General features: G+C 64.2%; 50 protein-coding genes (2 of these 50 running past the window's edge). 28 read left to right on the forward strand and 22 right to left on the reverse strand.

The genetic code is table 11. From position 1 onward, the window contains the following. The 7 genes from J2Y63_RS01530 to J2Y63_RS01560 all read left to right on the forward strand — a co-directional run. Positions 1-535, forward strand: the final stretch of a protein-coding gene (locus tag J2Y63_RS01530) for an ABC transporter substrate-binding protein (RefSeq protein ID WP_256114955.1). Its footprint begins 800 nt before the window's first position; the window shows 535 of its 1,335 coding nt (coding positions 801-1,335); its start codon lies off the left edge, out of view; it ends in the stop codon at positions 533-535. Positions 536-644: 109 nt separating this feature from the next. Then, positions 645-1,592 carry a carbohydrate ABC transporter permease gene (locus J2Y63_RS01535; RefSeq protein WP_256114954.1) on the forward strand — a complete coding sequence of 316 codons (948 nt, stop codon included), beginning with the start codon at positions 645-647 and terminating at the stop codon, positions 1,590-1,592. Further along, entirely contained in the window at positions 1,589-2,527 is a 939-nt protein-coding gene (locus J2Y63_RS01540) for a carbohydrate ABC transporter permease (protein WP_435264614.1), read from the forward strand. The genes J2Y63_RS01535 and J2Y63_RS01540 overlap by 4 nt, the downstream gene beginning before the upstream one ends. Further along, positions 2,524-2,712, forward strand: a complete 189-nt coding sequence (locus J2Y63_RS01545; protein ID WP_256114952.1) for a hypothetical protein — start codon at positions 2,524-2,526, stop codon at positions 2,710-2,712. Before J2Y63_RS01540 ends, J2Y63_RS01545 begins: the two co-directional genes overlap by 4 nt. Before the next feature lie 4 nt (positions 2,713-2,716). After that, positions 2,717-3,814 (forward strand): ABC transporter ATP-binding protein, encoded by a 1,098-nt coding sequence (locus J2Y63_RS01550; RefSeq protein ID WP_435264615.1) that lies wholly within the window; start codon positions 2,717-2,719, stop codon positions 3,812-3,814. Continuing rightward, complete coding sequence (locus tag J2Y63_RS01555) at positions 3,807-4,802, forward strand: ABC transporter ATP-binding protein (RefSeq protein ID WP_435264616.1); 996 nt, start codon at positions 3,807-3,809, stop codon at positions 4,800-4,802. The genes J2Y63_RS01550 and J2Y63_RS01555 overlap by 8 nt, the downstream gene beginning before the upstream one ends. A 13-nt stretch (positions 4,803-4,815) precedes the next feature. Further along, entirely contained in the window at positions 4,816-6,435 is a 1,620-nt protein-coding gene (locus tag J2Y63_RS01560) for a dihydroxyacetone kinase subunit DhaK (RefSeq protein ID WP_435264617.1), read from the forward strand. Positions 6,436-6,469: 34 nt separating this feature from the next. Here the strand turns inward: J2Y63_RS01560 and J2Y63_RS01565 are convergent, their stop codons facing one another. After that, positions 6,470-7,705, reverse strand: coding sequence for a molybdopterin molybdotransferase MoeA (locus tag J2Y63_RS01565; RefSeq protein ID WP_435264618.1), 1,236 nt, complete (start codon positions 7,703-7,705; stop codon positions 6,470-6,472). A 142-nt stretch (positions 7,706-7,847) separates the two neighbouring features. Between J2Y63_RS01565 and msrB the strand changes: the two genes are divergently transcribed. The 3 genes from msrB to msrA are packed head-to-tail and all read left to right on the forward strand — an operon-like array spanning position 7,848 to position 10,889. Further along, positions 7,848-8,330 carry a peptide-methionine (R)-S-oxide reductase MsrB gene (msrB, locus tag J2Y63_RS01570; protein ID WP_435264619.1) on the forward strand — a complete coding sequence of 161 codons (483 nt, stop codon included), beginning with the start codon at positions 7,848-7,850 and terminating at the stop codon, positions 8,328-8,330. 10 nt (positions 8,331-8,340) lie between these two features. Further along, complete coding sequence (locus J2Y63_RS01575) at positions 8,341-10,149, forward strand: cytochrome c biogenesis protein DipZ (RefSeq protein WP_435265027.1); 1,809 nt, start codon at positions 8,341-8,343, stop codon at positions 10,147-10,149. A gap of 17 nt (positions 10,150-10,166) precedes the next feature. Beyond that, positions 10,167-10,889 carry a peptide-methionine (S)-S-oxide reductase MsrA gene (gene msrA, locus J2Y63_RS01580; RefSeq protein ID WP_435264620.1) on the forward strand — a complete coding sequence of 241 codons (723 nt, stop codon included), beginning with the start codon at positions 10,167-10,169 and terminating at the stop codon, positions 10,887-10,889. Positions 10,890-10,958: 69 nt separating this feature from the next. Here the strand turns inward: msrA and J2Y63_RS01585 are convergent, their stop codons facing one another. The 12 genes from J2Y63_RS01585 to J2Y63_RS01640 form a co-directional block, all read right to left on the reverse strand. Next, the gene (locus tag J2Y63_RS01585) at positions 10,959-11,738 is read right to left on the reverse strand and encodes a hypothetical protein (protein ID WP_256114946.1); all 780 of its coding nucleotides are present in this window, start codon (positions 11,736-11,738) and stop codon (positions 10,959-10,961) included. Positions 11,739-11,857: 119 nt separating this feature from the next. Then, positions 11,858-13,024, reverse strand: coding sequence for a PP2C family protein-serine/threonine phosphatase (locus tag J2Y63_RS01590; RefSeq protein WP_435264621.1), 1,167 nt, complete (start codon positions 13,022-13,024; stop codon positions 11,858-11,860). Between the two features lie 83 nt (positions 13,025-13,107). After that, on the reverse strand, positions 13,108-13,587 hold the full coding sequence (tssE, locus tag J2Y63_RS01595) for a type VI secretion system baseplate subunit TssE (protein ID WP_256114944.1): 480 nt from the start codon (positions 13,585-13,587) through the stop codon (positions 13,108-13,110). Between the two features lie 16 nt (positions 13,588-13,603). Further along, on the reverse strand, positions 13,604-15,142 hold the full coding sequence (gene tssC / locus J2Y63_RS01600) for a type VI secretion system contractile sheath large subunit (protein ID WP_435264622.1): 1,539 nt from the start codon (positions 15,140-15,142) through the stop codon (positions 13,604-13,606). Between the two features lie 7 nt (positions 15,143-15,149). Further along, positions 15,150-16,643, reverse strand: a complete 1,494-nt coding sequence (gene tssC, locus J2Y63_RS01605) for a type VI secretion system contractile sheath large subunit (protein ID WP_256114942.1) — start codon at positions 16,641-16,643, stop codon at positions 15,150-15,152. A 4-nt stretch (positions 16,644-16,647) separates the two neighbouring features. After that, positions 16,648-17,157, reverse strand: a complete 510-nt coding sequence (gene tssB / locus J2Y63_RS01610) for a type VI secretion system contractile sheath small subunit (protein WP_256114941.1) — start codon at positions 17,155-17,157, stop codon at positions 16,648-16,650. Positions 17,158-17,206: 49 nt separating this feature from the next. Then, complete coding sequence (gene tssA, locus J2Y63_RS01615) at positions 17,207-18,337, reverse strand: type VI secretion system protein TssA (RefSeq protein WP_256114940.1); 1,131 nt, start codon at positions 18,335-18,337, stop codon at positions 17,207-17,209. Between the two features lie 143 nt (positions 18,338-18,480). Next, positions 18,481-19,089, reverse strand: a complete 609-nt coding sequence (locus tag J2Y63_RS01620) for a DUF6931 family protein (protein WP_256114939.1) — start codon at positions 19,087-19,089, stop codon at positions 18,481-18,483. A 9-nt stretch (positions 19,090-19,098) separates the two neighbouring features. After that, positions 19,099-21,135, reverse strand: a complete 2,037-nt coding sequence (locus J2Y63_RS01625; RefSeq protein ID WP_435264623.1) for a type VI secretion system Vgr family protein — start codon at positions 21,133-21,135, stop codon at positions 19,099-19,101. A gap of 145 nt (positions 21,136-21,280) precedes the next feature. Further along, positions 21,281-21,757: an Hcp family type VI secretion system effector gene (locus J2Y63_RS01630; protein WP_256114937.1), complete on the reverse strand. Its 477-nt coding sequence runs from the start codon at positions 21,755-21,757 to the stop codon at positions 21,281-21,283. 74 nt (positions 21,758-21,831) lie between these two features. Next, entirely contained in the window at positions 21,832-24,546 is a 2,715-nt protein-coding gene (gene tssH, locus J2Y63_RS01635; RefSeq protein ID WP_435264624.1) for a type VI secretion system ATPase TssH, read from the reverse strand. A 138-nt stretch (positions 24,547-24,684) separates the two neighbouring features. After that, positions 24,685-25,155 carry an STAS domain-containing protein gene (locus tag J2Y63_RS01640; protein ID WP_256114935.1) on the reverse strand — a complete coding sequence of 157 codons (471 nt, stop codon included), beginning with the start codon at positions 25,153-25,155 and terminating at the stop codon, positions 24,685-24,687. Between J2Y63_RS01640 and J2Y63_RS01645 the strand changes: the two genes are divergently transcribed. From J2Y63_RS01645 to J2Y63_RS01705, 13 genes are all read left to right on the forward strand, one after another. After that, positions 25,123-26,130: an ATP-binding protein gene (locus J2Y63_RS01645; RefSeq protein WP_435264625.1), complete on the forward strand. Its 1,008-nt coding sequence runs from the start codon at positions 25,123-25,125 to the stop codon at positions 26,128-26,130. The two genes, J2Y63_RS01640 and J2Y63_RS01645, sit on opposite strands and share 33 nt — an antisense overlap. Further along, positions 26,127-26,507 carry a PAAR domain-containing protein gene (locus tag J2Y63_RS01650; protein ID WP_256114933.1) on the forward strand — a complete coding sequence of 127 codons (381 nt, stop codon included), beginning with the start codon at positions 26,127-26,129 and terminating at the stop codon, positions 26,505-26,507. The genes J2Y63_RS01645 and J2Y63_RS01650 overlap by 4 nt, the downstream gene beginning before the upstream one ends. Before the next feature lies 1 nt (position 26,508). Continuing rightward, positions 26,509-27,588 carry a methyltransferase domain-containing protein gene (locus J2Y63_RS01655; RefSeq protein ID WP_435264626.1) on the forward strand — a complete coding sequence of 360 codons (1,080 nt, stop codon included), beginning with the start codon at positions 26,509-26,511 and terminating at the stop codon, positions 27,586-27,588. A gap of 70 nt (positions 27,589-27,658) precedes the next feature. After that, positions 27,659-28,405 carry an FHA domain-containing protein gene (locus J2Y63_RS01660; protein ID WP_435264627.1) on the forward strand — a complete coding sequence of 249 codons (747 nt, stop codon included), beginning with the start codon at positions 27,659-27,661 and terminating at the stop codon, positions 28,403-28,405. Next, complete coding sequence (gene tssJ, locus J2Y63_RS01665) at positions 28,402-28,959, forward strand: type VI secretion system lipoprotein TssJ (RefSeq protein WP_435264628.1); 558 nt, start codon at positions 28,402-28,404, stop codon at positions 28,957-28,959. The genes J2Y63_RS01660 and tssJ overlap by 4 nt, the downstream gene beginning before the upstream one ends. Positions 28,960-29,035: 76 nt before the next feature. Beyond that, positions 29,036-30,367 (forward strand): type VI secretion system baseplate subunit TssK, encoded by a 1,332-nt coding sequence (gene tssK / locus J2Y63_RS01670; protein ID WP_435264629.1) that lies wholly within the window; start codon positions 29,036-29,038, stop codon positions 30,365-30,367. 10 nt (positions 30,368-30,377) lie between these two features. Continuing rightward, on the forward strand, positions 30,378-31,823 hold the full coding sequence (gene icmH / locus J2Y63_RS01675) for a type IVB secretion system protein IcmH/DotU (RefSeq protein ID WP_435264630.1): 1,446 nt from the start codon (positions 30,378-30,380) through the stop codon (positions 31,821-31,823). Continuing rightward, the gene (locus tag J2Y63_RS01680) at positions 31,820-33,598 is read left to right on the forward strand and encodes a type VI secretion protein IcmF/TssM N-terminal domain-containing protein (protein WP_435264631.1); all 1,779 of its coding nucleotides are present in this window, start codon (positions 31,820-31,822) and stop codon (positions 33,596-33,598) included. The genes icmH and J2Y63_RS01680 overlap by 4 nt, the downstream gene beginning before the upstream one ends. After that, positions 33,595-37,110 carry a type VI secretion system membrane subunit TssM gene (gene tssM, locus J2Y63_RS01685; protein WP_435264632.1) on the forward strand — a complete coding sequence of 1,172 codons (3,516 nt, stop codon included), beginning with the start codon at positions 33,595-33,597 and terminating at the stop codon, positions 37,108-37,110. Before J2Y63_RS01680 ends, tssM begins: the two co-directional genes overlap by 4 nt. A 111-nt stretch (positions 37,111-37,221) precedes the next feature. Beyond that, on the forward strand, positions 37,222-39,057 hold the full coding sequence (tssF, locus tag J2Y63_RS01690; protein ID WP_435264633.1) for a type VI secretion system baseplate subunit TssF: 1,836 nt from the start codon (positions 37,222-37,224) through the stop codon (positions 39,055-39,057). After that, complete coding sequence (tssG, locus tag J2Y63_RS01695) at positions 39,021-40,112, forward strand: type VI secretion system baseplate subunit TssG (RefSeq protein WP_435264634.1); 1,092 nt, start codon at positions 39,021-39,023, stop codon at positions 40,110-40,112. Before tssF ends, tssG begins: the two co-directional genes overlap by 37 nt. Before the next feature lie 12 nt (positions 40,113-40,124). Beyond that, a complete protein-coding gene (locus J2Y63_RS01700) occupies positions 40,125-41,663 on the forward strand; it encodes a class I SAM-dependent methyltransferase (RefSeq protein WP_435264635.1) in 1,539 nt (512 codons plus the stop codon). A 4-nt stretch (positions 41,664-41,667) separates the two neighbouring features. Further along, the gene (locus J2Y63_RS01705) at positions 41,668-42,426 is read left to right on the forward strand and encodes a protein kinase domain-containing protein (protein ID WP_435264636.1); all 759 of its coding nucleotides are present in this window, start codon (positions 41,668-41,670) and stop codon (positions 42,424-42,426) included. On the opposite strand, the gene J2Y63_RS01710 is transcribed toward J2Y63_RS01705, so the two are convergent. From J2Y63_RS01710 to J2Y63_RS01730, 5 genes are read right to left on the reverse strand one after another with little or no spacing between them, the layout of a single operon-like run. Next, entirely contained in the window at positions 42,407-42,745 is a 339-nt protein-coding gene (locus J2Y63_RS01710) for a slr1659 superfamily regulator (RefSeq protein ID WP_256114921.1), read from the reverse strand. The two genes, J2Y63_RS01705 and J2Y63_RS01710, sit on opposite strands and share 20 nt — an antisense overlap. Positions 42,746-42,775: 30 nt before the next feature. After that, complete coding sequence (locus J2Y63_RS01715; protein ID WP_256114919.1) at positions 42,776-43,324, reverse strand: slr1658 superfamily regulator; 549 nt, start codon at positions 43,322-43,324, stop codon at positions 42,776-42,778. A gap of 4 nt (positions 43,325-43,328) precedes the next feature. Continuing rightward, positions 43,329-45,686 (reverse strand): SpoIIE family protein phosphatase, encoded by a 2,358-nt coding sequence (locus J2Y63_RS01720; protein WP_256114918.1) that lies wholly within the window; start codon positions 45,684-45,686, stop codon positions 43,329-43,331. Then, positions 45,683-46,861, reverse strand: coding sequence for a methyltransferase domain-containing protein (locus J2Y63_RS01725; RefSeq protein WP_435264637.1), 1,179 nt, complete (start codon positions 46,859-46,861; stop codon positions 45,683-45,685). The genes J2Y63_RS01720 and J2Y63_RS01725 overlap by 4 nt, the downstream gene beginning before the upstream one ends. Beyond that, entirely contained in the window at positions 46,858-47,376 is a 519-nt protein-coding gene (locus J2Y63_RS01730) for a ubiquinone biosynthesis methyltransferase UbiE (protein WP_435264638.1), read from the reverse strand. The genes J2Y63_RS01725 and J2Y63_RS01730 overlap by 4 nt, the downstream gene beginning before the upstream one ends. Positions 47,377-47,645: 269 nt before the next feature. Here J2Y63_RS01730 and J2Y63_RS01735 point away from each other — a divergent pair, with 269 nt between their 5' ends. The 4 genes from J2Y63_RS01735 to J2Y63_RS01750 all read left to right on the forward strand — a co-directional run bounded on the left by J2Y63_RS01735 (position 47,646) and on the right by J2Y63_RS01750 (position 52,429). Beyond that, entirely contained in the window at positions 47,646-48,512 is an 867-nt protein-coding gene (locus tag J2Y63_RS01735; RefSeq protein ID WP_256114915.1) for a PP2C family protein-serine/threonine phosphatase, read from the forward strand. A 70-nt stretch (positions 48,513-48,582) separates the two neighbouring features. Next, a complete protein-coding gene (locus tag J2Y63_RS01740) occupies positions 48,583-49,338 on the forward strand; it encodes a Tll0287-like domain-containing protein (RefSeq protein WP_435264639.1) in 756 nt (251 codons plus the stop codon). Further along, positions 49,335-52,055, forward strand: a complete 2,721-nt coding sequence (locus tag J2Y63_RS01745; RefSeq protein WP_435264640.1) for a response regulator — start codon at positions 49,335-49,337, stop codon at positions 52,053-52,055. Before J2Y63_RS01740 ends, J2Y63_RS01745 begins: the two co-directional genes overlap by 4 nt. A 2-nt stretch (positions 52,056-52,057) precedes the next feature. Further along, positions 52,058-52,429 (forward strand): response regulator, encoded by a 372-nt coding sequence (locus J2Y63_RS01750; RefSeq protein ID WP_435264641.1) that lies wholly within the window; start codon positions 52,058-52,060, stop codon positions 52,427-52,429. Positions 52,430-52,490: 61 nt separating this feature from the next. Here the strand turns inward: J2Y63_RS01750 and J2Y63_RS01755 are convergent, their stop codons facing one another. From J2Y63_RS01755 to J2Y63_RS01770, 4 genes are all read right to left on the reverse strand, one after another. Further along, the gene (locus J2Y63_RS01755; RefSeq protein WP_435264642.1) at positions 52,491-53,384 is read right to left on the reverse strand and encodes an NmrA family NAD(P)-binding protein; all 894 of its coding nucleotides are present in this window, start codon (positions 53,382-53,384) and stop codon (positions 52,491-52,493) included. Positions 53,385-53,447: 63 nt separating this feature from the next. Continuing rightward, the gene (locus J2Y63_RS01760; RefSeq protein ID WP_435264643.1) at positions 53,448-54,332 is read right to left on the reverse strand and encodes a helix-turn-helix domain-containing protein; all 885 of its coding nucleotides are present in this window, start codon (positions 54,330-54,332) and stop codon (positions 53,448-53,450) included. 94 nt (positions 54,333-54,426) lie between these two features. Continuing rightward, positions 54,427-55,620, reverse strand: coding sequence for an L-2-hydroxyglutarate oxidase (gene lhgO / locus J2Y63_RS01765; protein ID WP_435265028.1), 1,194 nt, complete (start codon positions 55,618-55,620; stop codon positions 54,427-54,429). A gap of 26 nt (positions 55,621-55,646) precedes the next feature. Further along, the gene (locus J2Y63_RS01770; RefSeq protein ID WP_256114908.1) at positions 55,647-56,375 is read right to left on the reverse strand and encodes an ABC transporter ATP-binding protein; all 729 of its coding nucleotides are present in this window, start codon (positions 56,373-56,375) and stop codon (positions 55,647-55,649) included. A gap of 164 nt (positions 56,376-56,539) precedes the next feature. Between J2Y63_RS01770 and J2Y63_RS01775 the strand changes: the two genes are divergently transcribed. Beyond that, positions 56,540-57,671 carry the 5' portion of an ABC transporter substrate-binding protein gene (locus J2Y63_RS01775; protein WP_435264644.1) on the forward strand. The gene runs 65 nt beyond the window's last position, so 1,132 of the gene's 1,197 nt are visible here — the first part of the coding sequence; the start codon lies at positions 56,540-56,542; the stop codon falls past the right edge of the window.

Genomic DNA, 57,671 nt, shown 5'->3' on the forward strand with positions numbered 1-57,671 from the left:
CGACGCCTACATGTCGGAGGACATCGACGCCTACAAGTCGGGCCAGGTCGCGCTGCACATGAACTTCGCCTTCACCTGGCCGGGCATCAATGCCGATCCCAATGTCGGCGGCGACAAGTCCGGCTACTTCCCGAACCCGGCAGGCCCCGATGGCGTCGCCTTTGCCCAGCTCGGCGGGCAGGGCATTTCGGTGGTCGCGGCGTCCGAAAAGCAGGAAGAGGCGCTTGCCTATATCAAGTGGTTCGCCCAGCCGGAGGTCCAGCAGAAATGGTGGCAGATGGGCGGCTATTCGGCGCTGCGCAAGGTGGTCGAAGACCCCGGTTTTGCGACCAGCCAGCCCTATGCGCAGACCTTCCTCGATTCCATGGCCATCGTGAAGGACTTCTGGGCCGAGCCGTCCTACGCCTCGCTGCTGCAGGCGGCGCAGAAGCGCTTCCATGACTATGTGGTCGCCGGCCAGGGGACGGCGCAGGAAGCGCTCGACGGTCTGGCGAAGGACTGGACGCAGGTCTTCGACGACGAAGGCAAGTACTGACCGCCACGAGCTTTGTGCCCGCCGCCTCCCAGCGGACCAAGGCGCGGCCGGAGCCGGGGATCTGCCCCCGGCTCTGTCGCCGCTCAGTTGAAAAACCAAGGGACATTCAATGCTGAAATCATCCGTGGAGCGGGTCGCCGAAGCGACGCCGCACGCCATTGCCAAACGCATGCACGGCCTGTCTGACCGTGCGCTCGCCTGGCTCTTCGTCGCCCCGTCGATCGTGCTGCTTCTGGCGGTCAACATCTTTCCGCTCATCTGGACGATCCGGCTGAGCTTCACCAATTTCCGTGTCAATCGCCCCAATGCCGAGGTCGAGTTCGTCGGCCTGAAGAACTACCTGAACATCCTGTCCGACCGCGACATCTGGCTGACCATGCAGGCGACCGCGCATTTCCTGATCTGGACCATCGTCCTTCAGGTGCTGATCGGCTTTTCGCTCGCCTACCTGATCAACAAGAAGTTCCGCGGCAACGATCTCTGGACGACGATCATCGTGCTGCCGATGATGCTGAGCCCGGCGGTGGTGGGCAATTTCTGGACCTTCCTCTACCAGCCGCAGATCGGCCTGTTCAACTATGCCGTTGGCTTCCTGACGGGGGCCGACCCGTCGAGTTTCTCCATGATCGGCGACGTGTCGCTGGCACCCTGGGCCATCGTCATCGTCGACACCTGGATGTGGACGCCCTTCGTCATGCTGATCTGCCTTGCCGGCCTGCGCTCCATTCCACCCAGCATCTACGAGGCGGCCGAATGCGACCGCGCCAGCAAATGGCGGCAGTTCTGGACGATCACCATCCCGCTCGTGCTGCCCTTCCTGATGCTTGCCGTGCTTTTCCGCGGCATCGAGAACTTCAAGATGTTCGACCTCGTGGTGCAGCTCACCGGCGGCGGGCCGGGCTCGATCACCGAGCTCACCTCGATCAACCTGAAGCGCGAGGCCTTCGAGAAGTGGCGCACGGGCTATGCATCCGCCTATGCCGTCATCCTCTTCGTCACCGTCTTCGGCCTTGCGTCGATCTACGTCAAAGCCCTGAACAAGGTGAAACAGCGATGAGCTATTCCGTTACCGAGCCGTCCCTGCGGCAGAAATGGTTCGCCGGCAGCCTGGTCGTGCTTTATGCGCTGATCACCATCCTTCCCCTGGTCTGGATCATCGCGACGAGCTTCAAGACGCCGGCGGATGCGATCGCCTATCCGCCGAAAACCTTCTTCACGCCGACGGTGGAAGGCTATGTCAACGTCTTCACCACGCGCACCCGCCTTTCGCCGGAACAGTTTCAGGCGCTCGGCGAGCCCACGACCTGGTACGACAAGATGGTGCGCAAGGACGGGCTCGTCATCTCCGGCCCCTCGCGCTTTTCCGAGCGTTTCACCAATTCGGTGATCATCGGCTTCGGCTCCACGGTGCTGTGCATCGTGCTCGGCACTGCGGCCGCCTATGCCTTCTCGCGCTTCAAGGTGCCGCTGAAGGATGACCTGCTGTTCTTCATCCTCTCCACGCGCATGATGCCGCCGATCGCCGTCGCCATCCCGATCTTCCTGATGTTCCGCTCGCTCGGCCTCAGCGATACCCATGCCGGCATGATCCTGCTCTATACGGCGGTGAACCTGTCGCTCTCGGTCTGGCTGCTCAAGGGTTTCATCGACGAGATCCCGATCGAATACGAGGAGGCAGCGCTGATCGACGGCTACACGCGGTTCCAGGCCTTCTACAAGGTCGTGCTGCCGCAGGCGGCGACGGGCATCGCCTCCACCGCGATCTTCTGCCTGATCTTCGCCTGGAACGAATATGCCTTCGCCGTGCTGCTGACATCCGGCAACGCCCAGACGGCGCCGCCCTTCATTCCCACCATCATCGGCGTCAGCGGGCAGGATTGGCCGGCCGTTGCGGCTGGCGCGACCCTCTTCCTCGTGCCGGTCATGGTGTTCACCATCCTTCTGCGCAAACATTTGCTGCGCGGCATCACATTCGGAGCAGTCCGCAAATGACAAGATTCTTCAACGGGTTGCTGCATCTGCGGCGCGGCGCCTGGGAAATGCTGGCATCGGTGCTGATCGCCATGGGCGTCGTCATGCTCATGCAGCCCTTCGCCCTCGTGCTCTATTCCTGGTCCTTCGTCATAACCTTGCTGGGTACGGTGATGTTCATCATCGTCAGCCATTTCCCGGAGTAGGCTGATGGCGCAAATCAGAATCCAGAACGTGCGCAAGGAATTCGGCGCCTTCACCGCGGTCCGCTCCTCCAGTTTCACCATCGAGGACGGCGAGTTCTTCATGCTGCTCGGCCCTTCCGGCTGCGGCAAGACGACGACCCTTCGCATGATGGCAGGCCTCGAACTGCCGACCTCCGGCGAGATCTTCATCGATGGCGAGGAGGTCGGCATGAAGCCGGCGAGCCAGCGCGACATCGCCTTCGTCTTCCAGATGTTCGCGCTCTACCCGCACATGAACGTGCGCAAGAACATCTCCTATCCGCTGGTGAGCCAGGGCTTGCGCGGCGAGGAACTGAAGACGCGCGTCGCCGAGGTTGCCCGCATCCTTCGGATCGAGCATATCCTGGACAAGCCCGTCGGCGGCCTTTCCGGCGGCGACCGCCAGCGCGTGGCGCTCGGCCGCGCCATCGTGCGCCGCCCGAAAGCCTTCTTCATGGACGAGCCGCTTGGCGCGCTCGATGCCGAGTTCCGCGAGCATATGGCCGAGGAACTGCGTGCCCTGCACGACCGCATGGGCGCCACCACCGTCTATGTCACGCACGACCAGCTCGAAGCCATGCAGATGGGCGACAAGATCGTCGTCATGAACCACGGCGTCGTCGAGCAGTTCGGCCGGCCGCAGCAGATCTACGACTGGCCGGCGACGAAGTTCGTGGCGCAGTTCATCGGCTCGCCGCCGATGAACTTTTTGGAGTTCGACGGCATGATCGGAATTGGCGGCGACAGTATCGATCTTGGCGGCGTGAAGGTGAAAGTGCCGGCCACGCGGGAGGGACGGGCCGGGCGGCTGACGCTCGGCGTGCGCCCGGAACATGTGCGGTTCAGCAGCGATGCGGCCTACCGCGGTCGCGTGATCGCCGTCGAATATCTCGGCACGACGCAGATCATAACGCTGGCGACGGAGCACGGCGACCTGAAGGCCCGCACTTCTTCCGGCAATATCGTGCGCGAGGACGAGTTGATCGGCCTCGATTTCGATGCGCGCACGCTGTCGCTCTTCGATGCGGAGAACGGCAAGGCGCTTATTTCCGAGGCCAATGAAGGAGTTCTGGCACATGGCTGAAGTCGTCCTTCAAAATGTGAGCAAGTCCTTTGGCAACACGCTGGCGCTCGACAATGTCTCGCTGACGGTTCCGGATGGCGCCTTCGTCGTGCTGCTCGGCCCGACGGGCGTGGGCAAGACGACGACGCTGAGGATGGTCTCCGGCCTCGACACGCCCGACAGCGGCGAGGTCTATATTGGTGGTCGGCCGATGAAGGGTCTGTCGCCGGCAGAACGCAACGTCGCCATGGTTTTTCAGCAATATTCGCTCTATCCGCACCTGACCGTTCGCCAGAACCTGGAGTTCCCGCTGAAATCCCCGCTCCTCAAGACACCGAAAGAGGCGATCGAGCGAAAAGTGCGCGAGGTCGCCGAAACCCTCCAGATCGCCCACAAGCTCGACAACAAGGCGACGGCCCTTTCCGGCGGCGAGATGCAGCGTGTCTCCATCGGCCGCGCCCTTGTCCGCAACCCGCAGATCTTCCTGATGGACGAGCCGTTGAGCTCGCTCGACGCGAAGCTGCGGGCGGACCTGCGCATCGAGCTGAAACGCATCCAGGCGAAAACCGGCGCGACCCTGCTCTATGTCACGCACGACCAGATCGAGGCGATGACCATGGCGACCCATGTCGGCGTGCTGAACGAGGGGCGGATCGTGCAGTTCGGCTCGCCGCGCGAGGTCTATGAACAGCCGGTCAGCGTCTATGCCGCGACCCGCCTTGGCCAGCCGCGCATCAACGTGCTGCCGGCCGACATTTTCTCGGGCGCGCCGTCCGGCGCGAAAAGCATCGGGCTGAGGCCGGAGCATATCGCGCAGGGTGAAGGCGAGGAGGCGCTGGTCAAGCGCGTCGAACATCTCGGCGACCAGACGCGCCTGCATCTCACCTTCCGCAAACACGATCTCATCACCGTCACGGATGCGCACACGCCGCTCAAGGGTGGCGAAACCATAAAAATCCAGCCGTCGCGGCCGCTCTACTTCGACGCGGCAGGCATGCGTTTAGCTTAAGGAGAACAAAATCATGGCGCAATTCATCAACAAGCGCGAAGACGTCGTCACCGAGGCGATCGATGGGCTGCTGGCCTTGTCCGGCGGCGCGCTCACCCGTCTCGATGGCTATCCGCATATCCGCGTCGTCAAGCGCAGCGATTGGGACAAGTCGCGCGTGGCGATCGTTTCCGGCGGCGGCTCCGGTCACGAGCCCGCCCATGTCGGCTTCGTCGGCGAGGGCATGCTGACGGCTGCGGTCTGCGGCGACGTCTTCGCCTCGCCGAGCGTCGATGCCGTGCTTGCGGGCATCCTGGCAGTGACGGGGCCGGCCGGTTGCCTGCTCATCGTCAAGAACTATACCGGCGACCGGCTGAATTTCGGCCTCGCCGCCGAGCGCGCCCGCGCCTTCGGGCTCAATGTCTCGATGGTGATCGTCGGCGACGACATCGCGCTTCCCGACCTGCCGCAGGCGCGCGGCGTCGCCGGCACGCTGTTCGTGCACAAGATCGCCGGCGCGCTCGCCGAACGGGGCGCCGACCTCGAAACGGTCACGGCGGCGGCAAGGCGCGTCATTGCCGGCACGCATTCCATCGGCATGTCGCTCGATACCTGCCGCGTTCCGGGCTCCCCGAAGGAGGATCGCATTCCGGAAGGTAAGGCCGAACTCGGCCTCGGCATCCATGGCGAAGCCGGCGTCGAGCAGATCGATTTCGCCGGCGCCCGTCCCTCCGTCGCCACCATGGCGGAGCGGCTCGCCGCCGTCATGGGCGAGGGGCCGCATGTCGCGCTGATCAACAATCTCGGCGGCACATCCGAACTGGAAATGTCCGTGCTGGCGCATGACCTGCTCGGCTCATCCATCGGCGGAAAGATCGCCCACGCGATCGGCCCGGCGCCGCTGATGACCTCGCTCGACATGCAGGGTTTTTCGATCTCGGTCTTCGCCGCCGATGCGGCCGAGCTGGAACTCCTGAAGGCACCGGTCTCGATCGCCGCCTGGCCGGGGGTTTCCGAGGTTCGGCCGATTGCCGTTGCGGCGCTACCGGACGGCCTGACGCCGATCACGCCCATGCGCTCGGAGCATCGGGCGACGCGCGAATTTCTGATCAATTGCTGCAACGTGCTGATCGCCGCCGAACAGGACCTCAACGCGCTGGACGCGAAATCCGGCGACGGCGACACGGGCTCGACGCTGGCGGGTGCTGCCCGCGCGCTGATCAACGCGATCGACCGCCTGCCGCTGTCCGATCACACCCAGCTGCTGCGCGCCATCGGCCAGGAACTGAGCCAGACCATGGGCGGCTCCTCCGGCGTGCTGCTCGCCATCTTCTTCGCCGCCGCCGGCGACGGCGCGTCGAGCGGCCTGCCGATGCGCGAGGCGCTGCGCGCGGGCCTTGCCCGCATGCAGGAGATCGGCGGCGCCAGCATAGGCGACCGGACCATGGTGGACGCCCTTTCCCCCGCCCTCGACGCGCTCGGAGAAAACATCGCCGCTGCCGCCAACGCCGCAAGGAAAGGCGCGAATTTCACGGCAACGCTCACCCGTGCCAAAGCCGGCCGCGCCGCCTACATCAACGCCAAGCAGCTTGAAGGCCATGTCGACCCAGGCGCCGAAGCCGTCGCGCGGCTCTTCGAGCATCTGGCGAGCTGACAGAACGCTGCTTCATCGGTCAGGCTTATGGATATCAATAGCCCGCAAGCGTGTCGAAACGAACGACCTTGACCGTCTCGCCGGCTGCGGCCGCAGGAGCGCCGGCGGGGCGGAAGAGCAGGGCGTTTGCCGCGGCGAGGAGGGCGAGCATCGAGCTGTCCTGTTCCGCGAAGGCTGCGACGGTGAGTTCGCCATCGCTGGCGGTAACGGTTGCGCGGAGATAATCGTCGCGCTCGCCCGTCTTGCCGATGGGGGAGGTCAGCCGTGCAGTCTCGAAGTGCGGTCCGGAAGCGTCGCCGCCGGTCATGGCGGCGATGGCGGATTTCAGGAACAGCAGCGCGCAGACCAGCGCCGAGACGGGATTGCCGGGCAAACCGAGCACCGGCATGTTGCCGAGCGCGCCGAACATCAGCGGCTTGCCGGGCCGCATCCGGATCTTCCAGAAATTGAAGCTGAGGCCGAGGGCCTTGAGAGCAGGGCGCACTCGGTCGTGATCGCCGACCGAGGCGCCGCCTGTCACCAGGAGAAGGTCGGCGTCCAGCCCCTGAAGCGCCGTTGTGATGGCGGCGTCATCGTCGAGGGCGATGCCGAGATCGAGCGGCTCGCCGCCCCAGGCGGCCACGAGCGCGAGGAGGGCGGGCCGGTTTGCATCGAATATCCGCCCGGCGCCGGCCCCAGCCGGATCGTTTGCCAGTTCGTCTCCGGTGGAGAGCACGGCGATCCTCGGCCGGCGGCGGACTGCGACCGTGCCGTGACCGGCGGCGGCCAACAGGCCGATGTCGCGTGCGCTGATCGTGCGGCCCGCCTCAATGATCTCGTCGCCCACCTTGAAGTTCAGCCCCGCCGGGCGAATGTACAGCCCCGGTCTGGCCTGCGCCTGGAAGACGATGCGGCCGCCGTCGGCCTCGACATCCTCCTGGATGACGATCGCGTCGGCCCCGATGGGCACGGGCGCGCCGGTGAAGATGCGCATGCAGGTTCCCGGCGAAAGCGTGGGCACGACAGGCGTGCCGGCCCTGGATGCACCAGAAAGCGGCAGACGCATGCCGACCGACGATATCTCGGCCGCCCGCACCGCATAGCCGTCCATCGCCGAGACGTCGAAGGGCGGCGAGGTCGTAAGCGCTTTCAACGCGGTTGCCGTGACGCGCCCGAGCGCTGCATGCAGACCGACCGTCTCCTCTTCGACGAGATGCATGCCGGAATTGATCAGCCGGCGCGCTTCCTCCACGCTGATGGCGCTTTTCCCGAAGGACTGGTCGAGACCCATGGCATGTCATCCCTGCTGCTGGCGGGGTGCACCCGCCGGTTTCGTTCACATCACTGTGACTGACGCTATATCTGTAACAATATAGCGCGTGGAGTCGTATCAGTCTTCGAGAGACGTTTTCGGATCGATACGGAGGCTTCAGATGGTTTCGAGACGGTGGTTTTTACTTCAGAGCGCCTGTGCGGCAATCCTGGCCGGGGCGCCATTTCGGCACGCGGCCGCGGCCGGCACGTTCAGCGTCACGCATTCGGACGAGGAGTGGAAGACGCTCCTGACGCCCGAACAGTACGAGGTCCTGCGGCGCAGCGGCACGGAGCGCCCGTTTACCAGCGCGCTTCTCAACGAGCACCGTCGCGGCAATTTCGCCTGCGCGGGCTGCGAACTCGATCTCTTCTCCTCGACGACCAAATATGACAGCGGCACGGGCTGGCCGAGCTTCTGGGCGCCATTGGACAAGGCCGTGGGCACCGAGACCGACGCGTCCTTCGGCATGACGCGCACCTCGGTGCATTGCAGCCGCTGCGGCGGGCATCTCGGGCATGTGTTCGACGACGGCCCGCAGCCCACGGGCCTGCGCTATTGCATGAACGGAATTGCCCTCAGCTTCAAATCGCTGGAAACCTGAAGGTCGCATGATGCTGCTGTTCCTGCTTGCCTATCTGGGTGGCGTGCTGACCATCGTCAGCCCCTGCATCCTGCCCGTGCTGCCGTTCGTCTTCTCGCGGGCAGACCGGCCGTTCCTGAAGAGAGGCCTGCCCATGCTCGCCGGCATGACGGTCACCTTCGCGCTTGTTGCGAGCCTCGCCGCCGTGGCAGGCGGCTGGGCGGTGGAGGCGAACCGTTACGGGCGCTTTGCGGCGATTGCCCTGCTCGCCGTCTTCGGTATCATGCTGCTTTTCCCCGCCATCGCCGAACGGGTCACGCGCCCGCTGGTGGATTTTGGCGCGCGGCTGTCGCGTTCGGCGGATGGCGGTATTGGCGGTTCGCTGCTGCTCGGCGCCGCGACCGGACTGCTTTGGGCGCCCTGCGCCGGCCCGGTGCTCGGCCTGATCCTGACGGGCGCGGCCTTGCAGGGGGCCAATATCGGCACGACGGTGCTGCTGCTCGCCTATGCCGCGGGTGCGGCGACCTCGCTGGCGCTGGCGATCCTCGTTGGCGGGCGGGTCTTCTCGGCAATGAAGCGCTCGCTCGGTGCCGGTGAATGGGTGCGGCGCGGGCTGGGTGCGGCGGTGCTCGTCGCCGTCGCGGCCATCGCGCTCGGGCTCGATACCGGCCTGCTGACGCGGCTGTCGCTCTCCGGCACGGTCGCGCTGGAAGAGCGGTTGATCAAGGCACTCGACGCGGAGCAGCCGGTCGCCATGAGCGGCAGCTCGGGCATGATGCAGGCCGATCCCGCCATGATGGCGGGTGGTTCGGCGATGATGGCCGGCGGATCGGCCATGATGGCGGCCAACCCGCAGGCCAATGCGACGGGCGCCCTGCCGGTCGAGGGCATCGTGCCGTCGCTTGCCGGCGCGGTCGAATGGCTGAACTCGCCGCCGCTAACGTCGGAGGGGCTCAAGGGCAAGGTCGTGCTGGTCGATTTCTGGACCTATTCCTGCGTCAACTGCCTGCGCGCCATTCCCTATGTTCGCGCCTGGGCCGAGAAGTACAAGGACCAGGGGCTGGTGGTGATCGGCGTGCACACGCCGGAATTCGCCTTCGAGAAGGATCTTGGCAATGTCCGCCAGGCGGCGGCCGATCTCGGCATTACCTATCCCGTCGCCATCGACAACGACTATACGATCTGGCGCGCCTTCAACAATCGCTACTGGCCGGCACACTATTTCATCGATGCGGAAGGCCGCATCCGGCACCACAAGTTCGGCGAGGGCGGCTACGACGAATCCGAGCGCGTCATCCAGAAACTTCTGGCCGAGGCCGGCGCCAGGCAGGTCGCCTCCGACATCGTGGCGGTGAACGCAACGGGCGCACAGGCCGCCTCCGACACGGCCGACGTGCTGTCGCCGGAAACCTATATCGGCTATGAGCGGGCGCAGAACTTCGTCTCGCCCGGCGGCGCCGTCAACGACGTGGCCCATGCCTATACCGATGGCGGGCCGCGCCTCAACGAATGGGGTTTCGACGGATCGTGGACCATCGGCCGCGAGCATGCGGCACTCGACGCTGCCGATGGCGCCATTGTCTACCGCTTCCATGCCCGAGACCTGCATCTGGTGCTCGGTCCGGCGGCGGATGGCAAGCCGATCCGTTTTCGCGTGACGCTGGACGGCGCGCCGCCGACGGAGGATCATGGCGTCGACGTCGCTGCCGACGGAACGGGTGTGATCACCGGCCAGCGGCTCTACCAGCTCGTGCGCCAGAAGGACGCCGCGCGCGACCGCACTTTTGAAATCCGCTTCCTCGACCCAGGCGTGGAAGCCTATGCCTTCACCTTCGGCTGAAACTTTGGAGACCAGACATGGCCCATTCATCGATGCACCGCAGACCCACCTTCCGTTCCACCACGCTGATGCTCTTCGCGCTCGCCGGCATCGCCTCGGCCGCGCCGGTGGCGGCGCAGGAGGGCATCGCCATTCCGGCACCCTCCGAGGATATCGCAATGCCGAAGGATACCGCCGTCGCGGTCTTCGCCGGCGGCTGCTTCTGGGGCGTCCAGGGCATCTTCCAGCATGTCGAGGGCGTCAGCAATGCCGTCTCAGGCTATGCTGGCGGCTCGGCGCAGACGGCGCATTATGAGATGGTCGGCCTCGGCGATACCGGGCATGCCGAAGCCGTGCAGATCAGCTATGACCCGGCGAAGATCAGCTACGGCAAGCTGCTGCAGGTCTTCTTCTCGGTCGCGCATGATCCGACGCAGCTCAACCGCCAGGGGCCGGATACCGGCACGCAATACCGCACCGCGATCTTTCCGCAGGACGAGGTGCAGGCGAAGGTCGCGAAGGACTATATCGCTGAACTCAACAAAGCCCGGCTGTTCAACGCGGCCATCGTCACCAAGCTGGAGCCCGGCCAGTCCTTCTACCCGGCGGAAGGCTATCACCAGGATTACCTGACGCTCAATCCGAGCCAGCCCTACATCGTCTACAACGACATGCCGAAGATCGAGAACCTGCGAAAGCTCTTCCCCGATCTCTACCGGAACGATCCGGCGCTGGTGTCCGAGGCGAAGACGTCGAACTGAGCGGAGAGAAAAACAGGTTCCGCCCGCAGCGCTTTGACCCTGCTCCCAAAAGAGCAGGGTCAGTCTGCATTACATCAGCATAAGCTTGTCATTCAGCGCCATCCAGCCGGCCGGCTCCTTGATCAGGGCCGCGGTGTCGTGTTTGCCGAAGATGCGCGTGAAGCTGCGCTTGGTGAAGATTTCGTGGAACATCGCAGAGGCGGGGCCGACTGGCCCGCCACGGGCGCCGAAGGCACCGGCAATCACGGTTTCCTGATAGGCACGCCAGTGCACTTCCATCGCGGTGCGAGCGACGAGCTTGCTCAGCGTCACCTTGATGCCGAGCTTGGCGACGGTCGTGGCGATGTTAGTCGCGAGACCGACCGCGGGGATCGGAATAGCGGCGCCTGCCAGGCCCACGCCGCGAACGCCGATCTTCGCGACTTTCGCCTTAAGCATCGCATCGACCCAACGCGTGACCGTTTCGCTCTTTTTGAACCCCGTGCCGGCCGCCTTGATGCCGATCAGATGTGCAGCGGTCGTGCCAACAGCGCTTCCCTCGCGCAGAATGCTGCCGACGTCGACGGCCGTCACGCCGGATGCCAGGCCGCCTGCAAGACTGACGGCACTTCCGCCCAGTCCCTTGAAAGTGCGCCCGGTGAAATATTTGCGGGTCTTGGGTGACAGACCGTCGTGGCCATTGGCCAGGAAGGCCGGGTTTGGGATGACCTTTTCGTCAGCCTCCTCGGCGCCGTAGACCTCGCGCAGAAAATGAATGACGGAAATGAGATTCGAGGCCGTATCATCCGCACTCGCGACAGATTCAACGACACACCAGCAGACGTCTTCCGCATCGGTCTTGTCGATCACACCAAAATTGAAACTACCAGGCACGATATCCCCCTTGGTCTAAAGCTTCGCGCGAGAAGCTATTCCAACGCCCATCAATTGATAGTTGCGATGTTACCGGATGAGGACTTTACAGCGCTTTAACTGAGCCTTCCAAAGACGAGCACGGTGATGTCGTCGAATTGCGGCGCGCCGTCTGCAAAGGCATAGGCCGTCGCCAGTACGCTACGGGCGAGGTCGGTTGCAGACGCGTTTGGGCGGGCGGCGATTTCGGCAAGGATGTTTTCTGTTCCGAACTGCTCCTGATCAGCGTTCTGCATGTCCGAAAGGCCATCCGAGGTGAGGAAAAGGCGGTCGCCCACGGCGAGCACGAGCTCGTGGTCGTGGAAGTCGAGCGCATCGATGACACCGAGCGCGGGATCGGGCGCTGTCGCCACTTCGGCGACGGTGTTTCCGCTTGTCCAGATCGGGTAGACGTGGCCGGCATTGCAGTAGGTGAGGCGGCCGGTGGCGACCTCCAGCAGGGCGTAGAATAGCGTGACAAATCGCGAGTTCGGATTGTTCTTGCCGAGTTCGTCATTGACGAGGGCGACGATTTCCGAGGGGCGCGGTACCCGTCCCGAAATGGCGTGGAATTGCAGGGTGCCGGCGCGCAGCAGGCTGCGCGTACGCGCCATGAAAAGGGCGGCGGAGGCGCCCTTGCCGGCGACATCGCCAATCGCCAGCGCAATCAGGCCGGGCGTCACCTCGAAGACGTCGTAGAGATCGCCGCCGATTTCCAGCGCTGGGTCGATGCTCGCGAAGATATCGAGCTGGGCGGGATCGACGGGGAAGGTGGTCGGCAGCATGGATTGCTGGCAGAGCCAGGCTTCCGCCAGCTCCCGTTCAAGCCGTTCGAGCTGGCGCTGGTTGATATCGCGCAGGAGCTTCTTTTCCAGAACCGCGCCGACGCGGGCGGCAAGCAGCGCGGGGTTGAAGGGTTTCGGCAGGTAATCCTCGGCGCCGAGCTCGATGCAGCGCACCACGGTCTCGATTTCGGACGCCGCGGAGATCATCACGACGGACAGCGATTTGAGCCAGCCTTCGTCGTTCAATGCCTGAAGCGCATCGATGCCATTCATGCGCGGCATCATCACGTCGAGCAGGATCAGGTCGAAGGGCTCCGCGCGCACCTTTTCGAGCGCTTCGAGCCCATCGCCGGCCTGCACGGTGTTGACGAGGCCGAGCCGCCGGAGGCGGCGTGCCAGCACATCCCGGTTGTCCTCGATATCATCCACGATGAGGATACGTGCCTGGGAGAAATCCAAAGAGACCTCATGAATGCTGTGCTGTAGAACCCGCGATCGGCCGCCATCACGTTACGCCAATCGCCGGAGGTTTCAAAGACGGCTCAGCGCCCGTTGATGGAGAGCATGCCAGTGACGGGGTCGATCGCCGTGTTGAAGGTGACGGCCTCGCTGGAGCTGTCGGTTTCCATGAGGGCGTTGATCTGGAAGCGCAGCACCCGCTCCATCTGATTTTCCGGCACGACCAGCACGACGGAAAGCTCACGGAAGCGCGGCTCGAAGCGGCGGATGACCTCTTCCAAGTGCTTACGGAACTGTTCCTGCTGGGCGGGTGAGGCGAGATGCTGGCTCTGTACCTCCGGCAGGCCATAGGTCAGGATCGACTGGCGCAGTTCCAGAAGTCTCTCGTCCTCGGGCAGGCGACCGGGACGGGTGTTGAAGAGAATTTCGAGATCACGCCGCACGGATTCGTGCATCTCTTGCATGGCGCGATCGACGTTGCGATCCGTCTCGATACTGTCGCCCTGTAGCAGCCGGTCGAAGAGGGGAAGCCGCGGAGGCGCTTTGTTGGGAAGGCGGGCCATGCTCTATCCTTCCTTGCTACCGCGACCGCATGGATTGCACTTCGGTCCGCATCCGGAACCCCGTCACGACTTGGTCGAACTGGAAATGCGGCTGGAGGTGCAGCACGCAGTTCATCACGCCGGGCCGACCGCTGACCTCGCTCATTTCCAATCGCGCGCCGGCGAGCGGATAACGCGCCTTCAACTCCGCGCTGGCGTCGGTGTTGCCGATCGTGTAGTTGCGCAGCCATTCTTCGAGGTAACGTTCGAGATCCTGCGGCGTCGTATAGGCGCCGACCCGGTCGCGCGCCATGATCTTCACGTAGTGGGCGAACCGGCTCATACACATGACGTAGTGCAGCATGGAGGAAAGTCGGCCGTTCACCTGGGCTGGAAGGTCGTTGTCACTCGGTGCCGCATAAAGCGATTGCGCGCCAAGGAAGACGACGGAGCGATCGAAATTGCACGGCGTGAGCGCGATGAAGCCGAGAGCTTCCAAAATCTTTTGCTTCTTGTCGGTCAGCTCGACTTCCAGCGGCCGCCGATAGGCGACCTTCTCGTCGGTCGAAAATTGCGCAACCGGCAGGTGGCTGATGACGCCGCCAAGATCGGCCTGCGGGCCGCGCGTACCACACATATCGGCAAACCAGCCCCATTCGCGAAACGCACGGATGGAGATCACGCCGAAGGCGAAGGCGGCATTGCCCCATAACCAGGAATCGACGCCCGCTCCGCCTTCGCTATAGCGGAAACCGTCCTGCCGTGAGGCGGAGTCCTTATAGCGGTCGCGCAACAGGATGCGCGGCATGGCGATCCCGAGGAAGCGGCTGTCCTCCAGGTCGCGGAGCCGGCGCCAGCGGTGATACTCACCGAGTTGGAAACCGGCATCGAGCCGCTGCGCATAGGAGAGGTCGGCGAAAGTGGTGACCCCGAACAGTTCCGGTGCGGCACCGAGGATGCAGGGGGAAAACGACGCCGCCGCGACCTGCGCTAGGCCGGAAAGCGTGCCGACATCGTCCTGCGGGCCCGCGCTACCCGATGGCGCGCGGTGACGCACTGCATGGTCGCAAAGCAGCAGCCCATAGGGCACGCCGCCTGGCATGCCATATTCCTCGCTGTAGACCTTGGCGAACAATGTGCTCTGGTCGAATTCGATCGCGCGATCGAAATCGCGCGAGAGTTCGGACCATGTGGCATTGAAGAGCTTGATGCGGACCTTGTCGTCGTTGCCGGTTTCCGACAGCAGCAAATCGACGCCGCGCCAAGTGGCTTCGAGCGCCTTGAACTCCGCCGTGTGGATGATCGCATCGACCTGGTCGCCAAGCAGCGGATCGATCGCCGCGATGTCTCGGGTTAGCACCGCCCGCCAGCCATCGCCGCCGCCGCGTGTGCCGAACCACAGGCGAAGGCACTCCGCCGGGTCGTCGCTCGCGATGAAACGGTCGAGCGTGGCGGAGATTTCCTCTCCGCCACGCTCGAGAACCGCATCGATGATGCGAAGCCGGATGCCGGCTTCGCTTTTTGCGCCATCGCCGTTGGAAGCGTCTTCCACGGCAATGGCTGCGTCTTGTTCCATGCCTGCGTCAGCCCATCTGCGGGATGCGCGCGACGAGGCGCATGGATGCGGTGAGCTCTTCCATCTGCAACCACGGGCGGAGATAAGCGACGGCGTTGTAGGCACCCGGGGAACCGGGGATTTCCTTCACCGTGACCTGGGCTTCGGCGAGAGGATACTGCGCCTTCATTTCTGCGCTCGCATCCGGATTGCCGTTGACGAAATTGCGGATCCAGTTGTTGAGCCAGTTTTCGCAATCACGAACTTCGAGGAACGAACCGATCTTGTCGCGGCCCATGACCTTGAGGTAGTGCGAGAAGCGCGACGTTGCCATGATATAAGGCAAACGGGCAGAGATCGCCGCGTTGGCCGTTGCATCGGGCTTGTCGTACTTCTTTGCGCGCTGCGTGGTCTGCGCGCCGAAGAACACCGCGTAGTCCGTGCTCTTGTAGTGGCAGAGCGGCAGGAAGCCGAGCTTGGAAAGCTCTGCCTCGCGGCGGTCAGTGATGCCGATTTCCGTCGGGCATTGCTGGTCGGCGTCGCCGTCGTCGCTGGTGAAGGTGAAGGTCGGCAGGTTCTCGACCTTGCCGCCGCCTTCCGCACCGCGGATTGCCACGCACCAGCCGTACTTCGAGAAGGCTGATGTCAGGCGCTCACCGAGCGCGTAGGAGGCGTTCATCCAGGTAAAGTCGTTCGACTCCATCTTGCTGACAACGCCATTGGCGTCGATCGGAGCTTCCTCGAACTTGAACTCGTCGATCTGCTTGCCCTGCGAGCCAAAGGGAACGCGGGCGAGCACGCGCGGCATGGTCAGCGTGACGAAGCGGCTGTCTTCGCTGTCACGGAAACCGCGCCACTTGATGTATTCCGAGCTGTCGAAGATCTTTTCGAGATCGCGCGGCTTGGAGAGTTCGGTGAAGCTTTCCAGGCCGAACATTTTCGGGCTTGCGGCCGAGATGAAGGGCGCGAAGGAGGCTGCAGCGACATTGGACATGCCCTGCAGCACTTCGAGGTCTTCCGTGCCGGAGCCGAACTCGAAGTCGCCGATGAGCGCGCCGTAGGGCTCGCCGCCGGGTGTGCCGAATTCGTTTTCGTAGAGCTTCTTGAAGGTCTGGCTCTGGTCGAACTCGACTGCCTTGGTCAAGTCCTTGTGCAGTTCCTTCTTCGACAGGTTGAGAACGCGGATTTTCAGCGTCGAGCTGGTTTCCGAATTCTTGACGAGGTAGTTAAGGCCACGCCAGCTGCCTTCCAGCTTCTGGAATTCTTCATTGTGCATGATGGCGGTCAGCTGCTTCGACATCTTTTCGTCGATTGCGGCAATCGCCTTGTTGAAGGTCTGCGTCAGGTTCTTGCTGAACGTGACCGTGCCGGAAAGGGCTTCCGACGTCAGCGTGCGCAACAGGTCCTGGATCTCGTCCGGCTCGGCGGTCTTGGTGACCTGGATGGCCTGGTCGAGAAGGCTCAGGGAGCCGGTTTCTTCTGCGACGGCTGTGCTGCCGGCTGTTTGGGTCTCGGCGCTCATTCGACTACTCCTTCGCTTTCTCGGCGCCAAGCTCGTTGGCAAGGGATGCAAGCTTGTCGGTGTTCTGCAGGACCTCCTCCAAGAGGCTTTCGAGTTCTTCCGACCGGTCCACCTTCGACATCAGGTCGCGCAGCTTGTTGCGAACGGCGAGAAGCTTGCGAAGCGGCTCGACCTGTTCCACGACGGCGCCGGGCTCGAAGTCGTTGATCGACTTGAACTTCAGCGAGACCGGCATCAACGTATCGTCGCCGGCCAGCGTGTTCTCGACCTTGAATTCCGCGCCGGGCGTCATGCGCTGCATGACGTCGTCGAAGTTGTCACGGTCGATCTGGATGAACTTGCGGTCGCGCAGCGGCTTCAGCGGCTCGTAGGGCTTGCCGGAGAAATCGCCGATGACGCCCACGACGAAGGGCAGTTCCTTGCGGACCTGTGCGCCTTCCGTTTCCACGTCGTAAGTGATGTGGACGCGCGGTGCGCGCACCCTTTTGAGCTTCTGTTGAACGCTTTCTGCCATGACGGCCCCCTCTTCAAGCGGTGAATGGTTGCGGATATGCGATAGGGAATTAATAACCTTGTTCGGTCGACGGCGGCTTGATGCCCGCCGCCAACAGGATGCGCTGAAGGTGGGCCGGGTCTTCGACCAGTTCCACCAACAGATCGGGTAGGCTCATGCGCGCACGCCGGACGGCGTCTTCGAGCGTGTACGACATGGGCGAATGCGGTTCGGTTTTGCGAAAGTAAGCGGAAATGCGCGTCAGTTCCGCCAACGCCTCGTCACGGGACTGGTAGCCCTCGATCTTGCGGACGACGACGGTGCCGGACACCTGCTGACCGCCTTCACCTTGCTGGCCCGCGTCGCCGGCGGAAACTTCCTCGCTGTCGGCAGAATAGTTCGCGACTGCAAGTTTGTCCGCGGCGAAGTGGGCAATCGAGCGGGAGATTTCCTCCAGCATTTCGCGAAGCGCTGAAACGGGCGGTGCATCGACACCAGCCACCGCATCGAAGGCTGCAGACATCTCCGCCAGCGCCGCCAGCGTCTCCACGATGACAGCCTGGGTTTCGGCGAAGAAGGCGACGGATGTATCCGCCACGCTTTCCAGGAATTGCTCCATGGTCACGGCGCCGTTGTCGATGCGCTCCTGGCGGCGGTCGGGATCAGTGACCTTCGCGAGGTCGCGCGCCTGCTCGTAGTTCCAGAGCGAAAAGCTCCATTGCGAGCCGCGCGTGATCGATACAAGCCGGATCGGCTGAATGAGTGTTCCGACCGCGCCCGAACCGTTGAGGCCCGCGACCGCGGAAACTTTCCCTTCCACACCGTCTTCGTCGAGTTCGGGGAAGCAGGTTTCCCAGAAGCCGTTGACGATGCCGGTGAGCACCTTCATGCCGTCGCGCAGGCCGGCAAAACCTTCGGTTCGCAAGAGGGCCTCAACGAGCCAAGCGGCAATTTCGAGATCCTTGCCGTGGGAAGCGAGGATCGTCATCGCGGTGTCGGCGACGGTGTCCCATTCCTCGGGCGATGCACCACCGGTCTCGACGGCGGCCCGTTCGGCGGAGCGGGCGGCGTTGCGGGCGTCCTTGGTGCGGTAATAGAGTGAGGCAGGCGAGCTATCGGCGCGCGGATCTGTCCCGGCAGGCGCCTCTTCCGAGATCGCCTGGAGCAGAGCGTCGATATCGATGACCTGCGGCAGAGCCATGGGTAGATATCCTCCTGCCCTTGCGGGGCCTGGTCGCTTGGAAACTTTTACTCGGATACCGCTACACGCGCGGAGCTGGCAGAAGAATGCTTAGCCCCAAATACTTAATCGATCTTGAAACGAATCTCTCGATTCGGCTGGGATCAATTGCTTCCCGTCGGCCGCTCGCCCGGCAACCAGCCGTTGCCGCCATTGGCAATGTTCACCCCTCGTGTCACCGCTGTCTCGAAGCGCTCCACAAGGTTCTTAGCATCTCCTGCTGTAATCGACAGCAGCACCGACGCCCCGGCACCGATCGGCCCCAACCGAGGGTCGGCGTCTGCGTCCGGCATGCCTTCCGGCGCAAGGCTTCCGCCCGACCAGAAGACCGCGAGTGCCGCATAGGCCGCAGCCCCCTTGAACTTCGCCGATTCGGCGCACTCCATGCAAGAGCGCCGGCGGGAATCGTCCGGCTCGTAGACCCAGGCGGCTGTACGCTCCAGGCACAGCAATTCCAGCTCCGTCGGTGCCGGAATGCTGGTTTTAGCGACAACATAGCACCACCAGATCGCCTCGCGGATCGGCAAGGTGAAGGCGAGGAAACGTATGGCGTCCCCAATGTTTTCCGCCTCGACCAGAAGCGACAGGAAACCCTGTGGCGACAGGGTGGGCAATAGAAAGGGGAGGGCCTCGGCTGAAAGCTCCGCCCGGCCGCAGATATCCTGTGCCGTCTGGGCTGTCACCTTGCGAAAGGCTTCCGTCTGGATTTTCACCATCTACCCCTAATTGATCTTGACCATGCCGCCCTTGACGATGGCCATGCCATCGCCCGCGACATTGACAATCGGGCCCTTGATCTCGCTTTGGGCGGAGCCTTCGATCGACACCGTGACACCTTTGATGGTGATGCCGGCCTGGGTGAGCTCCACTGTGCTGCTACCGCATTTCAGCGTAATGCCCTGCATCGCCTCGAGGGTAATCTTGCCGGCGCTGGCCTTCGTTGTCTGATTGCCTTGGGTAAGGGTCAGGGTGTCGCTGCCCACGTTCAACGTCACCGCCCGGTCGCCTTGCTTGAGCGTCAGCGTGTCGCCACCGGTGGCAATCGTCACCGTGCGCTTGCCCTTGTCGATGTCGAGCGTCTCGTTTCCGGTCTCGATCTTCTCTGTCCGGTTGCCCTTCTTGATCGTGAAGGTCTCATTGCCTTCTGTGATCTCGGTGGTGCGATCGTTCTTGATCGTGCGTTTCTGGTCGTGGTCGACGGTCAGCGTGTCGTCGTTCTCAACCTCGCGCAGAAAGTCCTTTTCCGCGTGGAAGGTGATCTTCTCCTCGCCCTTCTTGTCCTCGAAGGAAAGCTCGTTGGCATTCGCCGTCTGGCCGGATTTGCTGCTGCGCGTCAGCAGACCGCTTTTCGTCATGTTGGTGGGCAGAGCCCAGGGCGGCATGTTGTCGGCATTGTAGACGGCGCCCGTTACCAACGGGCGGTCCGGATCGCCGTCAAGGAACTGCACGACGACCTCCATGCCGATGCGCGGCACGAAGACGGAGCCCCAGTTGCTGCCGGCGAGCGACTGCGCCACGCGCACGAAGCAGGAACTTGTCTCGTTCTTCTTGCCGTAACGATCCCAATGGAACTGCACGCGGATGCGTCCGTATTTATCGGTGTGGATTTCCTCGCCGGAAGGCCCGACGACGAGGGCGGTCTGCGGACCTTGCACGATAGGTTTGGGCGTCGGTAGCGGATTACGGGCGATACGCGCTGCCGGAATGCAGGAAAAGGTGTTGCGATAGTACGGTTTGCCCTCCGTGCCGGGCCGGATGTTGAAATATGCGCGATCAAGCGCCTCGTGACGTATCTCGGTCAGCATCATGCGGCGGTTTTCGTCAGCTACGGGGTGAGCCTTCAGCGTGAAGGCATGGCCGCTCGTGAAGCTTGCGCATGTGCCGCCTCCGGTCGTCGTCTCGAAGCCTGCCTCTGCGGCGTCGATGGCGACGGTGGCGAAACGCTTCAGTGTGTCGGACTTGACGGAATTGCCGGGAAAGCGGAAGTGCTCCCATTTCTTTCCGGCTGCCGGCTGTTGGCTCGCCTTGCGCTCACCCTCGATCGTGTTTGCCGGCTTTTCGAAGTCGTAGTCCTCGATATGCCACATCGCATCGGTGAGGCTCGCCCCGCTATCGAAGGTGTGGACGCCGTCTACGGCCTCCTCCTGGCCCTGCCGATATTCGACCGTATCCTGCAGGCATTCGGCGTAGGCGGAAGCATTGTCGGCCAGCACCAGCGTGTGCTTTCCGTCCTCGTGCTTGAAAAAATAGAAGATGCCTTCCTCGGCGAGAAGGCGCTGGAAGAAGTCGAAATCCGTTTCGCCGAACTGCACCCGGTATTCCGAAGGATCGTAGGTAGCGTTGAGCTTCTTTTCGAAGGTGATGGCGCTGTCCGCCAAAAGCTGCTCGACGATCTCGACGGCGGTCTTTTCCTGGAAAACCTTGTGATCGGACGTGCGCTTGAGAAGCCACAGGCTGGGTGAGATGACGAGTGTATAGAGCCGGTAATCGTTGCGCGTGAAAGCGCCGGCGGAAAAGGCGGTGACGATGCCGTTGACATAGCGGCGCGTGCTGCGGGGTCTGGCCATGGAGAGCGTCACGCTCTTGCCCAGCAGATCACTTGGATCGATCGTCGCACGGGTGGACAGGGCGCTGATGGTGAATTCGAAGAGGTTGGAAATGCCTTCCTTGCCGCGCGCTTCCGTCGCGAGAAAGGCATCTTTCCCAAGAGGAGTCTCCAGGGTGATCCAATGGTCCTCTTGAGCTAGGGTCGTCGCCATAGAGTCTTGCTACCCGAAGGATGTGTGCACGGCACGCATCGACGTCGTTTGAATAGGACGGAGGCGGGCAAGCCGCCGCCGTCGAAGCCTACGGCGCGGCCCGCTTTCGCGAGAAGACCGCGCCGCGAAGGCAAATCTACCGACTTTAGATCTTCTTGCCCGTGGCAATGTTGTAACCGACAACCTTCGGGCTGGCAGTCTTGTTCTTCGCGTCGAATGCCGTGAACTTGAACTCGATCTTGGTAAAGTTGATGGAGATCGACTCCGTCGGACGGTCGCCGCCAGACGAGACGCTGTAGCCCGAGATAAGTGCGTCGGTCAGCGTGTATTCGACATAGGTGTCGCCCGGGTCGCCCGTATTGACGAGGTGGATTTCAACCTTCTTGCCTGCCGTGCCCGTTACGGACTCGGCGAAGATCGCCGTCGAGGAACTGTCGAGCGTCTTGGTGACGACGACTTCGCTGACGCTTGGCTGGCTGGATTCGCGGTTCGTGCTGGCGCCGGTGGGCGTGGAGATGCCGCGGCCAACGCCGAACTGCAGGGACTGCACGTCAATCCATTTCTTGTGGGCTTCGTGCGTCGCTTCCCCTTCGATGCCTTCGTACTTCAGATAGACTGCCATAGTTAGCTCCCTTGGTATCCTGATGGAGGTGTTGTCGATAGACGAGGATTATTAAGAATCGCCCCGGATTGCCTTCATTGTGCTGCCACGAATTCCGGCGGTTGGTCCGGCTGCACGACCGTATCGCCCGAAGTTTGCGCGTGGAATTCGAACTGGCCGTTTTCATCGAGCACGGCTTTCAATCCGCCGATCTGGCCGCCATCCGCCATGACGGCGAGAACATGCGACGAAAGCCGCGGCAGAAGCCCACGCGACAGAATGTACTCGATGTTTCGTGCGCCGCTTTCCACCTCGGTGCAGCGGCTGGCGATCGCTTCGACGAGCGTCTCGTCCCAGGTGAGCGTCGCGTTGTAATTCTCCGCGAACCGCTTGCGGATGCGGTTGAGCTGCAGCGTGACGATCTTGCGGATCACGTCGTCTGCGAGCGGGAAGTAAGGCACGACCGAGCAACGCCCGAGGAAGGCCGGCTTGAAGCTCTTGAGCAGCTCCGGCCGGATTGCCTCCGTCAGCTCCGTGACATCCGGCCGCTTGGCCGGATCGGCATAGAGGCGGTGGATGAGGTCGGTGCCGGCATTCGAGGTCATGATGATGACGGTGTTCTTGAAGTCGATGTCGCGGCCTTCGCCGTCGCGCAGCATGCCCTTGTCGAACACCTGGTAGAACACGTCCTGCACGCCCGGATGGGCCTTTTCCATCTCGTCGAACAGGATCACCGAATAGGGCCGCCGGCGCACGGCTTCCGTCAGCACGCCGCCTTCGCCGTAACCAACGTAACCGGGCGGCGAGCCGACCAGCATCGAGACCTTATGCTCCTCCTTGAATTCCGACATGTTGATGACGGTGAGGTTCTGCTCGCCGCCATAGAGCAGGTCGGCCAGCGCCAGCGCCGTCTCGGTCTTGCCGACACCGGACGTGCCGACCATCAGGAAGACGCCGATGGGCTTGCGCGGATCGAGCAGTTTGGCGCGCGAGGTGCGGATCGTCTCGGCGATCGCTTCCAGGGCATGCGACTGGCCGATGACGCGTTCGCGCAGCTTGTCGTTGAGGGCGAGGATCGTCTTGATCTCGTTGGAAACCATGCGGCCGACCGGAATGCCCGTCCAGTTGCCGACCACCTCGGCAATCGCCTGGCCGTCGACCGTCACGCGCATCAGCGGCGTCTCGCCCTGCAACGCTTCCAATTCGGCCGTCAGCGTCGCCAGTTCCGCCTTCATCTCCTCGGGGGTCTTTTCGCCCGCAGGTGCGTCGTCCGGCCCGGTCAGTGCATCGTGCAGCGCGCGAATTTGCCCGACCAGGTCTTTTTCACGGTTCCACTGCTCTTCGAGCTTTTCGAGTTCCTCGGAGACGCGCACCCGTTCGTCCTTGAGATCGGCGATGCGCCCGGAATGGTCCGTGCCGATCTTGGTTTCGCGCGTCAGCACGCCAAGATCGGTGTCGATCATGTTGACGCGACGACGGCGATCCTCGACGACGGCCGGAACGGCGTTGCTCGCGATGGCGACGCGCCCGCAGGCCGTGTCGAGCAGGCTCACCGCCTTGTCGGGCAACTGGCGGCTCGGAATGTAGCGGCGGGACAGCCGGACTGCGTCCTCCACGGCTTCGGCCAGCACACGCACGCCGTGGTGGCGTTCGAGCGTCGGGATCAGGCCGCGCATCATGGCGATGGCGGCCTCGTCGCCGGGCTCCTCCACCTTGACCACCTGGAAGCGGCGCGTCAGCGCAGGGTCGCGTTCGAAATATTTCTTGTATTCCGCCCAGGTCGTGGCGGCGATCGTGCGCATCTCGCCGCGGGCAAGGGCAGGCTTCAAGAGGTTCGCAGCGTCGTTCTGGCCGGCGGCACCACCGGCGCCGATCAGCGTATGCGCCTCGTCGATGAACATGATGATCGGTTTCGCCGAGGCCTTGACCTCCTCAATCACCTTCTTCAGCCGGTTCTCGAACTCGCCCTTCATGCCAGCGCCGGCCTGGAGCAGGCCGAGGTCGAGCGAGAGCAGTTCCACGTCCGCCAGCGCCGGGGGCACTTCGCCCGCAGCAATCTTCAGCGCAAAACCCTCGACGACCGCCGTCTTGCCGACGCCGGCTTCGCCGGTGAGGATCGGGTTGTTCTGGCGGCGGCGGGTGAGGATATCGACGATCTGGCGCGTTTCGGAATCGCGGCCGAGCACCGGGTCGATCTTGCCGTCGCGTGCACGCGCCGTCAGGTTGATCGTGTATTGATCGAGCGCGGAACCACTAACGACACCGGAGCCGGACGATGCGGGCGCGTCACCGGAGGAGGACGCCGCCTTTGCGCCCGAGGCGGACTGGCCGGCCTCGCTGCTGCCCGACACGATCTTCATCAGGCCGGTCTTCAGCACCTCGGCATTGATCCGGGCGAATTGCGAGGACGCGTCACGCGCCAGAGCGGACAGCGCATCGTCGCCGAGCAGGCTGACGAGCAGGTAGCCGCTGCGGATGGATGTGTCGCCGGATTGCAGCGAACCATAGATCCAGGCCTCGCGGATCCATTTGACGACGTTCGGCGTCAGCGCCGGCGAGCGGCTGTTGCCGGTCTTCAACCGGTCCAGCACCTTGGTCAGATCCGCCAGCAGGCGGCTCGAATCGATCTCGAAATGCCGCAGGATGGCCGCGACGTCGCTGTCGGGCGCCTCTACCAGCTTCGTCAGCCAATGTTCGATTTCGACATTGTAATGGGTGCGCGAAAGCGTCAGCCCGACCGCGCCTTCGAGCGTCGAACGGCAAAGTGCGTTCAGACGCCCCACGAGTGATTGCAGATCTACGTTTAGCAAAGCGGCCCCCCAGCTTTTGCCGCGCCGACGCGACAATCCGCACCAACGCAAAAAGATGACTAGAATCAATTCATATAGGCAAGATGACGGGCAACTCTAATTCCTAGTTCCCGTAAAAGTCTACCGCCCTATCGGCCTTCAGCCGGAGAGTGCGGCATCTACGTTGGCATAGATTGGGAACAACCTTAAGAAACCACTCATTTCGAAGACCAGACGGATACGACTGTTCAGCCCGGTCAGCGACATGCGTCCGCCTGCCGCGCGAACCTTTTTTGCTGCGGAGAGAAAGGCGGAAAGCCCAGTGCTGCTGATATATTCCAGGCCCGCCAGGTCGATGATCAGGTTCACGTCGCCCCGTTCGATGATGGCGGAGAGGTGCCTGTCGAAAACCGGAGAGGTCTGGCTGTCTATCCGCCCGGTGGGCGCGACGACGAGGCTGTTTGCCTGCCGCGTCTCGGCAATGTTCATGATGATATTGACCTCGGGCTTCCTGTTGATCACTTTGTGGCGTGATGATTTCAGAAAGTTATACGACTTGCCAGAAGGTTTTTTGAAACGCTTTGGGGTGACGACGTGATGGCAGTGTCGGATGAAGCCCTTGTCGCGCATCTGCGCGCGTCGCTCTCGCCGCAGCGTTTCCCCGTCCGGCGCGAGGCCGAGCTGGAAGGCGGCGCCGGCGACGGGCGTGAAGCGATCTCCTTCTACGATCACCATTGGCCGGCCCGCTCGGTGCTCGCCATCAGCGCCGCCCGCGTCGCGGGGGGCGATGTCGATGCGGCGCTGCGCGCGACCGGCCTGCGCCAATTGTTGCGCGCGGTCGTCGCGACGACGCTGAACGCCGGGCAGGCGCTGGAGGCGCTGGCGGCACACATCAACACGGCCGGCCTCGATATCGGCCTGCTCGTTCTCGACGTGGTGTCCGGCAAGGTGTCCTATGCGGCGCGCGGCAAGGCGGCGGTGACGATCTCCGGCCGGACGAATCAGCGGGAAATGGTGTCCGGCGACGTTGCCTGGCTTGCCGCCGGCGATATTGACCCGCCAAAAGCCACTGCAGCGTCGAAGGACATCGCCGGGCTCATCCGCGACGGCATCGACCGCAGCCGTTCCGGCGCCGCCTGCGCCCTGCTGTTCAAGACGCCGGGGCGCCTGGCGCAGGAGACGATCTTTTCCATCGGCAACAGCCATGGCGATATCCAGGTCGCGGCCGAAAAGGTGCGGCGCTTCCTGGAGATGCACGGCGTCGGCGAGGAGGACGTCACGCGCATCGACGTCGCGCTCGACGAGATCCTCACCAATGCCGTGAATTACGGCTTCGAGGACGGCGAGGCGCACGAGATCCTGCTGTCGCTGTCGATTGCCGCGGACCGCCTGGCGATCGAGGTGCAGGACGATGGGCGCCCCTTCGATCCGCTCGGCATCCCCGAGCCCGATCTCGACGCGGACCTCGAAAGCCGCCAGATCGGCGGGCTCGGCATGCATTTCGTCCGCACGCTGCTTGACAGGGTTTCCTACTGCCGTCGTAATGGCTGGAACGTGTTGAGCCTGGAAAAGCAGTTGGCCAGCAGGACGGATAGGGCATCATGAACGCCGCGCGCATGGGGGATTTGGTCAAGCAGGATGCGCCGCATTGCCATGCGCCGATCCATCCGGCCGCGCTCGTTCCGACGCCCGTGCCGCATCCGGCCCTGCCGCTGGCGATCATCGGCGGCTTGCCGACAGTGCTGATTGGCAACATGCCTGCCGCAAGGGTTACGGACATGACCATTCTGTGCTCCCTGCCAGGCTGCGTTCCTGGCGGGCCGGGCATGATCAGCATGGGCTCCGCGACGGTCCTGATCGGCAACCTGCCCGCGGCGCGAATCAATGACATGACGATGCATGCGGCCTGCGTTGCGCCGATCCCGAGCCCCGTAGGGAAAATCCTGCCGCCTGGCTGCCCGACCGTGATGATCGGCGGCTGACGTGCGCCTGTCCCATTTCGAGAAACTACGGCCGGTCTGCCCCGTCTGCCGCCTGAACGGGCGGGACGCGCCGCTGGTGTTGAGCGTCGTCGAGACGGAGGCGCATGGCGATGTCGCCAGCGGCATCCTCGGCTGCCAGGCCTGCGGTTCCGAATTCCCGATCATCGACGGCATGCCGATCATCGTGCCGGAAGTACGCCGCTTCGTGCAGGACAACCTGTTCTACCTCTTGGCGCGCAACGACCTCACGCCCGCGGTCGAGAGCCTCCTTGGGGATGCGGCGGGGCCGGGCAGCGGCCTCGAATCGATCCGCCAGCACGTCTCCTCCTATGCCTGGGACCATTGGGGCGACCAGGATCCCGTGGCTTTTCCCCCGGTGCCGGGCGGCGGGGTGCCGGGAGCGGTGTCGCGCAATCTCGCGCAGGCGCTCGACATGCTGGGCGACGGGCTGCCGGACGGCCCGGTGCTCGATATCGGCTGCGCCGCCGGGCGCACCGTCGTGGACGCCGCCGAACGGCTCGGCCGCGACGTGCTCGGCATCGACCTTTCCGTGCCGCTGGCCCGCACCGGCCGGCAGGCCGTGGTCGGCGGCCAAGTCAATTACGGCCTGCGCCGGATCGGTCTGGTCTATGATCGGCGCACCTATCCGCTGCGCCAAGGGGCCGAGGGCCGCGGCGACGTCTGGCTCTGCGATGCGCTGGCACTGCCCTTTACTGCCGGCACCTTCGCGCTCGCCATCGGCATGAATGTCGTCGACTGCATGCGCGATCCGCGGGCTGGCCTCGTCGAGATCAGCCGCGTGCTGGTGGACGAAGGCAGCGCCGTGTTGTCCGTGCCCTTCGACTGGGCGGGGCAGGTGACGCCGGTGGAGGCCTGGCTTGGCGGCCATTCGCAGCGCTCCGTCCATGCCGGCAGCCCAGAGGCCATCCTCGACCTGCTGCTCTCCGAAGGGCCGCTCGCCGCCGGCAGCCTGCGGCGCACGGGCTCGGTCGGAGAAGCACCCTGGCATGTCCGGTTGCACGACCGATCCTGCATGTATTATTCCGCATATCTGGTAGTCGCTCGTAAAACGGTGGGGTAACATCCGGCCAAGCCAGCGATTCCGTGATTCCCTGCGAGGCGGGAAAACGGGTCGCCGTCGGGGGTAGGCTATGCAATTGCGACTCGTACTCAAAGGCCCGGAGCGCCTGGCGACCGGCCTGCGGGAAAGAACCGTCGAGACGGGAGCCCTCGTCATCGGCCGGTCGGAGGATGCCGACTGGGTGCTGGCGGATCCCGAGCGTGTCGTTTCCAAGCGGCATTGCCGGATCGAGCGGCAGGCCGGCGGCTTCCTGCTCACGGACATGTCCACCAATGGCGTGCTGGTCAACGGCGTGCCCTTGGGGCGTGAAGCCTCCCGCACGCTCGTCGACAAGGATGTGTTGACACTCGGCGATGCGATCATCGCGGTCGCAATCGAGACGGCGGCGCCGGGTGTCGCGCCGCTGCCCGTGGCGGACGATCCCTTCGCGGAGGGGCCGTTCGGCTTCGACGAGCAGGCCGCGGAGGCCGTGAAGGCGGCGATCCTGCCGGATACGGCGGCCGAGAATGCTCGGGACAAGGTTGCGGTCCTACAGGACTGGTGGATACCCACGGCTGACGGCCGGCATGGCGAGCCGAAACCTGTGGATATCTCCGGGGGCATGGGGAATGCCTCGATTGCGCGTACCAATGCGGCGGGCGAGGCGGTAGCCTCGATAGCCGATACTGGGACGAATTTCGCTGCGGAGGCCCTCGGGCTGGATGCGGCGGTGTTTGCTAAGGCTGTTGAAACGGCGATGTTGGTTTTGTCAGTAGAGGAAAAGCGTAGGTTCGAGGGGCGTTTGGTTGAACTTCTTCGCAAGGAGAAGTCAGGTTGACGATCGAGCACTCTCCGGCGGGGCGGTGGTCGATCGGGATGCGCGCGGTTGTCTCGCGCCTCTTCGTTCTGCTGTGCCTGTGCCTGTTTGCGTTCGCGCTGCCGGGCTGCGGCCTCATGCAGAAGAAGCCGCCGCCGAAGGAGATCGAGATCAAGCCGGCGCCGGCGGAAGCCAGCATCGACGTCATCGCGGTCGCTTCGCCGCTGGTCAATCCGGGACCGGACGGCCTGCCGCAACCCGTCGTCATGCGGCTCTACCAGCTGAACGCCGAGACGGCCTTCGCCAATGCCAGCTTTCGCCAGCTCTGGGAGGCGGATGCGGAGACGCTCGGGCCGACCATGCTGGGCAAGACGGAACTCTATCTGGCGCCGGCGGAGGTGCAGCGGATAAAGGCCAATATGATCGAGGGCACGACGATCATCGCGGTGGTCGTCGGGTTCCGCAATTTCGAAGAGGCAAAGTGGCGCGCCATGGTCGGGCTTCCGGGCGACAAGAAATTCAAGCTCAAGGTGGACCTGAAGACACTGTCCGTGGAGATGGGGCCACAGGACTGAGACGGTTCGCAGAGAGGGGCAAGGTCGGTCGCGACGCGGGGATGGACCTGCGCCGCCGGCATAGGGAAGGGTATGCATGGCGTTCGATGACAAGGTGATCTGGTCGGAGGGGATGTTTATCCGTGCCCAGCATTTCCAGCAGGAGGCTCGCCATTTCGAGCGCCAGCTGAGGGCCCGGACGAAAGCGCTCGTGCCGCACGGCTGGGGCCTGACGGAGCTGCGCCTGAACCGCGAGCTCCTGTCGATCGGCCAGTTCGCCGTCGAGCGGGCGGCCGGCGTCTTTGCCGATGGCACGCCGTTTTCGCTGCCCGACGACAGCGTGCGCCTGGCGCCGCTGATGCTCGGCGAGAACGTCCGCAATGCCGTGCTCTACCTCACCCTGCCGCTGACGGAGCCGGGCGGGCGCGAGGCGGCCGATGCCGAGGCGGAACTGACGACCCGCTATACGCTCGCCGAGATCGACGTGTCGGACGCCAATAGCGGCGACGTGTCGGCAGCGCCCATCAATGTCGGCAAGCTGCGCCTGCGCTATGCGCTCGATACCAGCGACCGCAGCGGCCTCGTCGGCATCGGGCTCGCGCGCATCGTCGAGGTGCGCAGCGACAATTCGGTGGTTCTCGACGAAAGCTATGTGCCGCCGGCGATGGATTGCGCCGTCTCGCCGATCCTGTCCGGCCTGCTCACCGAGATCGTCGGCCTGCTCAACCATCGCGGCGAGGCGATCGCCGCGCGGCTTGCCGGCACCAATGTCGGCACGGCCGCCGAAATCACCGACATGATGATGCTCCAGACCATCAACCGCTGGCAGCCGCTCTTCACCCATATGGCGTCGGCCACCTTCGTGCATCCCGAACGGCTCTTCACGTCGATGATCGGGCTTGCCGGCGAGCTTGCCACCTTCACCGCCGCCGGCCATCGGCCGCGCCCCTTCCCGGTCTACGACCACGAGCGCCTGCAACTGTCCTTCGCCCCCGTCGCCGCTGCCGTGCGCCAGGCGCTGAGCGCGGTGCTGGAGCGCAGCGCCATCACCATCCCGCTCGTCGAACATCGTTACGGCATCCGCGTCGCCGACGTTTCCGACCGCTCGATCTATTCGAAATATTCCTTCATCCTCGCGGCCAAGGCCGATATGCCGGCCGAAGCGCTGGTGCGCCGGCTCGTCGGGCAGTTCAAGATCGGCGCGGCCGAGCAGATCACCGAACTAGTCAATGCCGCCCTTCCGGGCATCATGCTGCGCGCGCTGCCGGTGGCGCCGCGCCAGATCCCATACCATACGGGCAAGGCCTATTTCGAACTCGACCGTTCCAGCCCGATCTGGAAGCAGGTCGCGGCCGGCAACGGCCTCGCCATCCATGTCGCAGGCGACTTCCCGGCGCTTGAGCTCGACCTTTGGGCCGTGAAGGACTGAGGAGGCGGGCGTGAACGATCCATTTGCCGATTTTCCGAGTGCCGACGATACGATCCGCAGGCCGCTGGGCGGGCAGCCGTCGCGCCAGTCGACGACTTTCGGGCAGGAAAGCCTGCCGCGCGGCGGCTTCGGTGGCGGCGATGGCGGGTTTTTCGGCGGTCGTCCCGCCGCCAGCGAGAAAGACGATCTCGATTTCGGCCTCGACGCCTTGCCCGTCGAGCGCGCGCGCCATCGTGGCGACCCAGCGATCGAAAAGGCCTTCGAGCTTGCGGCGGTCAACCCGCTGGTGGGTGCGGCCTCGCCGCTGCTCTGGCTTGCCGGCCGGCTCAACGAGAGCGCGGCACCCGACGACATCGCCGAATTCCGCCGCCGGGTGCTCGAAGAGATCCGCAATTTTGAGACGGCGGCGATGGCGCGCGATACGCCGGACCGGCTGGTGCGCGTGTCGCGTTACGCGCTCTGCGCGGTCATCGACGACATCATCCTCAACACCCGCTGGGGTGCGACGACCGGTTGGGCGAGCCAGAGCCTCGTTTCCATCCTCTATAACGAGACCTGGGGCGGCGAGCGCTTCTATGACCTGCTCCAGCAGCTTCTGCAGCAGCCGGAACAGAATATCGACGTGCTCGAACTGATGGCGATCTGCCTGTCGATCGGCTTCAGCGGAAAATACCGCGTGATGGACGGCGGGCAGGGGCAGTTCGCCCGGCTTCGGCAGGATCTCTACCGCGTCATCCGCCGGGTGCGCGGCCCCTATGAGCGCAACCTCTCGCAGGTCTGGCAGAGTGCGGCAGCACCCCACCGCGCGCCGCGCAGCATGGCGGCCCCGTGGCTTGCAGCGCTGGTGCTGCTGGCGCTTCTCGCCGTCGTCTGGGCGTTCTCCTCGATCAGCCTGCGCTCCAGCATGGAGCAGACCGCCTCCGAGATCGCCGCACTGGTCCCGGCCATCCCGCTTCTGGTGGAACAGGCTGGCATCCCGACCGTTCCCGACCCCGTGCCGCCGGTGCGCAAGACGCAGGTCGAGCGGCTCTCCGAAGCACTCGCGCCCGAAATCGCCGATGGTCGCGTCGAGGTCGCAAGCGTCGGCGAGCTGGTGATCATCCGCATGCTGAAGGCCTCCTTCCCCTCGGGCGGCACGGACCTGTCGCTCGGCGAAGAGCCGCTGATTACCCGCATCGGCGATGCGCTGAACGCTGAAAGCGGGAAGATCGCCGTCGTCGGTCATACGGACAATACGCCCGTCGGGGCGGGAAGCCCGCTCGGTGACAATATGGCGATCTCGCTCGCCCGCGCCCGCTCCGCCGCGCAGATGCTGCAACGCCATGTCGACGACCCCGCGCGGGTGAGCTTCGAGGGCCGCGGCGCGAACGACCCGCTAATCGCCAACAACAGCCGTGAGAACCGGGCGCGCAACCGCCGCGTCGAATTCCAGATCCCCGCGGAAAAGACCCCATGAGGCCGTGGCTGCTCATTCTCTGGCTTCTCGGACTTGCGGCCGCTGCGGCCGCGAGCTGGTTCCTGGCGAAGCAGCCTCTTGTCGCCGATCCCGATCTCGGGCTTCTGCTCTCCCTTCTGCCGGTGGTCGTCTGGGCGCTGCTGCCGGTCGTCTTTTCGCGCCTGTTCTTCCGGCGCTCGACGCCGGAAACGCCGGCATTGCGCGATCTGCGCCGCCAGGTTGGCGCCTTCCTCGCCGATCGTGGCCTGAAAGGCCGGCGCGGGCGCTATTCGGTGCCGTTCTTCCTGATCGTCGGCCCGGCCGGCAGCGGCAAGACCTGCCTGCTCGAAAGCGCGGAAATGCGCCTCGGCATGCCGAAGACCATCGGCCCGGCCAACTGGTGGGTCGGACCGGATGCCGTCTTCGTCGAGGCGCAGGTGTCGGACGACGCCGGCGAACTCTTCCGGCTGCTCCGCGCCGTACGGCCGAAACTCCCCGTCAACGGCATCATGCTCGTCGTCAGCCCGGCCGATCTCGTGCTGGCCGACCAGCTCGAACAGCGCATGACCGCCGAGACGATTGCCGCCTGGTTCCGCCAGGCCGACGAGATGCTCGACCAGACGCTGCCCGCCTATGTGCTCCTGTCGCGCACCGATCTCGTGCCCGGCTTCCAGGAGATTTTCGAGCGCATCGAGCCGGCCGACCGGGCGCAGCCCTGGGGTTTCGCCCTGCCGCATGACGCCAGGGAGCCGAAGACCGTCGACGCGCTGCACGCGGAGATCGATGCCGGTTTCGGCGACATGGTCGAGACCATGCGCAAGCGCCATATCGAACTGCTGTCGAAGGAGTCCGAGCCGATCCGCAGCAGCCACATCCACGGTTTTTCCGCGCAGATCGCCGCGATACAGCGCATCGTCATGCCGCTCATCGACGCGATGACGCCGCTGGGCAACGGCACCTGGCGCGGCGTGCTGCTGCGCGGCATCTTCATGACGAGCGCGCGGCAGGAAATGCTGTCGATCGACGCCCTGCTGCCGGAATTGTCGCGCCGCTTCGCCATGCCGCGCAGCGGCATGCTGCCGCCTGATCTCGGCGTGGATGACGAGCTGAACCACGGCTATTTCATCAGCGGTGCCGTGAAGAAGGCGATCCTGCCGGAGGCCGGCCTGGTGCTGAAGGACCGGCAGGGCGCCTCGCGGTCGGTCCTCTACTGGCTGCCGATCGCCGCGACCGTCATTGCCTGCGCGGCCGGCGGCTACGTGCTGTTCTCGACCTTCGACAACGAGATCCGCCTGCGCCGGCAGGTGCAGGAGGCGATCGGCGACGCAGCACCTTTGAAGGGGCCGCTGCGCCGGGCCGACGTGCCGGTGCTGCTTGCCGCCCTGCAACGGCTCGATGCCGTCGGCGTGATGCTCGACGGGCAGCGCCCGGTTCCCGCCTACGCCTTCTGGCTCGACAAGCGGGCGATGCTCAGCGACGGCATTGCGGACGCAAAACGCGCCGTGCGGGCCAACGCGCTGTTGCCGGAAATCGCTGCCTGGCTCCAGGCCGACCTCGTCGACGACAACAACGACACGGCCGCCCTCAAAGATCTGATCGCCCTTGCCGACAATCCCGCATCGCCGCAGCTCAAGACCTGGCTCGAAAAGCGTGCGCCGACGATCGCCGGCGACCGTGACGGTGAGTTCGTGGCCCGCGCGCTGGAGGCGATCGACGAGGCCGGCGGGTTTGCCATCGACCGGGCCTATGTCGACGCGGCGCGCAGACGCATCGCCTACCGGGAAAGCCTGACGTGAGCGTGCGGGCGAGATTGCGGAAATTCGGGCGTACGCTGCGCCGCCCGAGCGTCGTCCTGACCATCGTTGTCGTGCTTCTGGCGCTTCTCATCTGGTTCATCGGCCCGCTGATCGCCTTCGGCGAGGTGCGCCCGCTTGGATCGGCCGCCACCCGCCTCACGCTGCTCCTGCTTCTGGCGCTCGCCTGGGGCGGCCTCGGTTTCCTGATGCGCACCAAGCGCAGCAGCGAGGAGGCGGCGCTGATCGCGGCTTTGCGCAAGCAGGAGGAAGAGGCGGCGGACCGGACGGACCGCAACCGGGCGGCGGTCGACGCCGAGATTTCCGCCTTCCGCGATGCCGCAGGCCGGGCAATGAGCCTCCTCAGGCGCGGCCATGGCGATCTCTTCGTCAGCGCGCGGTATGCGATGCCCTGGTACATGCTGCTCGGCGCGGACGGTGCCGGCAAGACCTCGCTGGTGCGCGCCAGCGGCCTGACGCTGCCCTTCGAGAGCGACGGCGCGGTGGAGGCCCCCTCCGCCCGTTTTCACATCAGCGACCAGGCCGTGCTGGTGGAGTTTTCCGGCCGGCTCACCGGCAGCGAGGCGCCCGAGGCGCGCCAGCTCTGGCAGCAGGCGCTCCAGCACATCCGCCATCTGCGCTCGCGCCAGCCCGTCAACGGCATCGTCGTTGCGGTCAGCGTCGATGAACTGCTGGCCATGCTGCCGGAACAGGCGGTCGCTTATGCCACGGCCATCCGCCAGCGGCTCGACGAGGCCGTCCAGCATCTGCGCGCCAATGCGCCGGTCTATATCGTCGTCACCAAGCTCGACCGGGTCGTCGGTTTCGAGGAGATTTTCGAGGACCTGACGACGGAGGAGCGCGCGGCCGCCTTCGGCATCCCGATCGCGCCGGATCTCGGCGGCGATGCGCGCGGCCCCGCCGAAGCGCTCGACCGGGGGTTCGCCGGCCTCGTCGAACGCATCGCGCAGCGCCAGTTCGTCTGCCTGCAGGAGGAGCCGGACGAGCTGCGCCGCCGCCGCACCTTCGAATTCCCGGCACAGTTCGCCCTGCTGCGCGAGCGCATCCAGCCCTTCGTGCAGCAGCTCGCCACGCTGCACCGTTTTGGCGCGGCGACGAACATGCGCGGCGTCTTCTTCGTTTCCTGCCGCCAGACCGGCGACAATGTCGATGCGCTGGCGGGCTCGCTCGCCCCTCTGTTCGGCCGCAGCCCCGCCACGCTGGCGCTCGCGCCGGATCCGGGCGCGCGGCGTGTCCGGCCGTTCTTCCTCTTCGGCCTGCTGCGCAAGGTCATCTTTCCGGAGGCCGATCTCGGCGGCCTGACACGGCCGGCGCTGGTGGCCGCCCGCTTCAAGGATCTGGCGATCAACGCCTTGCTCTGCATCGCCGCCTTCACCGTGCTCGCCTTCTGGTGGCTCGGCTTCAGCGACGGGCGCGCCTATGTGGCCAGTGTCACCGACCAGACGACGGCGGCGCGCGGGCGCATCGCCGAGGCGGTGCCGGCCGGCAGCCTCTCGACGCGTTTCGAGCCGGTGCTTGCGGTGCTTGACCGGCTGGCGACACTTGCCAAGGAGGAGCCACGCGGCGCGACCTTCGGCCTCTACAGCCCGTCCTCGGTGCAGGGCGAGGCGCGCAAGGCCTATGACAAGGCGCTCGCCAACCTGTTCTTCCCCTTCGTCTGGCAATATCTGCGCCAGGGCCTGGCGAACCAGCAGACGCCGGCCGCGCTGCGCTTCACCCAGCTGAAATTCTACCTGATGCTGACCGGCGAGCGCCCGCCCGGCCGCGAGACGGCAGCGCTGCTCGGCCCCGATTTCGCGGCGAACTGGATGCTTTACGACCGCAGCGACGCGGTCGACCAGCGCATCGCCGACCACTTCTCCGAGCTTGCCTCGGTCGCCATTCCGACGCCCTCCGCTGATGGTGCGCTCATCGAAAACGCACGCGCGCGCATCACCGACTACAGCCTCGCACGGCTCGCCTACGACATGGCCGGGACCTACCCGGCGGTGAAAGAGATGGCGATGTGGCGGCCGGTCGACCATATGGGGCTTGCCGGCCCGGAGGCGCTGGCGCGTGTAAGCGGCGCGAGCTTCTTCGACGGCATCGAGGGCATCTACACCAAGAACGGTTTCGGCGTGATGATGCGCGCCTCGGGCGACGCGGCGCTGGCGCTCGCCGCCGACCTCTGGGTGATGGGCAAGCCGGACACGGCGCTCGACCGCGAACGCGAGGCCGGCCGCATCCGCGATGGCCTGGCCGATCTCTACCGTGTCAATTACATGAGCCGGTGGGGCAGCCTTCTCGCCGATCTCGGCATTGCCGGCGAGACCGATCCGCGGCGCCTCGCCGATGCCGTGGCGATCGTCGCCGGCAATCCTTCGCCCGCCAAGGAACTCTTCGTCGCCATCGCTGCCGAGGTGGACCTGACGGACCTCACGTCGAGCGCGGCGGGCGCGATCGAAGCCATGGTCGCCGAGCAGTTGACGCAGGTGACGAAGACCGTCCGGGCGCCCCGGCGCGTCGTCAACGTGCCGCAGTCGGTGACCGACCATTTCAAGGTCTTTCGCGAGGCGGTCGTCGCCAAGGCGGAAGGCCAGCAGACGCCCGTCGACGACATGCTGGCGGCGCTGGAGCCGCTCTATCGACAGCTCAACCATGTCGCTGCCGGCGGCGACGTGCTGGAACTCGGCACGGAGCCGCAGACGCTGCTCAGCCAGCTGACCGATCGCAACGGCAAGCTGCCGCCGAGCGTCCAGCCCTTCTTCGCCCGCATCCTCAGCCAAGTCGGCGCGGTGACGGGGGGAAGCTCGCGCGAGCGGCTGGCGGAAATCTGGACCTCCACGGTGCTGCCGCTCTGCACCGCGACGACGATCGGCCGCTATCCCTTCGACACGGAGAGCATCAACGATGCCTCGCTCGACGATTTTTCGCGGCTCTTCGGGCCGCAGGGCGCCATTGCCGGTTTCCGCAACGACTACCTGAAGCCCTATATCGACCGGACGACGAAACCCTGGCGCTGGAAGGCCGGCCAGCAATTCGGCCTCGGTTTCCCCGATGCGGTGCTCGCGGCCTTCGAGAAGGCGGACGATATCGAGACGGTCTTCTTCGCCGGGCAGGAGAAGCCGAATGTCGATTTCACCGTCGAGGTCGGCAAGCTCGACGCGACCGCGCGGGCCTTCCTGCTCGATATCGGCGGCAAGGTGGCCAGTTACAGCCACGGCCCGCCGGCGGGCACGCAATATCTCTGGCCGCCGGAAAACCTGGTGGCGGGCGCCTCCATGTCGATGACGCCCGAGGTCGCCGGCCAGCGCAATATCCTGACGGAGCAGGGCGCCTGGGCGCTCTTCCGGCTTTTCGACCAGGGCCGCAAAGTCGACAAGAACCCGACCGACGTGGTGACCTACCAGTTCCGCGTCGGCAACCGCGCGGTTCTCATGCGGCTGACGGCGCCCGCGACCCGCAATCCGTTCGCGCGGGACACGCTGTCCGATTTCACGTGCCCAACCCTATGACGAGGCCCCGACGGTTCCTTGACAGGGTGAGAAGGAGTACGCCAATGTCCGCGCAACCGCCGGGATGCCGTTACGAATCGACAAGGCGTTGGAGAGGGGTTCGGCCAGCCCATGTCGGATGATCTGCTCGTCCATTATAACCGCGAACTTCTCAGCATCCGCAGGGCCGCCGCCGCCTTTGCCGCGGAAAACCCGCGCATTGCCGGCCGGTTGCGGCTGTCCGAGGATGCGATCGAAGACCCGCATGTCGGCCGGCTGATCGAGGCCTTCGCCTATCTCACCGCCCGCGTGCGGCAGAAGATGGACGACGATTTTCCCGAGCTGACCAATGCGATGCTCGGCATCCTCTATCCGCATTTTGACCGCCCGATCCCCTCCATGTCGATCCTCCAGCTGGATCCGAAGGTCGAGCTTCAGGAACCCCATCACGTGCCCGTTGGCACCCTGCTCGATACCGAGCCGGTCGATGGCGAGCGCTGCCGCTTCTCCACCTGTTTCGATGTCACGCTGCACCCGGTCGTGGTGCGTTCGGCAACGCTGACCGGTCGCCCCATCACGGCGCCGGAAACGCCGCAGGCGCACAATGCGGCGGGCTGCCTGCGCCTCACGTTGGAAATGGCGGGCGAGGGCCTGGATTTTTCGAGCTACAATCCCGGCCGCCTGCGCTTCTTCCTGCGCGGCCAGCCGCAGCTCGTCTATCCCCTCTACGAGCTTCTCCTGAACGATGCGGTGGCCGTTGCCTTTGCCGAGGGCGCCAACGACCGCAATCCGGCGATGCTCGATGCCTCGGCCCTGTCGCCCGGCGGCTTCGGCCAGGACGAGAGCATGTTGCCCTATCCGCAGGCCTCGCACCAGGCCTATCGGCTGCTCACCGAATATTTCGCCTTCCCGGAAAAATTCCTGTTCGTCGATCTCGCCTTCCCGGACGCGGCCCGTCTTGCCGGCAAGGGCCGCACCCTCGACGTCTTCATCTATCTCAACCGCTCCGTGCCGAGCCTTGAGCGGTCGCTGACGGCCGCCGCTTTCGCGCTCGGCTGCACGCCGATCGTCAACCTGTTTCCGCAGGCGGCCGAGCCGATCAAGCTCGACCGGACCGTCACCGAATACCGCGTCGTGCCCGATAGCCGCCGGCTGCATGCGCTGGAAGTCTACAGCATCGAAGGCGTCTCCACCGTAACCGCCGAAGGCGACGCGCGGGCGCTGCTGCCGTTCTACGGAATCCGCCACGGCGCCGATGGCGAGGCGCTACGCGGCGAGGAACGGTCGGCCGCCTGGTGGCTTTCCCATCGCCGGCAGGCCGAGGAAGAGAACCCCGGCAGCGAGGTGTTCCTCTCGCTCTCCGATCCGGATTTCAACCCGAAGGCCATTGCCGACGACGTGCTTTCGGTGGAGACGCTCTGCCTCAACCGCAACCGGCCGGAACGTTTGCCCTTCGGTGGCGGCCAGCCGCAGTTGCGCATGGTCGAGCCGGTGCCGATGGTAAAGACCATGCGGCTCCTCACCGTGCCGACCCCGACGATCCGGCCGCATTACGGCCAGGGCGGGCGCTGGCGGCTGATCTCGCATCTGGCGCTCAACCATCTCTCGCTGGTATCGGATGGCGGCGTGGAGGCGTTGAAGGAAATCCTGCTGCTCTACGATTTCCGCAATTCCGCCGAAACCCGCGCCCTGATCGACGGCATCACGGCGCTGTCATCGCAAAGCGGTACGGCGCGTGTCAGGAGTTTTGGCCAAAGCGCTTTCTGCCGGGGGGTCGATGTGACGATGACCTTCGAGGAGAGCAATTTCTCCGGCAACGGCGTCTTCCTGATGGCCAGCATCATCGAGCGCTTCCTGGGTCTCTATGCGAGCGTCAATTCATTCTCACGGCTCACCGCCCTGGTGAGGGGGCGAAGCGGAAAGCTGAAGACATGGCCGGCACGGGCAGGCGATCGAATTCTTCTCTAGTTGCGAGTGTCTTTGAGGCACCGCAGGCTTTCGAGCTCTTCCAGATGGTTCGCCTGCTGGAGGCGCTCGGCGCCGAGGAGGGGCGTGACGTTTCGCATCAGCCGGTCGATCCCGTCGGGCAGGGCGTGGATCCAGAGCGCGCGGCGCTAAAAATCCGCTCGTCGGTGCCACTCGGTTTCGCCTCTGCCGAGGTTCTCTCCGTGCGCAGGCCACGTGGTGGCGGGCCGGTCGAGATGACGCAGACGCTGGTCGGTCTCACAGGCCCTTCGGGAGTGCTTCCGCATGCGCTGAGCGAACTCGTGCAGGTGAGCGTGCGGGAGCGCAATTTTGCGCTGCGCGAATTCTTCGACGTCTTCAACAACCGGCTTTCCGGGTTGCTTTACAACGCCTGGGCAAAATACCGTCCCGCCATCGAGCGCGAGCGGGCGGCCCAGCTTGGCACCCCCGCCACCATCGACCATGCGTTGAAATCCCTCGTCGGGCTTGGGCTTCCGGCGACAGCGAACCGGACGCATATCGGCGATCACGCCTTCGTCTTCTTCGGTGGCCTGCTTGCCCGGCAGGGCCGCTCCGCCGCGGCGATCGAGCGGGCGCTCTCCGGCGCGCTCGGCCACAGGCTGCGCGTCGAGCAGTTTTCCGGGGAATGGTATCCGATCGCGTCTTCCGACCGCACGCGCCTGCCTGACCGCGCCCAGCCGAAAGGCGCCTTCGCGCGCCTGGGCGACGACGCGGTGATCGGCACCAAGACCTTCGACATCCAGTCCGCCGTGACGATCTGCCTGGAGGCGCTGGATTATCCCTCCTTCCGTTCGCTGCTGCCGGATGGAAAACGCGCGCGCCTGCTGACGGATCTTGCTGCGGGTGCGCTCGGCGCCGACAAGATGTTCAACATCCGCTTGGAACTAAAGCCCGACCAAGTTCCGGCGTTGCAACTCGGCGGGCATCGCGAAGAGCCGAAGGCAAGCCGTCTCGGCTGGAATACCTGGGTCCAGCCCGCCCGCCCGCGCGAAAAACCCGCTTCCATCCAATTCCGCCCGCCGCCACATTTGCGCTAGTTAGGATTTTTCATGAACGACTGGACCAACGGCTACGTTTCCGACATCGAATATCTGCCCGGATTTTATGTCGAGCAGACGCCAGCACATATGGATGTGGCCTGCCTGGTGCGCGGCATCGAGCCGCCGGTCGAGGAGGGCGCGCCCTTCGCCTATTGCGAGCTGGGTTGCGGGGTCGGCGAGACGGCGCTGACGATCGCCGCGGCCAATCCGCAAAGCAACGTCTGGGGCTTTGATTTCAACCCGGCCCATATCGCAAGAGGCCGCGCGCTTGCTGACGCCGGCGGGGTAGGCAACATCCGCCTGGAAGAAGCGTCCTTCGAAGACCTCGCCGATGGCGGTTACGCTGGCCTGCCGATGTTCGACTATATCGCGCTGCACGGCGTCTGGAGTTGGGTCAGCACGGAAAACCGTGGCCATATCGTTCGCTTTGCCGCGCGTTACCTGAAGCCCGGCGGGCTGCTCTATGTCACTTATAATGCCCTGCCACGCTGGACGTCGTCGATGCCGATGCAGCGGCTGGTCAGCCTCACCGCATCGCTCGACAATGATCGCAGTGACCGGCGCGTGCTGCGCGGGCTCGACATGGCGCGCGCCTTTTCCGCCGCCGGTGCCGACATGATCTCGATCGACATGCTCGACCGGCTGGATACGGAGCGGGCGGAAGGCACCGCTTACCTCAGCCACGAATATTTGAACGCGCATTGGGCGCCCTGCTACCAGATCGACGTTGCGCGGGATCTGGCGGAGGCGAAACTTTCCTTCGCTGCGACCGCCAACCTCTTCGAGAACTATCCGGACCTTTCCATGACTGCCGAACAGCGCAGTCTCGTCGAGGGTTTTCCTGAGGCCTATGCCGAAACCGCCAGGGATTTTTTCCTTGTCCGCAGCTTCCGCCGCGACATTTACATGCGCGGTGCCCGACCAATCGCGCCACGGCGGTTGGAGCAGCGGCTTGCGGCCCGCGGGCTCTGCCTCGTCGTGCCACCGTCTGAGATCAAGCTGGCAGTGAAGGTGCCTGTCGGCGAGGCGGCTCTCAATGAGAGTTTCTACCGCCCAGCCCTGGATGCCCTTGTCGCACGCCCGATGACGATCGGTGAACTCCGGAGCCTGCCGGAGGCGGACGGTTCGAGCGCTACTGAGCGCGAGGTACTGGGTATGCTGATCGGCTCGCGCCAGGCGATGGCAATGCCGAATGCTGTGACGGAGGAGGGGGTGGCCTCGGTACGGCGTTACAACCGGGCCCACCTGCGCATCTGCGCCGACGAGGCGCGTGCCGTCTGCGCGCTGGCCGCCGCCGGTCTTGGCTCCGGTATCACAGTGCGCCTGTTCGAAATGCTGGCCTACGAGGTGCTGGTCGATGGCGCCGAGCCGGAGGCCGACGCGGTGACAACTGCCATTCACGCCCTGTTGCAGGAGCGCGGCGACCGTCTGCGCAACGGCGGCGTGCCGATCGAGGACGATGCGCAGGCGCTGCGCGTCATCCGGGAGAATGTCGAAATGATCATTGCCGTGGCCCTGCCGATGTGGCGGCGGGTCGGCGCGATCTAGCGCCATGGGCGACGGCGTGCCGCCGGTTGGGGAGGTGCTGCGCGGGCGTGGCCCCGTCCTGGTCTACCGATCGCGGATCGGGGAGGGCACGCCCGTCGTCGTCAAGCGGGTGGTGGAGGTGCAGGACACCGAGGCCCTGCGCCGGTTCGAGCGGGAGCGCCGGTTCACGCATCTCCTGCCGCATCCCGCGCTGCCGCGACTTCTTGGCGAGGGCGAAAACTGGATCGCCTTCGAAGCGCTGGAAGACGCGTTGCCTGAGCCGCCGGTCGTGCCTTCGGTGGTCGCGGCATTGCTTGCTCGCCTGGCCGATGCGCTTGCCTACATCCACGCTCGGGGCGTGGTGCATCGCGATGTGAAGCCCGCGCATGTGCTATTTCGCGGCGAGACGCCGGTGCTTATCGATTTCGGCATTGCCGGAACGCCCGGCGACGATCTCCAGCGTGAAGAGCTTTCCGGCACGCCGGCCTGGATGGCGCCCGAGCAGCTTACGGGCGGAGCCGTCGGGCCGGAAGCGGACCTATGGTCGCTCGCAGCCCTCGGCCTGTTCCTGCTGACGGGGCAGAAACCCTATTCCGGCGATGCGGAAGCTGTGGTGTGCCGGCGGATCGCCGGAGAACAGCCGGCATTCGCGGTTCCGGATGCCCTGGAACACGACGAGCCCGACCTGCTGCGTCTGCTGCGGACCGGGTTGGGGGAAGCGGCGAAACGTCCGTCCGTCGCAGATTTCGTGCGGCTGCTGGCGGTCAGGCGATTACCAGGTTGACGGCGGGATGCAGCTTCTTGAGGTTCGGCAGGGATTTCGACTGCCACGGAATCTGCGTGCTGCCCTTGACCATCAGGCCGGTGCCCGGCTGCTTGCGCACGTCGATGGTGAATTTCGCGAGCAGGTTGATGCCGGAGGAGTTCAGAAATTCGAGCCCGGACAAGTCGAGCGTGATGCTCTCCGGCTTCTCGTCCAGCACCTGTTTCATGAGGTCGAGGATGGGCGCATAGGCTTCCGTACCGGAAAGGCGCATCGTGCCTTCGTAATGGATCGCCGAACCCTCGCTCCAGACCCTATATTCGTTTGTCTTGATTTCCATTTTTTATAATCAACTCCCGGTAATATCTGCTCAAACGATCTCGAGGGCGGCGTAGGTTTCGAGGCGCATTGTATCCGGCTCAGTCGCCGGTTGAAAACGCCAGCCGAGACGCGCGCCATAGTCGCTCATTAAGGTGAGCAGGCCAAGGCCCGAGCCGCTCGAATTCATGTTCTCCGCATTTTCTTCGATGCGTTCGATGAGAAGCTCGCCCGGATCGCGTGTCGTCAGTTCGGCGAGCAGCGCCTGGAATTTTCCGGCCGTCTCCTGGGTGATCACGTTGCTGATACGGATCTCAAAGGAGGCGCCGTCAAGCGAGGCTTCCAGCGTGATGCCGTTACCATGGCGGAATTTCAGCGCGTTTTCCAAAAGCTCGTTCGTCAGGTAGCCGATCGAGTGACGCGCTTCGTTATAGTCGCCGCCCTTCTCCACCCGTTGCAGGGCGAAGAAGTCGCCCAGGAACTCCGAGGTAACGCCGCAATGCTGCCAGGTGAGGTCGAGCGGACCGTCGGCAAGACGGATGCGGTTCTTCAGCGCGCCGGCGCCATTGGTGAATTCCACCTGTCCGAATGTGGCTTCCATGACCTTACCTGTGTTTCATGACGACGAGCGTGATGTCGTCGTGGATTTTCTGCGTGCCGATATGCGCCATGAGATCGGCGATGATGCCATCCTTGATCTCGTCGGCGGTTTCCCTGCGGCGTTTCTTGGCGCTCTCGCACAGCCGGTCGAACCCGAAGAGTTCGCCCCCGGGGCTTTCCGCCTCGGTAACACCGTCCGTATGCAACACGATGACATCGCCGGTATCGAACGGGAATTCATGCGTGGAGATGAACGGGCCGATGTCGCTTTCAAGGCCGATTGGGAAGCCGAGGTCGACGGTATCGATGCGCTCGACCTCGTCATTGTCGCGCAGCACGAGCACTTCCTCGTGCTGGCCCGACAGGGTCATCTTGCGATCTGCGTAGTCGAGGAAGGCGAGCGAAAGATGTTTGTCGGTCTTGGTGCGCTGGATGTTTTTGAAGACGGCGCGATTGAGGACTTCCAGGAATTCGCGCGGGTTCTCGTCGCCCTGTTCCTGGAGCGCGCGCGCCACCGACTGCACCATCAGCATCAACACGCCGCTTTCGAGCCCGTGGCCCGTCACGTCGCCGATACCGACCTTCATGCGCCGATCGTCGTGCAGCACGTCGAAATAGTCGCCGCCCACTTCGTCGGCTGGCTCCATGTAACCGGAAACGTCGATGCCCTTGATCTCGTCGAGCTCGTCGCGCCGCGGCAGCACCATCATCTGGATCTGCCGCGCGACGTCGAGTTCGGCGCCAAGCCGCAGGTTCTCGCTCTTCAGCTTGGCATTCAGCGCGTTGATTTCGCCATTGGCGGTTTCGAGCGCTTTCGTGCGCACAGCCACCAGGTTTTCAAGATTTTCCGTGTGGTAGCTGATCTCTTCCGCCATGCGGTTGAAGGCGATGCCGACCGCGGCCACCTCGTCGCGCGCGGGAATGGCCACACGGACGGAGTAATCCTTGTTCTGCAAGCGCTGAGCCGCCTCGACCAGTGCCCGAAGGCCGGCGGTGATTCGGCCGGAAATCGCGAAGACGGCGCTGAGAACGACCAGCAGCGAAAGGATGACGGTGCCGATCTGCCAGGTTACGACCTGACGCGTCTCGTCGGAAATGCCCTGCTTGGCTGCAATCAGCGAGGCATAGATCTCGTGTTCCGGAACCATGAAGCCGAGCGACATGACTTCGCGGGTGACGGGGACCTTGCCGGTATAGAGGTTCTCCGCCTCGAGTTGCTTGAGCAACACGACATAAGGCACGTCCTCACCGTTCTCCTTCAGCGTCACATTGGTGAGCACGGTCTCGGTTGTTGACGGCATGGCGAGCGAAGCGATGGCGGCCTGATTGCTGTGCGCCAGCCGCCGGTCGAAGCCGCTTTCATTGTTGATCTTGACGCCGAGCGTCTTCTCGCCCTGTTCGGTGACGGCAAGCACGTTGCCGTTCGACATGGTGAGGAACGCGAAGCCCGTCTCTGCGATCTTGACGCTCTTGACGATATCGGCGAGCTGGTCGAGCGTCAGGTCGACGCCGACGATGCCGTTCAGGTCCTTGCGGTCGGGTGTCGCCAGCGGCTGGAAGAAGCTGACGATGATCTTGCCCGTGATGCCGTCGAGATAGGGCGACAGCATGGTGATCTGGCTGTCGACGGGGCGCTCCGTCGGCGTGGCGAGCCACGACTGCCACGTCTCGTAGAGGCCGGGGAAGTAGAAGTCCCACCAGTTCGTCTCGTTGTGGCCCGGATAGACCTTGTCGAAGACCGAGCCCTGGTCGTTATAGGGCGTCGAGCGCAGGATCGGGTTTGCGCGGGGGCCGATATAGTACATCTGCAATTTCGGCGGACCGGCCGAAAGGAAGCTTGGGCCGACGAGGTTGAAAATGGCGCTTTCGCGCACGGTTTTCATCGCCTCCGGGGTCGGCTGCTTGTTCTCGTCGAGCAGATAACCCCAGACGGTGACGGCCGAAGCCTCGCCTGCCTGGTTCTGCCACCAATTGCCCGCCTGGTTATAGGTGAGCGGGGTGGTCACACCATCGGTTTGAAGCTGCTGGCCAAGCTTGTCGGACAGCGCAGGATTGTCGATGAACGTCTGCATCGACCCGGCAAGGCCGGTCACTTCCGCATGGTAGCGGTCGAGCAGGAGGTCGGTGCGCTCGACCGTCGTCTCGAGGTAGTTCTGCAGATATTCGATGTTCGCCTTTTCGAGACCGCGACCGACCTCGTCCATCGCATTGGTGGAGAGGCGATTGACGTTCCATAGCGCGATGCCGCCGGCAACCAACAGGTCCACCAGCACGGCGCCGCCGACGACCAGCACGAATTTCGCGCGGAACGACGTCAGTGAAAATCCCCAACGCGAGGGTGGTGTCCCTGCAATCTCGCTCATCGCGGCTTGCGTCCAGATGCCACCCAGACGGGCCAGCCGGCATAACCGCCGGGATGAAGGGCAGCAGCAATGTGATCTTCGAAGCCGCGGCGGAATTTTTCGACGAAGGCGGCGTCATCACCGCGTTTTTCCGACATGCCGCCTGCGAACATTTCTTCCCAGGCCATGATCATGTCAGCGAAGGCTTGTGCGTCCCCGTCGCGGTTGGTCACCATGAAGCTTTCGATGCGAAGGTCCTCAAGACCGGCACGTTGCAGGGCCTGGTAGCTCTTCGGACCGAATTCGAGGTCCATGTCGAAATCCGCGAAGAGTTTCGAGAGTTGTTCGTAGGTCCACTCGATGGAGGGACCGCGCGGTTCGCCGAGGCACTGGGAGATTTTTTCGTTGGTGACGTAGACACGGCCGCCCGGCTTGCAGATGCGCACGAGCTCATTGACGATCATTTCCGGCTTGTTGAAGATCTGTAGTGCGTGGCGGCAAGAAACGAAATCGAACTGGCCGTCTTCCAGCAGCATCTCGGCAGCGTCGCCGTAGATATACTCGATGCCGCCGATGTCGAATTCACTGGCGACCTGGCGGGCATAGGCGAGGCTCGACTTGGAATGGTCGAGTGCCACGATGCGCGACGGCGAAAACTCCTTGGCGACCAGCACCGCGAAGTCGCCGATGCCGCAGCAGATGTCGGCCATGGTCATGCCGGGCTCCAGCCCATGACGCGGCAAGATGGAGCGTTCGTGCTTCCAGGTGAGCTTCGTCTGGGTGCGTAGCACCGGCACAAAGCCGCCTTCTTCGAGGAAAGCCTGGCCGGGATAGAACTCGCTGTCATATTCCTCGACGACGATTTTCGGGTTCTTCGCCGTGAGTGTACCGAATTTCTTCGTTGACCAGCCGATCACGCTCGACGTGATGATGGTGATCTTGATGTCCGGCCGTTCTTCCGCCGCTTTCAGCAAGGCACCCGCAAGCGAATGGAATGCCACGTTGTTGAGGCGCACGAGGCGTTTCACGTTGACGTAGAACGTTCCCCTGATCGAGGCGAGCGACGTTTCCAGAAGCTTGACGCAATCGGCCATCTCGGCGGCGCGCTGCGGCCGCATCGAGCCTGCAAGTGCGAGCTCCTGGTTGTTCTGGTCGAAGGAAACCTTGTAGGTCTGGACAAGCTTTTCGGCGATCATGGTGCACTGGCCTCGAGCGTGAGTTCGGCGATGAGACGGATGGCGTTTCCGTCGGCTGGTTCAATGGAGAAGCGGGCGGCGTAGTCGACTGCGAGTTCGAGCAGGCCGATATTCGGCTGCAACGGCCCGTCGGAAAACAGCGCGTTGTGGTAGCGCGGCGAAACGTCGCCACCGTTGAGGACGACGACCGCATCCCGATAAAAACCTTCTGTTTCCGTATCGACCGGAATGGTGAGGGCGATCCGGTCTTTCGCGCCATTGCGCGAAACGGAGCAAACGAAGCTGCCGGTCGGTGCATGGAGACGGTACACGGTTTCCAGAAGCTCGTTGAGCGCCGAGGAGAAAAGATTGGAGTAAAGCAGCGAATCACTACGGTTGTGACTGATCATGCGCGCGAAATAGGTCGACAGCCGGTCGCAATATGACCAGTTTGAGGTGAATCCAGCCATATCCATATCGAATTCCAGAAGCAGCGTGAATTCGCCTGCCTCCGTCTGCCCTGCACCCAGATCCATTCGCCCCTGCCTCATGATTTCGTAAGGGGGCATCACGGCCGCGCGCTTACATATCTTTCAGGAAAAACCTAAACTATGTAATGTCCGAAGTGCGGGCGATGCGCATGGCAGCCAGCGGAGATCGACGTTAGCGATATGATATCGCGGGTTGCGCCGTCCCCTCCGAACTCAAGAAGAAAGCTTTCCATACAATCATGAAGGATTTGTCAAACTCAACCGTTGCTTCTTCAGCAACCCCTGCGGGCGATGACGCCGCGGAACTTGCCCGGGTGCGCCTCGATTTCGCGCAGCTCCAGGAGGAATATGACGACCTGAAGCTTCTCTACGAGGCGATGATCGAACATGGCGAGGCCGTGGAAGACCAACTCGCTGAACAGAATCTGCTGCTGGAGCGAACGCAGGCGCGACTCGACGAGGAACTGAACGATGCCGGCCGCTACGTCTTCTCCATCCTGCCCGACAAGCGCATTGCCGCCCCCGCGACAGACTGGCTACTGGTGCCCTCCACCGAACTCGGCGGCGATTCCTTCGGCTACCATCAGATCGACCACGACCATTTCGCCATCTACCTGCTGGATGTCTGCGGCCACGGTGTCGGCGCCGCTCTGCTTTCCGTCACTGTTATCAATGTGTTGAGGGCGTCAGCTCTGTCGAATGCGGATTTCCGCGATCCCTCCACGGTCCTGAAGGCGCTCAACGATACGTTCCCGATGGAAAAGCAGAACAACATGTTTTTCACCATCTGGTACGGCGTCTACAAGGCGAGCACCGGCGAGTTGCGCTATGCGACAGGCGGCCATCCGCCGTCGATCCTGCTGCGCGGTGAGAACCGGCCGGAAGGCACGCCGTCGCGCGAACTGCTCATCACCGTCGGCGGCGTCGCGATCGGCGCGCTTTCGGAAATGGACTACGACAGCGAAGTCACGCGTGTTTTCCCGGGCGACCGGTTGCTCGTTATAAGTGATGGAACATTTGAGGTGAATGGTCCCGGCGACGAGATGCTGAGCGTCGAAGCGCTGGCCGAGCATGCGGAGAAGGAAGGCTGCGGCCCTAAGGGCGTTCTCGCCTGGGTGCGTTCGTTCAACGCCGAAGGCCCGCTGCCGGACGACTTCTCGCTGCTCGAAATCCGTTTCTGATCGAATCAATTGCCGGTTGCCGGGGAGCTTAATTCCGCTATCTTTGCAGCATGCTGGAGGAGGTGTGGTCATGGTCTCGTTCATGAAATGCGGCCTGGCCGCGCTCTTGGTTCTCCAGATGCTGTCCGGGAGCGCCGCCGCTACTGAGGCGGCGCCGGCCGACCTTGCGATCGCGCGCAGCCTCGCGACCATGCTGCAATCGGCGCGCGCGGTGATTTCCGTCAACCAGGAGCGGATCAACGATCCGGCGCTCGGCGACAAGGGCTTGTCGGGTGCCGCCGTCTTGGAAAAGGCTATCGCCAATTACACGCAGGCGACCGGCCGCGACCCGAACACCATCGATCCGGCCTCCTACGAGGGGCGGCTCATCCGGGCGCAGATGGATGCCGTTGTCGAGGTGATGGACGCCAACCAGGCGACGATCAACGCCGAGGGCGAGGGCTTCAAGGGCTTCATCCCCGCCACCTTCACACGCCTGGTCACCGAGGCCTTTCAGGCCCGCGTCGGCGAGGAGGCAAGCATGAAGTTCACCGCGCCGCCCGTGTTGATCCGCAACCGCAAGGCACGCCCGGACGCCTTCGAGGCGGCGGCGATCCGCGATTATCTGGAAGCCGCCGATTGGCCCAAGGGCCAGATCTATTCGGCGCTGGTTTCGGCGGACGGCCAGGAGAGGGCACGCATCATGGTGCCCGAATATTACGTGCCATCCTGTCTCACCTGTCACGGCGACCCGGCCGGCGAACTCGACATCACCGGCTACCCGAAAGAAGGCGCGCATGAGGGCGATCTCGGCGGCGTGATCAGCATCGGGCTCATTCCGCAATGAGCAGCGCCTCCATTTTCTCGCCGCGGCGCCTGTCGATCCGGCTGCGGCTGATCATCCTCGCGGCGGTGCTGCTTCTCGCAATGCTCGGCAGCAGCCTGTTCACCCGCGGCGAACTGTTTCGCGCGCTGGAATCGGGCGACGAGGCGAATCGCATCGCCCAGATCAGCACGCTGTCCGATGATGTGCGCGAAGCCTTCAACAGCCTGCGCTACTGGCAGACCGACCTCGCCGTCAGCCTCCTCACGCTGGCCGAAACCCGTGCAGAGGAAGCCCGCACCCGCCTTCGCGAACGGCTGGACAGGCTGGCCGAACACCGGCCGACGGAGGCTGCGGCGATACGTGAGGGGATCGACCGCTTCGATGCGCTCGCCAACCAGGCGGTCGAGGCCTATACGGACGAGCAGCGCGTGATCGGCAACACCCGCTTCGCCGAGGCGCGGCGCTACGGCATCAGCGTCGAGGAAAACCTCGCCGCCCTCCAGGCCGATCTTGCCCGCCAGTCCGGCACCGCGCGCGCCAACATCCTGCGGCAGTTCGAGCGGGCTTCCAATGTCGCCTCGCTGCTCTCGGCCATCGCCGCCATCATCGGCACCGCGCTGACCGTCGTCATCCTCGGCTCGATCCTGAAGCCGCTCGGCGAGATCGTCACGGCCGTGCGGGGGCTGACCGCCGGTGACGCCCAGGTCGTCGTGCCTCCGGCGGGCGGTGATGAACTCGGCAAGGTCAGCGAGGCCCTGCAACTCCTCAAGGAGAACCAGGGCGAGCGCGATCGGCTGACGCGCGCGGCCGAGCACCAGCGTAAAACCCTCGTCGACGCCATCGAGAGCATCGCCGAAGGGTTCACGCTCTACGGCCCTGACGAGCGCCTGCTGATCATGAACCAGCGGTTCCGCGACATGCACCCCGTCCACAACGAGATGGTCGCCGGCAAGTCGACCTTCCGCGACGTCATCGAGGCGGCCGGCCGCCACATCGTCGAGCTCGACCGGCCCTTCGACGAATGGCTCGCCTCGCGGCTCTCCCTGCACGATCACAGCGCCACCCGCGTTACCCCCTTCAAGGATGGCCGCTGGATGCAGGTGAGCGAGCGGCGCACCCATGAGGGTGGCTTCACCGTTGTCTATGTCGACATTACCGAGCTGCGCCAGCGCCAGCACGAGCTGGAACTCGCGCGCGACGAGGCGCAGCGGGCGACGCAGGTCAAATCGGAATTCCTCGCCAATATGAGCCACGAGCTGCGCACGCCGCTCAACGCCATTATCGGCTATGCGCAGATCCTCCAGGAGGATGCCGAGGACACCGGCCAGACCGAATCCCTGCCTGACCTGAAGAAGATCGAGAGCGCCGGCAACCACCTGCTAGGCCTCATCAACGGCATCCTCGACCTGTCGAAGATCGAGGCGGGCCGCATGGAGGTCTACCGCGAGCGCTTCGATATCGGCGCGCTGATGAACGATGTGGCATCGCTAATCCGCCCGCTTGCCGCCAAGAACGATAACGAATTCGTAGTCCATTGCCCCGACGATATCGGCACGATCGAGACCGACGTCACCAAGGTCAAGCAGGCGCTGCTCAATCTTTTGAGCAATGCCTGCAAGTTCACCGAAAAGGGCACGGTTTCGCTCGCCGTCACGCGGCACGGCAATGGCGGTGACCGCCTGCTGGTGATGACCGTCACGGATACCGGCATCGGCATGAACGAGGAACAGCTCGGCCGGCTCTTCCAGGCATTTTCCCAGGCCGATAGCTCGACGTCCCGCAAATTCGGCGGCACTGGCCTTGGCCTCGCGATCAGCCGGAGCTTCGCGCAGATGCTCGGCGGCGACCTGACGGTCGAAAGCCGGCCGGGCGAGGGCTCCCGCTTCATCTTCGCCCTGCCCGATCCGGAAGAGGTGGCGGCAGGTGCGGAGGCAGCCGAGGGCGACGATCCGTCGATAGCGAAGCCGGAACAGAGCGAACGCCCCGCCGTGCTCGTCGTCGATGACGACGAGGCGTCGCTGAACATCATTGGCTCGCACCTGAAGCGCGAAGGCTACCGGGTGCTCTATGCCGGTGCCGGCGAACAGGCGCTGGAAATGGCGCGCAAGCACCGCCCGGCCGCCATCACGCTCGATATCCTGATGCCGCAGATGGACGGATGGTCGGTGCTCGTCGCGCTGAAATCCGATCCGGAGCTTGCCGCCATCCCCGTCGTCATCGTCAGCATCAGCAACGAGAAGGCGCTCGGCTTCACGCTCGGCGCCGCCGCCATGCTCACCAAGCCGGTCGACCGCGGCGAACTCAGCGATTTCATCGCCGGCATCACCGGCGGCAGCCAGGGCGGCACGGTGCTCGTCGTCGAGGACGACCAGGCGACGCGGCTCCTCATCCAGCGCACCGTCGAGCGGCTCGGGCGCGCCGTCGCGCTCACGGAGAACGGCCGCCAAGGCATGGCCTGGCTTGCCGCCAACGAACCGCCGATCGCCATCCTGCTCGACCTTCAGATGCCGGAAATGAACGGCTTCGAGTTCCTCGCGGCGCTCCGCGACCGGGAGGAATGGAACGCCGTGCCGGTGCTTGTCGTTACCGCGAAACATCTCTCCAATGCGGAACGGGATCTGCTCAGCGCCCGCACGACGCAGATCATCGGCAAGGGCAAGGGCGCGCATATCGAACTCACGCAGGCGCTTCGCGACGTCATCATCTCGGGTGCGCCGAAAGGGACCGGGAATCCATAGAGATGGTGAAGATCCTGCTTGTCGAAGACAATGAAATGAACCGCGACATGCTCTCGCGCCGGCTGGAACGCCGTGGCTACGAGGTCATTTTCGCCCATGACGGCGAAGAGGCCGTCGCGCGGGCGGAAGCCGATGCGCCCGACCTCGTCTTGATGGACATCGGCCTGCCCGGCATCGACGGCTGCGAGGCGACGCGCCGCATCCGCAGCGGCCCCGCCGGCACGGGCCTCCCCATCATTGCCCTCACCGCCCACGCGATGAGCGTCGACGAAGCCCGCGCCCGCGAAGCCGGCTGCGACGACTTCGACACCAAGCCTATCGACCTGCCGCGGCTGATCGGCAAGATCGAGAAGCTCCTTCCCGGCGCGAGTTAAGGAACTCTAGGCGGAAAGCATGCCGCGAATCGCCTCGCCGCCCATCGAACCCTGGTCGATTTCAGTCGAGGCCCACCGCCGCTGGAACCAATGGCCGGAGCGCATCGATCAATGTGGCAGCGCCATAGCGAACCTCGCCGTCGGGCTCGACGTCTATGAGTCCACCCGTGTTATGTGCGACGTAAAGGTCGATCAGCAGCTTGGTGGTGCTTGCGCTCACAACCCGCTCCAGGCTTTCCTGCCATTGCGCACGAGGCAGCGCTTGTGCGGTGATCGTGCGTCCGAGCAATTGACTCAGAACCGCGGCCACATCGGCAGCGCTGTAGCGGCGTGGCCCTTCCGCATGGACGATTTGCACATCGGTTCCGCCGCTTGGGCCAAGCAGGAGGTCCGCGGCCATCAAGCCGACATCTGCCGCCGAAACCGTCGGAAAATCCATTTCGACCGGGTGGTGCAGGCTGGGTAGGATGCCGGTCGTGATCGCCATTGGAACGAACGTGCCCCAGCCTTCCATATGTTCTGCCGATCGCAAGAAAATCTTCGGCATGTCCAGCCTGCGAAGGCGTTCCTCGAAAATGCGAAAGAGGGTGGGCATCCCGATATCGTCGCCGATATGGGCGCCATAATCGGAAATCGCCAGGACACGTTTCGGCCGCGCCCGCGCCCGCTCCAGCGCCATAGCCATGCTTTCGATCGACCGGCGCATGTCGCCGGGGGCATCCTCGGCCTGCGTTGGAGGCGGAAGAATGACCTGCACGGCATCCGCATTCGCGATCGCCCAGCCGAGGGCGGTGGGGTCCTGCAGATCGGCGAGCGCGATGTCGCAGCCTATTTCACGGAGCCGGCCCGCCTTTGCCTCGTCGCGCAGGATCGCCCGGACGGGCATGCCGGCCTTGCGCAGTGCCAATGATGTAGAATAACCGACCTTACCGGCGGCTCCAACGATTGCAAACATAGTGCATTTCCTTGCTGAAGATGGGCAAGGAGTAGGGAGCGGTACAGACTTCGTCGCACAGATTCAGGCGGATTTTTGCAGATTCGGGCGGAATTCACTCGCCTGCCGGGCGATCTCACCAGGGGTCTGGCCGAGGAGCCGGCGCATCGTCGAGGTCATATGGCTTTGATGCGCGAACCCAGCCGCGGCCGCGATCTCACTTGCCGGCATCGTCGTTGTGAGCATCAGGGCGCGCGCATATTCAACGCGGCGGCGGATGACATATTGATGCACCGCGGCGCCGGTGCTGTTGCGAAACAGGGTCTTCAGGCGCGTGACGCTGACGCTTGCGACCATTGCCAGGTCAGCAAGCCGGAGTCGTTGATCGAGATTGGCCTCGATGAAGTCCGTCAACATGCGAAGCTGACGCGCCGAGAGTTTCGGCTCGCTGCGATCATCCCGCGCCAGAAAATCGCCGCTGGCAGTCTCGATCAACCGGACGGCGAGCGCGTTGGCGAGAAGATCGATGAAGAGGGGATCGGACGGCGTGTTCGCCTCCAGATCCGCCTTGATGGCCAAACCTATGCCTTCGAGGCGCGCGTCGCGAACCTGAAATCTCGGCAGCAGCTCGATCTTGCCAGCGTCGCGTCCGAGTTCCCCGGCAACCTGATCAAGCAGCGAAGGGTGGAGGCTCAGTCGCAGGATCCGGCAGTCTGCATCGTCCTCCCATGAGCCATCTACGCCCGCCGGAACGATGTCGATATCGCCCGGCTTCTGCACCCGGCGCATGCGCCGGCCGCCGATCGAACAATCGGCCTTTACGGGCGGACCGAAATGCATGCCCAGGCTGTGCAGTTTTCCGCCCGGCACATGCGACAGGCCACGCGGGATATGCAGGAAATCGGCGTCGAGTCCGGTCCAGTTCCTGCCGGCGCTTGTCAACAGGATCTGTGCTGCATGAGGCGCCATCGGGCTATGCTTTCGAAAGGTTGGCGGCGAGATTACTGGGCAATCATCCGTTTAACAACCGCCCGCAGACCGTCGCCGATGTCGCGCGCAAGTTTCACCGGCTCTTTTCTGCCATGCGCTCGACGATCATTTCGGCGATCGGGATTGCCGAGGTGGCGGCGGGGGAGGGGGCGTTGCAGACGTGGAGCATGCGGTCGGTCTGCGCGAAGAGGAAATCGTGGATCAGGGCGCCGTCCTTGCGGACGGCCTGGGCGCGGATGCCGGCTTCGTGCGGGAGCAGGTCGGTGAGGTCGAGGCTTGGGCAGTATTTCCTGCATTCTTCCAGATAGCCCGGCTTCCAGAGCGAGTTGCGCAGCTCGGTGACCGCGGATTTGCGGTTGGCGAACACGGTTTTCCAGAAGCCGGGAAACAGCGCGTAGTCCGCCATATCGGCAAGGTTCACGGAAAGGCGCGGATAGCCCTCGCGGGCAAAGCCGATCACGGCATTGGGTCCGACCGTCACGCTGCCGTCGATCATGCGCGTCAGGTGCACGCCGAGGAAGGGCAGGGCGGGATCGGGGATCGGGTAGATCAGGTGGCGGACGATGTCGTTCTTGGCTGCCGGCAGGCGATAATATTCGCCGCGGAAGGGAACGATGCGGTGCTCGATCGAAAGCCCGGCGAGCACGGCCAGCCGGTCGGACTGGAGGCCGCCGCAGACCACCAGCTTTTTCGCCTGCCAGCTTTCGCCAGCCGATGCGACGCCCACGGAATCGATGGATTCGCGAATGCCGGTGATGCGCGTCGAGAGGCGGATTTCGCCGCCGAGCGCCTTGATGCGCCGTCCCATGGCCTGGCAGACTTCGGCATAGCTGACGATGCCGGTGGAGGGCACGAAGAGCGCGCCGCGGCCGCGGATGTTCGGCTCCCGCTCCTTCAGCTCGCCCTCTCTGATGCGCTGGACCTCGATCGTGTTCTGTTTCGAGCGTTCGTAGAGCGCTTCCATGCGCTCCACTTCGAGATCGGATGTTGCGACGAGCAGCTTGCCGCAGACCTCGAAGCGGATGTCGTTCTCCAGGCAGAAGGCCTTGGTGGCCTCGGCGCCTTTGCGGCAGAGTTCGGCCTTCAGGCTGCCGGGTGGATAATAGATGCCGGCATGGATGACGCCGCTGTTGTGGCCGGTCTGGTGCTTGCCGAGCGCATCCGCCTTTTCGATGAGGATCAGGCTGCTGCCGGGCCGGCCTTCCAGAAGCCGCATGGCCGTCGCCAGCCCGACGATACCGCCGCCGATAACGCAATAGTCGAAAATCATCTGTCCTGCCCCTGCCTGGCCGATTATGCGCCCGCAGCCTGGCGTTCGCCATAGCCGAAATAAGCCTCTTCCAATGCATGGCCGTCGGCAAGTTCGTTTGCCGAACCCTCCAGCGCCACATGGCCGTTGCGCAGCACGTAGATTCGGGAGGCAAGATCGAGGATGCGGGCGGTGGACTGTTCGACGACGAGCAGCGTCAACCCATCGGCATTGAGCTGGCGCAGGCTTGCATAGACCTGGTCGATGACGAGCGGCGCAAGGCCGAGCGAGGGTTCGTCGATCATCATCAGCGAGGGGCGTTGCAGGATGGCGCGGGCGATGGCGAGCTGCTGCTGTTCGCCGCCGGAAAGGTGGCCGGCAACACCGCGGTAGCGGGCCTTCAGGATCGGGAAGATGGCAAGCACGCGCTCCAGATCCGCGGCGGCTTCAGCCTTGTCCTTGCGGATCATGCCGCCGAGCAGCAGGTTTTCCTGCACCGTCAGCGTGCGAAAGATGCTGCGGCCTTCCGGCACCAGCGCCAGGCCCTTCCGGCACAGCTTTTCGGGTACCTGGCCGGCGATCGGCTCGCCATTGAAGGTCATCGTGCCGCCGGTCGGCGCCATGAGCCCGGAAATCGTCTTCAGAAGCGTGGATTTGCCGGCGCCGTTGGGGCCGACGACGAAGACGATCTCGCCCTTGCGGACCTCCAGATCGACCGATTTCAAGGCAGCAAGCCGGCCGTAGCCGGCAGTGAGGCTGCGTATTTCGAGCATGTCGTTCCCCTTTAGCGCGGTTGAGGCCGTCGATCGAAATCGGAAAGGCTCACCGTTTTTTGCCGTTGACAAAAAAAATCTAACCCGCATTCTGTCTTCTGTCCACAGAGGACTATGTGCAAAAATTATGGCGGTGCATCGTTCATCGCCAAAGGGGAACGACGATGAAATCTGTTGCTGTGGCCGCCTCGGCCGCAATCGCCCTCCTGTTGCCGGTGACCAGCGTTCAGGCCGAAGAGCCGATCAAGATCGGCTTCGCCATCGCGGAATCCGGCTGGCTTTCGAACTACGACAGCGCGCCCTTCAAGGCCGCCGTCATGAAGATCGAGGAAATCAACAAGGCCGGCGGCCTGCTGGGTCGCCAGATCGAATATTCCGTTATGGACACCAAGACGGAGCAGGCCCGTGCCGCGACGGTCGGCGCACAGCTGGTCGACAGCGGCGTCGACATGCTGGTCGTCTCCTGCGACTACGATTTCGGCGCACCGTCGGCGCTTGCCGCCAAGCAGGCCGGCAAGATCGCCTTCAGCCTCTGTGCGGCCGATCCGAAGATGGGCGTACAGGGCGTCGGCCCGCTCGCCTTCACCGCCAACAGCGCGGCGCAGTCGGAAGGCATCGCCATTGCCGAATACGGCAACAAGAAAATGAACCTGAAGTCGGTCTACGTGCTGGAAGACCTGACGATCGAATACAACAAGTCGGCCTGCGCCGGTTTTCGCGCGGCCTGGACTGCAAGTGCCGGCGCAGAGACGATCCTCGGCAACGACACCTTCAAGAATGACGACCCGTCGATCGCCTCGCAGATCACCCGCCTCAAGGGGCTGGCGACGCAGCCGGATGCGGTCTTCGTCTGCTCGTTCACGCCGGGTGGCGCTTCGGCCGTGCGCCAGCTTCGCGCCGCCGGCATCGACCTGCCGATCCTCGCCAACACGGCCATGGTCGACAATTACTGGCTTAATGCCGTGCCGGGCCTCAAGGATTTCTACCTGCCCGCCTTCATGTCGCTTTACGGCGATGATCCGCGCCCGGAAATGAACACGTTCCTCGAAAGCCACAAGGCGCGTTACGGCGAGCCGCCGGTCTCCTCCTATTCGGTTCTCGGCTACAGCCTCATCGAACAGTGGGCCTATGCGGTCGAGCAGGCAAAGACGACGGAATCCGAAGCCGTGGTCGGCGTCATGAACACCTTCAAGGACCAGCCGTTCACCGCCGGCCCGACATCCTTCACCGATCAGCTTCATATCCAGGTCGATCGTCCCTGGCTGATCATGAAGGTCGAGAACGACTCCTTCCGCG

This window comes from Shinella sp. BE166 (assembly GCF_051201095.1).
Taxonomy (GTDB): Bacteria; Pseudomonadota; Alphaproteobacteria; order Rhizobiales; family Rhizobiaceae; genus Shinella; species Shinella lacus.

What these genes read in the sequence shown, in the direction of transcription:
- J2Y63_RS01535 (WP_256114954.1), top strand. Translation starts at nt 645, where the DNA reads ATGCTGAAATCATCCGTGGAGCGGGTCGCCGAAGCGACGCCGCACGCC.
- J2Y63_RS01540 (WP_435264614.1), top strand. Translation starts at nt 1,589, where the DNA reads ATGAGCTATTCCGTTACCGAGCCGTCCCTGCGGCAGAAATGGTTCGCC.
- J2Y63_RS01545 (WP_256114952.1), top strand. Translation starts at nt 2,524, where the DNA reads ATGACAAGATTCTTCAACGGGTTGCTGCATCTGCGGCGCGGCGCCTGG.
- J2Y63_RS01550 (WP_435264615.1), top strand. Translation starts at nt 2,717, where the DNA reads ATGGCGCAAATCAGAATCCAGAACGTGCGCAAGGAATTCGGCGCCTTC.
- J2Y63_RS01555 (WP_435264616.1), top strand. Translation starts at nt 3,807, where the DNA reads ATGGCTGAAGTCGTCCTTCAAAATGTGAGCAAGTCCTTTGGCAACACG.
- J2Y63_RS01560 (WP_435264617.1), top strand. Translation starts at nt 4,816, where the DNA reads ATGGCGCAATTCATCAACAAGCGCGAAGACGTCGTCACCGAGGCGATC.
- J2Y63_RS01565 (WP_435264618.1), bottom strand. Translation starts at nt 7,705, where the DNA reads ATGGGTCTCGACCAGTCCTTCGGGAAAAGCGCCATCAGCGTGGAGGAA.
- msrB (WP_435264619.1), top strand. Translation starts at nt 7,848, where the DNA reads ATGGTTTCGAGACGGTGGTTTTTACTTCAGAGCGCCTGTGCGGCAATC.
- J2Y63_RS01575 (WP_435265027.1), top strand. Translation starts at nt 8,341, where the DNA reads ATGCTGCTGTTCCTGCTTGCCTATCTGGGTGGCGTGCTGACCATCGTC.
- msrA (WP_435264620.1), top strand. Translation starts at nt 10,167, where the DNA reads ATGGCCCATTCATCGATGCACCGCAGACCCACCTTCCGTTCCACCACG.
- tssE (WP_256114944.1), bottom strand. Translation starts at nt 13,587, where the DNA reads ATGGCCCGCCTTCCCAACAAAGCGCCTCCGCGGCTTCCCCTCTTCGAC.
- tssC (WP_435264622.1), bottom strand. Translation starts at nt 15,142, where the DNA reads ATGGAACAAGACGCAGCCATTGCCGTGGAAGACGCTTCCAACGGCGAT.
- tssC (WP_256114942.1), bottom strand. Translation starts at nt 16,643, where the DNA reads ATGAGCGCCGAGACCCAAACAGCCGGCAGCACAGCCGTCGCAGAAGAA.
- tssB (WP_256114941.1), bottom strand. Translation starts at nt 17,157, where the DNA reads ATGGCAGAAAGCGTTCAACAGAAGCTCAAAAGGGTGCGCGCACCGCGC.
- tssA (WP_256114940.1), bottom strand. Translation starts at nt 18,337, where the DNA reads ATGGCTCTGCCGCAGGTCATCGATATCGACGCTCTGCTCCAGGCGATC.
- J2Y63_RS01625 (WP_435264623.1), bottom strand. Translation starts at nt 21,135, where the DNA reads ATGGCGACGACCCTAGCTCAAGAGGACCATTGGATCACCCTGGAGACT.
- J2Y63_RS01630 (WP_256114937.1), bottom strand. Translation starts at nt 21,757, where the DNA reads ATGGCAGTCTATCTGAAGTACGAAGGCATCGAAGGGGAAGCGACGCAC.
- J2Y63_RS01645 (WP_435264625.1), top strand. Translation starts at nt 25,123, where the DNA reads ATGGCAGTGTCGGATGAAGCCCTTGTCGCGCATCTGCGCGCGTCGCTC.
- J2Y63_RS01640 (WP_256114935.1), bottom strand. Translation starts at nt 25,155, where the DNA reads ATGCGCGACAAGGGCTTCATCCGACACTGCCATCACGTCGTCACCCCA.
- J2Y63_RS01650 (WP_256114933.1), top strand. Translation starts at nt 26,127, where the DNA reads ATGAACGCCGCGCGCATGGGGGATTTGGTCAAGCAGGATGCGCCGCAT.
- J2Y63_RS01660 (WP_435264627.1), top strand. Translation starts at nt 27,659, where the DNA reads ATGCAATTGCGACTCGTACTCAAAGGCCCGGAGCGCCTGGCGACCGGC.
- tssK (WP_435264629.1), top strand. Translation starts at nt 29,036, where the DNA reads ATGGCGTTCGATGACAAGGTGATCTGGTCGGAGGGGATGTTTATCCGT.
- J2Y63_RS01680 (WP_435264631.1), top strand. Translation starts at nt 31,820, where the DNA reads ATGAGGCCGTGGCTGCTCATTCTCTGGCTTCTCGGACTTGCGGCCGCT.
- tssF (WP_435264633.1), top strand. Translation starts at nt 37,222, where the DNA reads ATGTCGGATGATCTGCTCGTCCATTATAACCGCGAACTTCTCAGCATC.
- tssG (WP_435264634.1), top strand. Translation starts at nt 39,021, where the DNA reads ATGGCCGGCACGGGCAGGCGATCGAATTCTTCTCTAGTTGCGAGTGTC.
- J2Y63_RS01700 (WP_435264635.1), top strand. Translation starts at nt 40,125, where the DNA reads ATGAACGACTGGACCAACGGCTACGTTTCCGACATCGAATATCTGCCC.
- J2Y63_RS01705 (WP_435264636.1), top strand. Translation starts at nt 41,668, where the DNA reads ATGGGCGACGGCGTGCCGCCGGTTGGGGAGGTGCTGCGCGGGCGTGGC.
- J2Y63_RS01710 (WP_256114921.1), bottom strand. Translation starts at nt 42,745, where the DNA reads ATGGAAATCAAGACAAACGAATATAGGGTCTGGAGCGAGGGTTCGGCG.
- J2Y63_RS01715 (WP_256114919.1), bottom strand. Translation starts at nt 43,324, where the DNA reads ATGGAAGCCACATTCGGACAGGTGGAATTCACCAATGGCGCCGGCGCG.
- J2Y63_RS01720 (WP_256114918.1), bottom strand. Translation starts at nt 45,686, where the DNA reads ATGAGCGAGATTGCAGGGACACCACCCTCGCGTTGGGGATTTTCACTG.
- J2Y63_RS01725 (WP_435264637.1), bottom strand. Translation starts at nt 46,861, where the DNA reads ATGATCGCCGAAAAGCTTGTCCAGACCTACAAGGTTTCCTTCGACCAG.
- J2Y63_RS01730 (WP_435264638.1), bottom strand. Translation starts at nt 47,376, where the DNA reads ATGGATCTGGGTGCAGGGCAGACGGAGGCAGGCGAATTCACGCTGCTT.
- J2Y63_RS01740 (WP_435264639.1), top strand. Translation starts at nt 48,583, where the DNA reads ATGGTCTCGTTCATGAAATGCGGCCTGGCCGCGCTCTTGGTTCTCCAG.
- J2Y63_RS01745 (WP_435264640.1), top strand. Translation starts at nt 49,335, where the DNA reads ATGAGCAGCGCCTCCATTTTCTCGCCGCGGCGCCTGTCGATCCGGCTG.
- J2Y63_RS01750 (WP_435264641.1), top strand. Translation starts at nt 52,058, where the DNA reads ATGGTGAAGATCCTGCTTGTCGAAGACAATGAAATGAACCGCGACATG.
- J2Y63_RS01755 (WP_435264642.1), bottom strand. Translation starts at nt 53,384, where the DNA reads ATGTTTGCAATCGTTGGAGCCGCCGGTAAGGTCGGTTATTCTACATCA.
- J2Y63_RS01760 (WP_435264643.1), bottom strand. Translation starts at nt 54,332, where the DNA reads ATGGCGCCTCATGCAGCACAGATCCTGTTGACAAGCGCCGGCAGGAAC.
- J2Y63_RS01770 (WP_256114908.1), bottom strand. Translation starts at nt 56,375, where the DNA reads ATGCTCGAAATACGCAGCCTCACTGCCGGCTACGGCCGGCTTGCTGCC.